Raw genomic sequence first — 57671 nt, forward strand, 5'->3', positions numbered from 1 at the left:
TCACCGTCAAAGAAACCGTGTACACACCTCCAGTAGTGAAGGTATAAGTTGGATTCGCCTCAGTAGACATATCACCAGTTCCGAAATCCCAGGCATAACTCACAATATCATTGTTGTCATCCGTAGATCCACTTCCTGTGAAATTAACCTCTAAGGCTTCGTTCCCAGAAGTCACATCCGCCGTTGCAATGGCAACAGGAGCTCCATTTACAGTGATTTCAAGAGTTGCGGTATCTGTAAGGCCTTGACCATCTTCAACTGTTAAACTGACCGTATAAACTCCTCCAGAAAGAAAGGTATAAGTAGGGTCCTGTTCCACAGAAGTATCTCCAGTACCAAAGTCCCATGCGTAACTAATAATGTTATTGGGTTTATCGTCAAAGGAATTGCTCCCAGTAAATGATACTTCCAAAGGTGCGTTACCCGCAGTTATATTAGTCTCTGCAACTGATGTAGGTGGTAAGGGCTCTTGAACTTCTATGGTAAGAATATCCGTATCTGTATTTCCATCACCATCAATGACAGTTAAACTAACTTCGTAAGTACCAGAGCTATTAAACACATAAGTCGGGTTCGCCTCCGTACTGGTATTTCCATCCTGGAAATCCCATAAATAGCCCGTAACCGCAATATCGTCAAATGAATTACTGCCCACGAAATTAACGCTTAAAGGAGAATTACCTGTGGTAATATCTGATTCAGCAACAGCAAATAAGGATTGACCTAGAGAACCAACAAACCAGGTAAAATCGACCGTATCACTTAAATCTGAATCATCTGTGACCGTTACTTGGACATTATAGGGGCTATTGTCTGCTGCACCTCCACTACTTCCAGTAAAATTAGATTCGGGAAGAGCGTCTAACTTGGCTTCAGTATTAAAGTCACCTGCTTGAGTAACCTTATAGAGTACCATTTTATCAATGATATGCCCACTACTCCTTTCAGAAACAATGAATTCATATACACCAGGATTCTTAAACCAAACAAAAACACTGTGATCATCCCCATCACTGACCTTGGACTCCCACTCGTATACTTCAGGCTGACCGCCAGTCCTGTATACCTTAAAATATCCATTACTACCAAGGCCAAGAGGTAAGGTACCTCCCATGTCCGTCGTTATGTTATTTCCTAAACCACTACCTTTTGGATAACACAAATCATCATAAATATCATTTTCGATGATATTGGTATAAATCGATTCGTTTGAAGTTGTAAATCCATCGTATCCAAAGAAAACAACATTAGAATCATTCGGAAATTTCAACCAACTATCGTTGTTTTCAGCAGCCAAATTACCCGTATACAGATTTCGCCAGTTAAACCTGTAAACACCTGTGTTCGTAATGTTGATTTTGTAAGTCAATTGTCCTCCGCCTAAAGGATTTCCAAAGTGCTGAGAATCCGGAGTAATTCCTACAGCACCTCCAACCGTTGTTAAGCTCCACCCTCCGACCAAATTGGCGCTTTCCGCTTCAATTAATAGGTAACCATTCTCTTCCTGAAAAATCTTATCACCTTGATTCGCTACTTCAATAGTACCTGTAATCAAGCCAGAATTTTCATCAATAGTTAATGTTGGTGGTAAATTGGTTGCTTCGTAAGTCAATGAAACACCGTTATCTGTTGCATCAATCTGCAGAGAAACGCTATCTCCTTCTGTATTGGTCTGATTTCCAGGATTGGTAACTATAGGCGGTACATCATTATTTGAAAGATTAATAGCTACACTATCATTTAAACCATAATAAATGGTCAAAACGGCATTTCTACCTTCCCCTGTTCCGGTTAGATTTACCTCAATGGTGTGCAAGTCATCCTGTTTCAACAGCACACTAGTTAATTCACCGGTACTTATTGAATAATCAGCTGCATTGACTCCAGTTATTTCCATGCGGTCAATCCAGGTTCCGGTATTTCCATTTACAATACTAATCTGAAATGAACTAGTTGAGTTATCGGCGACAAAAACGCCAGCTGGTGCTTCTATAACACTGCCTTGAAGGGCAGCTCCATTCGCATTGTCCGTTCCAAAGAACTCCATGTTCTTCTGGTTACCACCTCCGCGGCTTGGTGATCCGGCCAAAACATAAATACCATCTCCCGAAACAATAGCCTGGGTCCCGTGACGTTCAAAATTCATATCAGGCAATCTTGTCCAGCTTTCGGTTGCAGGGTCATACTGCTCTGTAATTTTCAGGGCATCGTTTACTACCACGCCATAGACCAGTTCATTCTTTACTTCACCACCTATAACGACCAAACGGTTGTTGAAATTAGCCACTGCTGTACCAGCACGAGGAGTAGGAATATTGTCTTCTGCTGGGAGTGTACTCCAAGTTGCATTAGTAATATTGTACACATCAACTTCAGGAATAACCGGAGCAAATACCCCTCCCGTTCCACCAGAAGTCCTCCCTGAGGCCACATAGATCTTATCATCAATAAGTACTGCCCCAAAGTGATCTCTTGCTCTCGGTGCATCAGCCAAGACAGTCCATGTACCCGTTTTAGGATCGTATTCGTCCAAATAAGGAACGGCTCCACCATCGTGCCCAACCGTATTCCCAGCAACAACATAAAACTTGTCATTATACATTACCAATCCTGCCGAACCTCTTCTTCTGGCTGTTGGAATCTCAGGGCCTTGAATCCAATTTTGATTCACAGGATCAAACAACCAAATATATTCTGCAGGGGCTTCCGTCGGAAAATTATTGTCCTTGAAAGCACCAATAATCCATATATAGCCCTGGTAGGTAACCGCTTGGTAGTGATTAAATTCGAATGGCGCAGAGTTGGACAATGTTTGCCAGGTATTGCTCGAGTAGTCATAGATATCAATATTTGTAGCCGACTCTCTACCTCCCATTAAATAAAACTTGTCACCAGCTTGCACAAACGAACACTCGTGTCGAGCACTATAGTTTAAATCTTCATCCTTTTCTGTCCAAGAACTTGCTATTTCCCAAATAAATTCAATACTTGATGGCGCAGACCCTTCTTTCAATACCGTGACCTTTACCGGATGCTGTCCGTCATTTGCTGGCCCACCAGTACTAGCAGATTCCGCAATTGTACCGGAGATCTCGCCAGTATTGGGATCAATACTTAGGCCTTCCGGCAATCCTAAGGCGAAATAGACAAAACTTTCCATAACATCACCCCCTGTAGCATTGATCTGCAAGGAAATGAAATTATTTACATCATTAAGCTGATTACCCGGATTATTCAAGACGACTGGATCAAGAGCCGAGTCTATTCGGTAAATTTCAATTGCATTAATCAAAGGGTTTTGTGTGACCCTTCCGAAGCCTATGTCAAGGACACCATCAACCACATCGACAGGTAAAGAGATCATACCTCCGGTCAAATGCCCAAATTCTTGGACAATATCGAAATTATCTCTCGATACGGCACCTTCTAACAAAATATCAAATACCCGGTCTCCAATTTGATTGGTACCTTCAAAGAAATTGGCAAAATATAAGTTTACTACAAAAGAACCATTGGCTATGGGAATCTCGTAGGCCATGTCATCTCCAGAGGCAATATCATACCGCTCTTGCGCAAAGAGCATGTCAAAGGCTGTCTGATCAATGTAGGCAGGCATGGACGCCTGATCACGATTCGCAAAATCTATTGTAATTGGATCCACTCGTCCTGTATTCACGGTAAATCCATTTCCTACCTGTGCTCCCTCGGTCGCATTGTCCTCCCAATTTGCGCCTAGGTTAGGGGTGTTGAATGAGATTCCACCAGCGTTAATACGGAAATCAGATGTATCATTGATGTTCCAAAGAAATTGAATGGACGCTCCATCGTCATTGAATCCGTCACTGTCTTCCACATTAATTGTAACTAGATAAGGACTGTTATCAGCCGCATTAAGTGCAATTGTGCCGGTGAACAAACCATTAGTAGGTTCAATAGTTAGTCCTGGTGGGAGGTTTAGCGCATCATAACTTAAGTTACCATCGCCACCAAAGGCTTGTACTGCCAATCCATTATTAATTTGGGTACCTGGCTCGTTGATCTGATCAGCGATTTGTTTGAGATAGATGGGGGTGTCGAAGTCTGGTACATCCAAAATCTCTATAGCATTAACCATCGGATTCTCAATCACTCCATGAATAAATTCAATATTTATTTCGGAATCATTTACTTTAATAATATGTGAAAAAACGCCACCGTTAAAACTCCCGAAAGACTCAGCAAGGTCGATATCATTCAAAAGTGGCAAGGTGATTCCTTCGATCTGGACATCAAAGATACGCTGCCCTATCTGGGAATCCGCTATAAATCCTTCTCCCATATAAAGTCTTATCTCATAGTTACCTGACATGGCAACGGGGAAAGCATAACTCATATTTGGAGTACCGGCACTATCGTCAAAGCGCTCTGTTGTAAATAGACCTAATGGCACACTGCCCACATTGACCGAAGGGTCTAGGGCATTAACGCTTCCAGAAAAAACTCGGTTAGAGGCCGCTTCGTTCAAGTAAATTGATGGACTTAGATCAGTATCTTCATCCCAATTAAGCAATCCATCTATAGCGGTAACCTCCGGACCTCCAGCATTCACACGGTAAAGAACTATTGGCCCATTATTAATGGAAATTGTAAAGGTTTCATCAACAAAAAATCCACCTTGATCAATTGCCCGAATTGTTAAATCCGTTGATTCAATAAGATTAGGTAATGCAATATCCAATTGACTACTTGTAATGACCGGAGTGAAATTTGCATTGGTATTGTTCTGAACAGAATAGGTCAGATTCGCTACTCCATCATTATCATCAAAATAGTTTGAAAGATCAAGTATCTCTTGTGTTTCGCCAAGAGGTCTTTCAATATCAGGAATACTCTGAACAACAAAAGGCTCTTCAAAAAGAACATTTAGGAAATCCCAAGTTCCTTCCAATTCGACACCAGAGACGCCAGAAGTCCCTATCAATCCAACCGCTAAATCCTTAGTAGACTGCTGTATAGCTTCCAAAATAGTGCCTTGCGCCGTTATGGTACCTACAGTTACTTTAGCCCCACCGTCAATGCTGTATTGACAAGTTACATCTCCGGTAGATGGCTCAATTAGAAAATAAAATCGAATCCCACCTGTCGTAGCTGGTCGATCCGACTCGAGGAGTGTTGAAGTTATAGGGGCTTGAGGTATGTCATTAATTTCCTGAATCATTTCGAACCCGTCTACATTAACAGTAAATTTAATGTAGTTAGATTGTGTCCCGTCTCCAATAAAGAATCCCAATTCACCACCAACGGCGGCGGTATTGCCATATAATCGAAGGCCTCCAGTGAATCCAACCATGCCGCCAACTACAGAATAAGAACCAACAGAAGCTTCTGATTGTACGCCATACTGGTAACCCTTTTCCTGTGTGTTGGTTACGCCCAGCGCTGTTCCAGAAGTCATGTGGGAAGTCATTAGTCCTGGCGCACCACCTAGAACATCATTCGGATTTGGATCAGTTGGATCATCACGTCGATCTAACCAGTTAATCCAGTTCTCATTAGTGTCTCCATTATTCATCAATCCTGTCATGCCAAGGCCAAAGATTCCACCCAATTGCTGTTGATCATTGAACAAATCATTACTGACAGGAATAGGAAAGGCATCGCTGCCACTTGTTGTTGGATCTCCTAATTGAAAAGGATCAGCACTGTCTACAATGCCATCAAAATCGTCATCATTATCCAACAAATCAGAAACCAGAATTCCACCGGCAGCCTTATCAAAATCAGATGGTTGTGATCCACCATTACAGAGATCAGTTCCATTTTGATCCTCATCGTCATTAGTATATCCATCTGAATCATTATCAGCACTGGGGTCATAGTCCATTTCACCTGGAAGAATGCACACTACAAAATCCTGGGGTTCAAATACAATCAAGTCTCCACCTAAGGTTCCCGCCCAGATGGTACCCGGAAAAATTTCCGTATCCGAATTACAAGTAATAGCTAGTGCATTACCTCCAAGACCAGAGAAAAATTCCGCAGTAAAGTTGGCAACACTCCCGTCGGGATTAAGTTCAACTCTTCTCAATACACCACTATTTACCCCAGCAATTAAGTTGCCCTGCATTTGACCTGCAAAGTTGGTCGCTGTATATTCATCAATTCCGTTTGTATTGGTCCCCCAAACCAAAACAGGACTGTTATCCGGACCGTCAGGATTAGGTGTCGTAGGACCTCGCCAATCTCCTTCATCTGGATTGGCCGTATTGACCGGTGGCCAATTGGCTGGTAGGCCTAAAGTAACATCGGTGGTGGAGTTCGGTGAACTTCCATCAGGATCATATATTAAGGTTCTCCATACACTGTTTGTATCATTGACTGTATACAAACCGGCACCCGATGGGTTTGCCCGTACTGGATTCGGGTGACCCGCATAATAACTACCAAAAGTATAGCTACTAAGGTCAGTGGTAATCAGTTCTAAATGATCTTGATTTAAAATTCTTTCCCCATCAGGAGCTTGAGTAGCGAATGTGCTCCCTGTCTCGTTAGGGTCATAATCATTATTCGCATTAACTGTACCCTCATTTACCGGGAAACCTCCCCAGCCTCCATTGGCGCCATTATCTGTTGCGTAAACTGCACCGCTCTCCGTAACGACAAGGTCATATGCATTTCTAAATCCCGGCGAAAAAACCTGGACGGGGCCTGCAGGATCAATGATTGCCATATTTAAACCATCATTTCCTCCCCAAGGGTCATTTAAATCTTCTCCAGTGTATCCTGGGTCATTAGGATCTATAATACCGTTCGAATTGGGCCGTGTAGGATCATCGAGGGTAGGAAGATCATAAATATATTGTCTCCCGCTATCGGTCAATATTGGCAGGCTATTGATCTCATCTAAATTAACCGATAAAATCGCACCGGATAATGCGTATTCACATGTGAAAACGAAATTTGTAGATGGTGAACCCGCATTAGTAATCCCCCCAGAAGTTACTAACAAATAATTTACCCCGTTAATTTGCGCGTATTCCAAACCATTTGTTGCATGGTTTTCTTCAGAACGAGGCAAACCTCTAACCAAATCCACAACATCCCATGCCGAACCAGTCCAGGTGAATCTTGTAATAACTCCAGAATTCGTATCCAATCCTACATCACCATTACCTCCTGCGGGTCCAGATCCAATTCTAAAATCACTAGATGTTACATATATAATTGGGTTTGTAGCAGTCCCGGCTACTGTCAGTCCGGTAGTTTCCCGCTCCAAACTGCTAAAACCAGACCCATCATCATTATGGTCTTCCATAGTTTGGATACCATTCAATTCCTCAACTGCTGTAACCGTATAACTGGTAGATGATTGGCGCTCAATAGTGAATATTTTGATTAATCCATGGTATTCAGCCACATAAAGACGTCCATCAGGACCAAACATGATTGAAGTAAATCCATTGGTACTTTCACCTATTCCATTAAAATTGAGCGTAGATTGGTCAAAATTAACCTGTGCATTAGCTTGGTAAAAACCAAAAGCTAGCAATAATCCGTAAAGAAGCAAATTCTTCTTTACAACTTGTACCATACTGCGCGCTATTGGATTTAAGAATTGCTGATTCATAACAGTAATCTGGGGTTTAATTTTTGAGCCTAAAGATAGGGCAATGACTTAATTACAAGCGTACTTGTAGCTTTTAAATCGTCAAAATAAACACGAATATCGACGAGAAGTCTTTTCCCAGGATTTATGGGAATTTGGTCATATCTACGCAAAAAAAGCCCGTTAATCAATTAACCGGCTTTTTAAACTTCTCAAAATTTACTTCTTAAAACTTCCACCATCTTTTCTTGGTCTGCCCATACCCGTATCCATACAAACCTCCATAGCCCAAATTGGCACCTGAAACATCATTTACAACAAATGCCAGTCCTTTGATTTTCTTCTCTTCCTGAAGTTTAATCGGGAACTCAATTGCCTTTTTCTCCGTAACGCGAGCTCTAGTCACATAAATGAGATGATCAGCATATTCCGATATTAGCAGGGTATCAGTAACCACCATTAGAGGTGCAGTGTCTACAATGACATAATCGTAATCCCTACTCAATTCGGTCATTACCTTACTAACCTTGGGACTGAGCAATAACTCTGCAGGGTTTGGAGGAATTCGACCAGAGTAAATGATGTCCAGTTCTATATTGTTTAAACTTATTTTACGCTTCAATGCTTCGAGATCTCGATCATCTGAAAAGAGATAGTCTGTAAATCCGAGCACACGCTTCTTGCCATCACCATGATCGCCAACAGATTTACTCAAGAATTTTCCTTTGTCCTGTTTAAAAAAATCACGGATCTTCGGATTTCTAATATCTGCACCTAAAAGAACAACCTTTTTACCTGCACTGGCCAAGATCATTGCAAGATTTGAAGAAACGAACGTCTTCCCTTCTCCTGAAATACTGGAAGTAACAAAAACCACATTGTTCTTTTTTCCTTCAGGTCTATTGGTTTTTATTAAATAATCCAGATTTGTTCTCAATATTCTTAAGGACTCTGATAACACACTGCGATCATCGGTAATCAGTTGTTTTAACTGTCTTCTGGTTAACTTTGGTAATTCGCCCAAGACAGGGACATCCTTAGTGATCTTTTCTAAAGTCCTCATGTTGTAGACTTTATTATCCAAAATGTCTTGTGCATAGATAATGCTAAAGGGAATGGCAATACCTAGCACAACGGCCATCAAATAGATCATCTTCGTCCTAGGCGAAACTGGTATTCTTGAAACCAGATAAGCATATCAACAACTTTACATTTAGGGTTGGTTGAGGCAACTGCAATTTGCGCCTCTTCCCTTTTTTGAAGAAGATAGAGATAGAGTGATTCGGTCGTTTGCTGCTTGCGGGTAATATCTCTCAGAGCTCTTTCTTTGATTGGCGCTGAATAAATCCTAGAATTAATTACCGCCTGCTGACCACTCAAACTATTCATGGTTAGAGTAAGATTATCTACCGTAGAATTCAAGCTCGTTTTTAGGTTTCTCTTTAAATCTCTAAGTTGTCCATCAAGATTTACAACGACTGGGTTCTTCTCATTTGAACTTTTAAGTAAACGCTTTCTTTCCTGAACCAATTGGTTATACTGGGCGGTCGTATTGGCAATTGATGGATCAGAAAAACCTAAATTCGAGGGCAAAACTTTGAACCCCGCCTTCTGATCAACATAATCCCGCATATTCGAAGCGATATTCAATTCGTTTTGAACGTTATTCAATTTTTGTCGGTTTTCGGCCCCAACATTCAAATTAATACTGGTTTCCGATGCGAGATCGGCAATCCCTCTTTCTGTACGAAGGTTCTCAGCGGAATCATCTACATCGCTCAAGCTTAACGATATTTCGCTGATTCTATCGTTGATAAAATCTCTTGTTCTATCAGCAACAATTTTCTTATCCCTGATGGCATTATCATTGTACAAGAACACCAATCTATCTAGTACTTGCTTTGCTCTTTCAGGGACAGGATCCTGCAGAGACAAACTAACAATGGACGATTTATCGTCCTCATTGATAACATTCACGCGGTACCTGAAGCTATCAGCTACCGTTTCAACGGGTTGCACTGTAATGTGAATTTTATCTCCTTGATACTCACCAAAAAAATCTGGATTAGGAGTAAGTACAATATTGCCAATCGGGGTACTAATTTTCTTGCCAAAATCATACTTGGAAGCCTTCCCCTCCTCTTCCTCTAAATAAGAATAAGAAGTATCGGAATCTAGACGTATGTAAAAATCGTATGTAGTCTTCTCAATAACCGAGTCCTCAGCGATAAAGTTGATTATTAAAGGCTGTTTTCCATAGAGTGGCTTTTCTTTGAGGTTACCCATCAGTTTCATGCCAACATTAAGTTTCAGTTCTTGAACTATTTCGATGAAATTTGACCTGGATTTTATAAGCTCAATTTCATCAAGAACATTCTGACTTCCAAAGGAAAAAAGATCGCTATCGCCAAATATCTGAACCCCGCCATTATCTTCTTCCTGAATCTGAATTTTAGCGGCTACTAAATATTCAGGAGTCTTATAGCGCACGTAGATTACGGACAATATCAACATAGTGACAACCATCAAGAGAAACCACTGCCAATGCTTGGTATAGTTGGATATAAGTTCCTTAAGATCAAGATTGTCTCCCATAAAAAAGTGATTAATTTCTTGTAATTAGTATAATGGTCGAAGTGATAATGACGGAAATAAGAGAAACAGTAATATTAGCACGGTTATCCAATGATGATGTGCTCACGGCCGACTTATTTGGCTCCACATAAACAATATCATTCTGAGTTAAGTAGTATACTGGCGAATTCATTGCATTTTTCTTCGTCAAGTCAATTCTATTATAAACTTTGGCTCCATCAAAATCCCGTATGACCAATACATTCTCTCTTTTACCCTTTATCGTCAAATCCCCTGCCAATCCCAAAGCTTCCATTATAGTTATCCTTTCACCATTAACGGGATAAGTACCCGGTTTATTGACTTCGCCTAATACGGAAACAGTAAAATTCTTTAATCGGATGTTAATTATAGGATCAACTAGGTAGTCTTTCAATTTTTGCCTTAACAGTACTCGCAGCTCTTCAGGAGATAAACCAACTATTTTCATTTTACCAATTACAGGAAAATCTATCTGCCCGTCTTTGTCAATAATATAATCAACTTGCTCTGGTCTTACTCCGCCTTCGACAGAACCTCGATAGAGGTTAAACGGTTCACTAGCCTCTTTTGACAAAGTAGATATATATATACTGACGACATCGTCTACCTTGAATTTTGTAGTGAAACTACTTTTATCGACAATTGTTTCAAACTGACCTGCGTCTTGAAAATAGACGATATCTTTGCGCGAAGCACAAGAACTCAATAAAAGAACCACGATAAGAAGTAACAGTATAGAATTGGTCTTTCGCATCTAGCTAGGTTTTAGAGGATTCCGACGCAGGTTTCGTATCTGGTTCAGAATCAGCATTTGTCCCAATATTACTGCTTTTTTTAGTCTTGTCCAACTGACTAAAGGAGGAGTTATTCGAAATATATTCAGGGACAATTCCCTTCATCAATTCAACGATTTTTTCAGGCTCAAAATAAATGGAATTTGCTGCACATAGCTCCTCGATACCTTTACGAATTGAAGCGTAATCGAGCTCCCTTACCTTGCTAATCATGATTTTCTCGTTGTAAGTCGGCAGGGTATTCTCACCATTGGCTAAAAGCTCTTCGTACAGTTTTTCTCCAGGACGTAAGCCGGTAATCTCTATATTGATGTCTTCTGGATAACGCAATCCTGAGAGTTTGATCATATTTTTGGCCAAATCGTAAATTTTTACGGATTCACCCATATCAAAAAGGAATATCTCACCTCCTTTTCCCATGCACGCCGCTTCCAAGACCAATTGAGATGCCTCCGGGATGGTCATGAAATAACGGGTAATATCCTTGTGTGTTACGGTTAAAGGACCACCCTTTTCAATTTGCTTTCTAAAAAGAGGGATTACCGATCCATTCGATCCGAGCACATTACCGAATCGGGTAGTGATGAATTTGGTCTTGCCTTCTTGGTGTTTACAACTGATGTACATTTCGGCAATCCTTTTGGTCGCCCCCATCACATTGGTTGGGTTGACAGCCTTGTCTGTAGAAATAAAAACAAATTTCTCTACGCCATAATCCTGCGCTAGATCCGCTATGTTGCGAGTGCCCTGAATGTTGATCCGCACAGCTTCATACGCATTGTACTCCATAAGAGGCACGTGCTTGTAGGCGGCTGCATGATAGACCATATCCGGCGAAAATTCCTCAAAATACTGAGTCATTCGCTTTTTGTCGCGCACATCGGCTACGAAGGGTACAAAGTTGTGGTAACCCTGTTGTTTAAGCTCCTGTTGCAAATCGTACAAGGCAGATTCCGCTTGGTCAATAATTATAAGGCGATGATAGTCGTACTTACAGATCTGGCGAACAATCTCACTACCAATTGAACCAGCACCCCCAGTTACCATAATGGTTTTGCCTGATAGTTGCTCAGAAACTTTAGACTTTTTGATGTGGATCGGTGTTCGGTTCAAGAGGTCCTCAATCTGAACTTGCTTGATCTGAGAAACCTTAAACTCTCCATCGATCCAAATTTCAACTGGCGGAACCTTTTTGACCTTGACCGGGTATTCGATCAAACCATCCAGCATTTCTCGAAGTTTGTTCGGCTCTACATTGTGAATAGCAAAAATGATTTCTCGAATATCATTTTTAGCGAGAAAGAAGTCGTTGAGTACCCGACGATCAAAGACGCGGACGCCGTTGATCTTCTTACCTATTTTCTTTTTATCGTCATCGATAAAGCCAACCACTTTGGAAGAACTGTAGCTGTGATTACTCAGAGCATTGTAGGTCAAAATACCCGATTGACCAGCACCGTATATCAAAATATTCTTGGTGCGCTTGAATTGACTGGTCAGAGAAGCATAAGAGGTTTTAAAAACGTAACGCGAGGCGGTCAAGATCACAAAACTGATCAGACTGTGGATAATAATAACGCCTAGTGGAATAGCGAATCCACTCAAAAATCCCCCCCAGCGAACGATCATTACAAAAAAGATCATCAAAATGCTCGACAGACAGATTGCATTGAAAATATTGTAGATATCCTTTGCTCCCGTATGCCTGATCACACTTTTATAGGATCCAGTAATCAGGAAAGCCCCTAAGCCCAATAAAGAAACGACAGGCAATTGCTTGAACATCATTTGCACGTCAAAATCAAAACTCAGGTTATCACTTACCAAGTAAGATAAGACAAAAGAAACGCCAATAATTGCAACATCAATAGCCAGCACCAACCATTTGGAGGCGTAGCGATGTGAAATGCTGATTAGGTAGCTTTTAATCACGATTTCATAATTTTGTGGATTTGGTTCAAAACACGATCCAAATCCTGTTCGGTTAAGTTAGAACCACTGGGAAGACAAAGGCCGCGATCAAAGATGCCCTCAGCGGCTTCACCTCCGTAGTACTGGTTCTTCTGGAAGACGGGTTGTAAGTGCATAGGCTTCCACATGGGCCGAGATTCTATGTTCTCTTCCCACAAGCCCAGGCGTATTTTTTCTCTTATTTCAAAAGAAGGAGTCATGATAGTGCTTAGCCATCGGTTACTGAAGTAGCCTTCCGGTTCTTCTAAAAAATCAATTTCCTCGTATTTGGCCAATTCTTCCTTATAAGAGGTATAATTCTTTCGACGAGACGCTACTCTATCGGCTAAAACTTCCATCTGCCCTCGACCAATTCCGGCCAAAATATTGCTCATTCTGTAGTTGTATCCTATATCAGAGTGTTGGTAATGAGGAGCTTCATCACGGGCCTGGGTCGCCAGATAGATCGCTCTTTTCTTGTGCTCTTCCGAACGGCAAACCAGGGCACCCCCACCAGAGGTCGTAATTATCTTGTTTCCGTTGAAGGAGAGAATTGCGATATCGCCAAAACTTCCACAAGGAACACCATCGATATGACTTCCTAAGGACTCCGCGCTATCTTCTAAAACCGGAATGTCATATCGCTGAGCGATTTGGGTGATCCGGTCATTTTGATAGGGCATACCATATAAATGAACCGCGACAATGGCCTTGGGTTTTACACCTGCCTTGATTCGGGATTCAATCGCCATTTCTAAGGCCACCGGATCCATATTGTAGGTTTCCCACTCACTATCGACAAAAACGGGGGATGCCCCCAAATAAACGATAGGGTTGGCTGAAGCCGAGAAGGTCAGGCTTTGGCACAAAACTTCATCCCCTGCTCCTACGCCTAGAATTTCAAGACCAAGATGAAGGGCCGCAGTTCCGGAACTAAGGGCGGCAATCTGCCTTTTTTCTTGATAATGAGAAGAAATAGCGGCTTCAAAAGCATTGACATTGGGTCCCAAAGGGGCTATCCAATTCTCAGCAAAAGCCGAATGAATATAGTCTAGCTCGGTGCCGCTCATGTGCGGAGAGGACAACCAGATGCGATCCTTGTTGCTCAATTTTCAGTTTGATTTGGAGTTATTCGTGCATAAAAATAGGTGAATTGATACGAGACTGAGTTATATATCGTTTAAGCTTTTAAATTATCGATCAAAGGAGGATATTCTCTGTAAAAATTACCTCTTAACAAGAATCACTTGAATAAAAATGGCGTTAATTTGCCACATTCTTTTAACCTAAATCAAAGCACACATGAAAACCATCCGTGAAATCTGCTGTATTGGAGCAGGCTATGTAGGTGGTCCTACCATGGCGGTTATCGCAAAAATGTGCCCGGAAATTCGGGTAACCGTTGTTGACATCAATCCAGACCGCATCGCAAAATGGAATGACGAAGACTTGGACAAACTTCCAGTATACGAACCTGGACTTGCCGAGATCGTTGGGGAAACCCGAGGAAAAAATCTCTTTTTCTCCACCGACGTAGATGGCGGTATTGACCGAGCTGATATCATCTTTATTTCGGTAAATACGCCGACGAAAACCTATGGTAAAGGAAAAGGCCAAGCAGCCGACCTTAAAAATATCGAGCTCTGTGCGCGAAACATCGCACGAGTAGCCAAGGAAGACAAAATTGTCGTCGAAAAATCAACGCTGCCTGTTAGAACAGCCGAGGCCCTGAAGAGCATCTTGCACAACACCGGAAACGGAGTAAAGTTCGAGATTCTGTCGAATCCTGAGTTTTTAGCTGAAGGCACAGCTATTGAAGACTTACTCCATGCCGATCGCGTCCTCATTGGAGGTGATGAGACCCCAAGTGGTCAAACAGCAAAGGATGCCTTGAGCAGCATTTATGAGCACTGGTTACCTAAAGAAAGAGTTCTTCAGACCAATGTATGGTCATCTGAGCTGTCTAAACTTGTGGCTAACGCTTTCTTAGCACAACGTGTCTCGTCCATCAACTCAATCTCCGCTTTGTGCGAGCGTACCGACGCCAATGTAGATGAGGTTTCACGAGCGATTGGGTTCGACAGCCGTATTGGCCCTAAATTCCTGAAGTCCTCTGTTGGTTTTGGCGGATCTTGTTTCCAAAAAGACATCCTCAACTTGGTTTACATCGCTAAAAGCTTTGGCCTGCAAGAGGTTTCAGAGTACTGGGAGCAGGTAATCATTATGAACGATTACCAGAAAAGACGCTTTGCAGACAACATTGTCTCGACCCTCTACAATACCATTTCTGGGAAAAAAATCGTATTCTATGGTTGGGCCTTTAAAAAAGACACCAACGATACCCGGGAGTCCGCCGCTATTTATGTAGCCGATGCCCTCTTGGACGAAAACGCACATTTGGTGGTCTATGATCCGAAAGTTCCAGCAGACCAGATTTATGCCGACCTGGACTACCTAGCACTCGTTCACCGGAAGACAATAGAAGGTTATTAACGGTTGTAAATGATCCCATGGAAGCTTCTCAAAACGCTCATGCCATTGCCGTATTGACCGAATGGGACGAATTCAAGAATTACGATTGGGCCAGCATTTACGAGAAAATGCTCAAACCGGCCTTTGTTTTTGACGGACGTCGGATCCTAGACAACAAAAAGATGGAGGATATTGGATTCAAGTTCTACAAGATCGGAGAATCCTAATTTTACGCTCCACCCATTTCAAAACCGGCTCTTTTAGGACCGGTTTTTTATTCTACCTTTGCCACTACCAGAATAAAAACACCTTGAAAATACTTGTTACCGGAGCCGCAGGTTTTATAGGATTTCACCTTTGTCAGGCCCTACTAGAAAACGGTCATGACGTAGTTGGTCTTGATAACATCAACGGATATTACGACGTCAAATTAAAATTTGCACGCCTGGAGGAATTGGGTATCTCGCAAATCGATGCGACTCCCTTCAATATTCGATGCGAAAGCAGCAAATACGGGGCGCAGTTCAACTTTGTTCGTATGCACCTGGAAGACCGAGAAAAGCTCCCCAAGCTCTTTCGAAAAGAAAAGTTTGAACGGGTATGCAACCTCGCTGCCCAGGCCGGAGTTCGATTTAGTATTGAAAATCCGGAGCCCTATATCGACAGTAATGTCGTCGGTTTTTTGAATTTACTGGAATGCTGCCGAAATTTTGACATACAACACTTGGTTTATGCCAGTAGCTCTAGTGTTTATGGTTTAAGTGACGAAATCCCCTTCAGTACCCAACATAAAACCGAGCAGCCGATAAGCCTATACGCCGCCACCAAAAAGAGTAACGAGTTAATGGCCCATACCTACAGCCATCTCTTTTCCTTGCCTACGACTGGCTTACGGTTTTTTACGGTCTATGGCCCTTGGGGAAGACCGGATATGGCTTACTTCTTATTTGCTGATTCGATTCAACGCGATAAACCCATTAAAGTCTTTAACGACGGACTCATGGAGCGGGATTTTACTTATGTCGGAGATATCGTAAAAGGAGTTCAATTGGTTCTGGAATCCGACACCCGAGAAAGAGAAGACAAAAGAGAGTTCTATCGCCTGTATAATATCGGAAAGAACAAGGCCGAAAAGCTGCTTGATTTTATCGAAATCATTGAAAATAAGATGGGAAAGACCGCCGAAAAAGTTCTCTTGCCTATTCAACCGGGCGATGTTCTCAAGACTTGGGCGGATACTACTGAATTGAACAAAGACTATGGGTACAGTCCAAAAACACCAATAAAAATTGGCTTAGAACAATTTGTCAATTGGTACAAATGGTATTACGGCTTGGATCAGAATCCTGCTTAATATTTTATTTGCCCAACTTTCTAGCCAAGATAAACTCCGAATAAATCTGGGTAAGAAGGGTGGCCCCATCGGCACTAACATGGTCTACATCACTCCAATACCTTTTATCATTGAGAAACCGGTACGACGGAAGTGCAATTGGATTCTCCATGTCAGTAGAACTCTTTCGAAAAAACCGTCTACGGTAATTGACATTATCCGATGTCATGGCATCTATAAGAAGTGGTATGTAAATTTTGCTAAATTCTATTTCTTGGATTTTACTTTTCTCTTGCGCTTTGCTAATAAATTTCTCCTGAGAAACGACATTGCGAAAAAAGTTACTTTTTAAAAATACTTGATCAATAAATTGCCTCTTCCCTAAAACAAGTCTTAGCGGACCTTTTCCAGCTTTTTCCTTTTGATAAGTGTAATCATTCAAATACAGATTATAATATTCATCATTGCGAAGCACCTCTCCACTACTATATTCTAAATAAACGGTTTGAGAAATAATTCCGGGAGCGGGTATAAAACCATAAGATTTCTCAATAAAATCAAGCTGTTCCGGTGTCAAATTCCAATCTCCTTGAAACAAAGAAAAACTTATATATTCTAAAGAAAGCTTTACTCGTTTAAAAAAGTAATGAATAAAACTACCGTTCAGGGCTTGCCCTCGAGCAACAAGTTCTTTGGGTTTATAAAGTAATGGACTCAATTTGTGTAAACCCGTAAAAGGCACCTTGCCTTTTAACCAAAGAACTTCCTTTGGTTTTAAGGCTTGAATTTTCTCAAAAAAATACAGATTTAAATCATTGCCATTGTGGGGAACCGCCATATTAAGAGTAGGAATTCCGGCTCTACTTAAGATTGAATCATTGATGCCGCCCTGTATCAAGGAAGAACCCAACAGGACTAGTTTACCCTCCACATTTTCAGGTTTACGATTTATGAGATGGAGGTTCCAAGCGACTTTTTTATAGGGTGTTTCAATAGTTTTATAGTATACAAAACGGTCGGAGAATGCCACTGAAGCAAGTCCCGCAGACAAGAGCATAAAGAGAATAGAAATAAATCCGAATCGCACTAAAAATATTTTCATCCGAAAATCACCTTAAAATTGGAAATAAATAAAATCTTGCTGATTGTCCATATGGGCCACTATGAGCAAGGCTAGGACTATATAAAAACTCCATCTAAGCACTCCTGAGACCTTAAGCCCAATATGTTCAATTGCAAATTCCGATTCCCGACCAAACCATTCGATCACCAGAAATAGTCCAATCAATAGTAAAAGAACTCCAGAAAAATCCTGAACCGGGTTGAAGACCGTACGATCAAAAATACCATTCAAATAGCGGAACGCATGATGTACATTCTCCGCCCTAAAGAATACCCAGGCGAGCAAAGTGAGTAAAAAAGTCCCCAACAAATTGAGCACGTCACGCACGGAAATCCGTGATCCTGAACCCCCAATAATATCAATATTCTGGCGATTTCTCTTGGTTAGTAATAAGGGCAGAAAATACAATGCATTAAGACCACCCCATACAATAAAGGTCCAATTCGCTCCATGCCAAAAACCACTTACTAAAAAAATGATGAAAGTATTGCGCAATTTCATCTTCAATCCACCACGACTGCCGCCCAGAGGAATATAAAGATAGTCCCTGAACCAAGTGGATAAAGAGATATGCCACCTCCTCCAAAACTCAGCGATATCTCTGGAGAAATAAGGAAAAGAGAAATTTTTCATTAGGTTAAATCCGAATAACCTCGAGGTACCTATTGCAATATCCGAATAACCGGAAAAATCTCCATAAATCTGAAATGCAAACAAAAAAGCACCCCATATTAAGGTACTACCACTCAAATTATCAGAGTTGTCAAAAATGGGATTGACTAAAGCTGCACATTGATCCGCAATAACGATTTTCTTGAATAACCCCCATAGAATTTGTCGCAAACCATCAACAGCCTTGGAATATTCAAAAACTCTCCGCTCGTAGAATTGTGGAAGTAGGTTTGTCGCTCTTTCAATGGGTCCAGCAACCAATTGAGGGAAAAAGGACACAAAAGCCATAAACCCAATAAAATCCTCTGTCGGCTCTAAATTCCGTTTATAAACATCAATGGTGTAGCTAAGTGTCTGAAAAGTGTAAAAACTAATTCCCACAGGCAAGATAATATTCAATCCAGAGCTTGAAATTTCCTGTCCTAGAAAACTGAACGCCATTACAAAATTATCCAAGAAAAAATTGTAGTACTTAAAGAACCCAAGAAATCCAAGGTTGACAACAATACTAATCCAAATTAAAAGTGTCCTCCTCACGCTCCTTTCCTCATTCGCCAAAAAGCGGCCAATAGAATAGTCTACAATCGTACTGAAAAGAATAAGGGCCAAAAACCTATAGTCCCACCAACCGTAGAACAAATAACTTGCCGCTACAATTAGTAGGTTTTGAGCTTTTAGCTTGTTCTTAAATACAAACCAGTAAAGCCCAAAAACAATTGGCAAGAATACCGCAAAATCCAGTGAGTTAAACAGCATGCTCTTATAAGTGTTTAAGCCAAAACGTCTTTAGATTTAAAATATTTCAAGCTTGGCTAATGGGCAATTTCGACGATAAAGTTAATTCCTCTTTCCGTATTTCTAATTCTTAAATGAAATTTCGAACGTTAGGCGAATAAACTTAGCTTTTTGTGCGGATATCAAACGGATATGAATATTTTTGGTCACAAATAAAAGAATTCTTTAGATACAAACGTTCTTCTGAAAAATCCTTTCACAATGAAAAAAGCGCTTATTACTGGTGCAACCGGCCAAGATGGAGCATATCTCAGTGAATTTCTATTAAAAAAAGGGTATGAAGTACACGGCTTAAAACGCCGGTCATCGCTATTCAATACAGACCGGATTGACCATTTATATGAAGATCCGCATGTAGAAAACCGAAAATTTATTCTGCATTATGGTGACATGACTGATAGCACAAATCTGATTCGTATAGTTCAGGAAATTCAACCAGACGAGATTTATAATCTGGCCGCGATGAGTCATGTAAAGGTTTCTTTTGAAACTCCAGAATATACCGCCAATGCCGATGGTATTGGGACCCTTAGAATATTGGAAGCCGTAAGACTTCTCGGTTTGGAAAAGAAAACCAGAATTTATCAGGCTCCACATCTGAACTTTATGGCAAAGTACAGGAGATTCCACAAACGGAGACGACGCCTTTCTATCCCAGAAGCCCCTATGCTGTTGCCAAAATGTATGCGTATTGGATTACAGTAAACTACCGGGAAGCCTATGGTATATACGCCTGCAATGGAATACTTTTTAACCACGAATCCCCTGTAAGAGGTGAAACTTTTGTTACTAGGAAAATCACTCGTGCGACCTCAAGAATTGCTCTTGGGCTACAGGAAAAATTGTATCTGGGCAACCTAGATGCCCAGCGTGACTGGGGCCATGCCAAGGACTATGTGAGAATGATGTGGATGATTTTACAAGCTGATCAAGCTGAAGACTGGGTAATTGCAACCAATAAAACGACTGCTGTGAGAGACTTTGTACGAATGAGCTTCTCGAAAGTAGGTATCGAATTGGAATTCAGAGGAAAAGATGAAAATGAAAAGGGATATGTCAAGGCCTGTCATAACCCAGAATACCAATTAGAAATCGGTAAAGAAGTGATTGCGGTTGACCCTAAATACTTCCGTCCGACTGAAGTTGACATACTCATAGGAGACGCATCCAAAGCCAAGAATAAGCTGGGCTGGGTACCGGAATACTCTTTGGAGGAACTTGTCGATGACATGATGCAGAGTGATCTCAACTTGATGAAAAAAGACCAGTACTTGAAACATGGAGGTTACCGTATTCTTAATTATTTTGAATAATGGACATATCTTCTCGAATTTATGTTGCCGGGCACCGTGGTCTGGTTGGGAGTGCGATTCTTAAGAACCTAAAAAACAAAGGTTTTCAAAACTTAATCACAAGAGCTCGATCAGAACTTGATCTTACCGACACGCTCGCAGTTAAGGAATTCTTTGAATCGGAAAAACCTGAATTTGTATTTCTTGCAGCAGCAAAAGTTGGTGGCATTGTTGCGAATAACACCTACAGAGCGGACTTTCTTCATGAAAATCTGATGATCCAAAACAATGTAATTAATCAGAGCTATTGCAATGGTGTGAAAAAATTACTCTTTTTGGGTAGTACTTGTATTTATCCCAAAAATTGTCCTCAACCAATGAAAGAGGATTATTTGCTGACAGATGTTCTTGAATACACCAATGAACCGTATGCGATTGCCAAAATCGCCGGGATTAAAATGTGTGAAAATTACAACTTACAGTACGGCACCAATTTTATCTCTGTCATGCCGACAAATCTTTACGGCCCCAATGATAATTTCGACTTAGAAAAGTCTCATGTCCTCCCTGCTCTAATCCGAAAAATGCATTTGGGAAAGGCGCTGGAAGACAAAAACTTTGATGAGCTTCGTATGGATTTCAATCGGTTACCTATTGAAGGAGTAGACGGTAAAGCAGCAGAGGAACAAATTTTAGCAAGCCTTCAGAAATATGGAGTGCATAGGGCTTCCGATGGTGCTGTCAGTATAGAGATTTGGGGTTCTGGGAAACCGATGAGGGAGTTTTTATGGTCAGAAGACATGGCAGATGCGTGCGTCTTTATTATGGAAAACAGAAACTTTAAGGAGATGTACCCCCATGACATTAAAGAAATTAGAAACACTCACATCAATATTGGAACCGGAGAAGACATCTCCATAACCGACTTGGCTCATTTGGTTAGAGACAAAGTCTCTTTTAACGGAGAACTATACTTCAATAACGAAAAACCAGATGGCACGCTAAGAAAACTTACCGATGTAAGTAAATTGAATTCCTTAGGCTGGAAACACACTGTTGAATTGCATGAAGGTGTGGAACAGATGTATAACTGGTACACCAACCAGTAATTCGCCCTAAGGTCAAATGAATTAAAACTTATCGATTGAAATTAGGAGAAAAAATGTTTCGTGGATTGGCTTGGAGCTCCATGGAGCGTCTCTCAATTCAGGCTATTCAATTTATCCTGGGTATTATCCTAGCCCGTATTTTGACAGAAGAACAATACGGTACAGTGGGTATCTTATTGATCTTCATTGCCATATCCAAGGTTTTTATCGATAGCGGGTTTTCACAAGCTCTCATTCAAAAGAAAAACCATAACCTGCAGGATGAGAATACCGTTTTTATATTCAATCTCTTATTGAGTATAATCTGCTATGTTATACTTTATTTAGGCGCTCCATATTTCGCCGAATTCTACAGTGATAACCCCATACATATTGAGCTCCCACGTTATTTACGGATAATTGCCATTATCCTAATAATTAATGCTTTTGGTGCTGTTCCTCTGACCCTTGTAACAAAAGAATTAAATTTTAAGGTGCAAACTATAATCAATGCCATTGCTTCCATTTTATCCGGCGTTGTAGCGGTTTATTTGGCCTACGACGGCTATGGAGTTATGGCCCTTATCTATCAGCAAATAGTTCGTGCTTTAATAGCCCTAGTTGCAATTTACGCCTTGATTAAATGGAGACCTTTATGGATCTTTTCGTGGCATTCATTCAAAGATTTATTTCGATATGGTTCTAATATATTGATCGGCTCTGTTTTGGGAGTATTGGTAAATAACTTAAGTGCCGTTTTTATTCCCAAAATGCTTAGTGTCTCCCAATTTGGCTATTACACTCGAGGAATGCAATTCTCAGATTTTGCGTTTGGGGTAGTTAACTCTACTCTAGGAAGAGTGATTTTCCCAGGTCTCTCCAGAGTTCAGGATGATCTGAGTAGACTTGTGGGTCATACTCGTCAAATTATTAAACTCGTGGCAATACTGAACGTCCCGCTATTTATGTTCCTTGCAGTTCTTGCAAAACCGATCATAGTGGTATTATTAACAGAAAGATGGCTTCCTGCTGCTCCGGTAATGCAATTTTTTTGTTTGGCTAGGATGGTTACCATTATCTCCGGTGTCAATGTGAGCCTAATGCAAGCAATAGGTCGTACCGATCTTATACTTCGCCAGCAGTATGTAAAGATTGCCGTAAGGATAGGGCTTTTAGTATTTGCCTTTCAATATGGAATCGTATACGTTGCCCTGGCAGAATTGATTTCTACTTCAATCCATTTCTTCATCAATACTTATCACCCAGGTAAGATTATGAAGTACGGTGCTTTAAAGCAACTCTGGGACCTGAAGGAGATTTTTACAGTAGGCATGTTCGCTTCTGGCATTACATACTTTACCAATATGTTCTTGTCCTTGCATTGGTTTCAGCAAAATTTAGGTGAAATAATAGGAGGAGTAGTCTATCTCCTAATTTGCTTCTTAATTGGAGGAATATTCTATTTGCTACTTTGTCGTTTGTTGAAAATACGCGAATTCAAAACGATTATAAATCAATTAAAGTCGCTGATCAATAATCGCTAATTAGGCCATTTAAGAGAAAAGATTACCCTGGAATTTTTCTTCACATTAGGATAAGGATAAAGTCTAAGTCTTAAAGTTTTCCCAAGTTTATTTTCATTAAATTTAATGAATATCCCAGAGGTGGTTTTGTAAGTCATACATGTATAACCAAAAGAGTTACAATAAACCGAATCCATATGCTTCGATTTCTTATCCATACACTCACCTTTGGCAAGAATAAATACGAGATCTTCAACTGGATGCTTTTTAAGCAAGAAAAGGTCGTTTATGCGGATATACCTAGAATAAATGGGTTCTTATCCCTCAGGAGAAGTTGCCAGGGAGTCATCTGCAAAAATTTAGCTGACGGTTTACATACTACCCAAAAAAGAATTAATCACGGTTATTTGTAGAACAGTAAATGAGTCAGTAAACAGCCTGCTAACTCAGCTTCTAAGTCGGTATAATGACCGATAGGATAGGGCGATATCACTCCAATTGAAAACCCCTATAAGAGACTTATTAATAGTTAAACTATTATAGTTATTGATACAATTCAATATGGCAGTCTGAATGGATTCAACAGTAATTTGGTTTACGGCTATTCCACAATTAGCATTCCTTAAAAATCCACTAATTCCTTCACCCTGTTTATAAATTACCGGTAAGCCTTGAGAAAGAGCTTCGATATAAACTAAGCCGAACAGTTCGTGTTCAGCAATCATTGCAAAACAGCTAGCCTCTCTATAATACTTTAATAATGACTCTTTCTCTTTGACAACCCCTTTATACTCAACATATTTCGAGGAATCGATTGCCCTTAAAACATTCTGATAGTATTCTTTTTCCTTCGCATTGGCACCGCCTACAACGACAAGCTCAACAGCCAACTCTTTGACTTTATTAATTTGATTTACTGCCGAAATCAAATCAATAACATGCTTCCTTCGTTGGATTTGACCAACATAAATGATCTTGAACACCTTTTGATTTTCTAACAACCCTTTTTTTCGGTAATTGTTATGCCAAAAATCATCAATGCCATTGGGAATAGTTGCAAATTTTTTCTTGAGTTGCTCTCTCCACCGTACCGAAATCATGCCTGATAGCAGACTTCTGTAAGAGTCCGATATAAAAATAATCTTTTCCGCATTTTTGAGGACCTTATGAACATAAGGTCTTCGATGATACATCAACTTATACTGTAACCCAACATCTGTACTGCGGATAGCCACGATATACTTCAAGCCGAACTTCTTCTTTAGTTTGTAAGCTACAACACCGTCATTGTATAAGTTATGCGCATGAACAAAATCAACGTTCTCATGCAGTCCTAGCTTAATTATTCTACGTGTAAGCGTTCTAATCTTATACCTAAACCTGTACTTATGATCTTTACGAATGATCTTATCAAAAAATAAACTAGTGTTAGGTAGATCAACCTGGTTCTCAGGCTCGCGATTGTACTTGATTGGAATATAAACCCTTTGTTCACAATGTGCATCCTGTGCACCATGTAAAGACGAATATAGGTGATTGTCTATGTAATACGAATTGAGGTGCAATATCACCATGGCTTTATTTTGAGTATTAAACATTGGGAGGGTTTGATGCATGCAGGTGTACGTCTTCAAGTGAAACTGGACTAATGCTTAGTGAAAGTTAGGCACTATTTTTTAGTTTTCTTTTGTGGTAATTTTTCCTTCTAATTTGGATTGTTCTCTGTTTGATTTTGTCTCTTCGTTTTAGGATTCTATGGTGCCTTCCTGTGATCACATCTTCAGGGGTCACATTGCCGAGTGATTCGTGATATCGATCACTATTGTAGAAGTGTACAAATTCATCAATAGCCAGTTTTAAATGTTCCGGACTGTAGTAATTATCGAGTTTAATCACATTCTTCAATGTCCTGTGATAGCGTTCAATCTTGCCTTGCGTTTGTGGGTGAGCTGGTGCTCCTCTGACATGCTTAATGCCCTTGCTTTGGACAAACGCTTGCAGATCGTGGGAGATGTAACAGGAGCCATTGTCTGAGAGTAACTTGGGAGCTTGGTCTTTGGTTAATCCCGTTCTCTTTAAAGCCATATCAATTGTTCTGTTGACTCCCAGCTCTGATTGTGAGTAACGCATATACGGATGGTACTTTACAAGCTTTTTTTAAGACCACGGATCTCCAGGGTTTGCTCTGCTACTGTAAGCTTGAGATCGTGATTCTCTTTCTTGAGTTCTTCTACCTCTGTACTGTTTGCTTCCCGAAGGGTATCACCCTGAAGTCTTTTCTTCCCCGCTTCCATAAAGTCCTTACACCACTTGTAATAAAGACCAGAGGCTATTCCTTCCTTTCTGCAAATACTGGCTACTGATTCTTCTCCTCGAAGACCTTCAATAACAATTCTGATCTTCTCTTCTGCGGAGAATTGCCTGCGGGTTTTACGCTTAATCTCTCTTACCGTTTGGCTGGCTGATTTCTTTTGTTGTTTGGCCATAATTGAATTGATTTTAAGTGATCTCCTCCCAACTCTTGGAAGGTAGAAAAGTGTCACTTAACTTTCAATCAATTCAGTTCACTTTTAGCTGACGGTTTACATTAGCCGGATCGGGCCATATTTCATATGTATGCAGATGAAGACACAGGAGCACTCGAGGAAATAATTCGTTCGATTAAAGCTAAAACAACGAGCGAAATAATGCTCTTGAATCATCATATTGCCTGGTATGGCAATAGAGACTCCCCTAAGAACCAAACTCTTAAAGACGATAATTGCTCTCAACTTATTAATCATCTGCCCAAAAATACGGCTGTGAGCTGGTGGATGTTCAAATGGGGTGGCGAGCTTATTTAACTACAAATAAAGGGTACGATATCAATAACCTGATGGTCGACGAAGTCTACAGTAATGTACATCCTAACAATGAAGTCAATTTACTTTTAAAAGATTCAATTCTTAGACATTTTAGATTCAATCTCATAAGTCATCAGCATTATAACCGAGGCTGGTCTAATCAGATCATGGTCATTAACTTAAAATAGAGCTTACAAGAAGGAAAAAGTTCTAATTTAACGTGATGGGGGAAATTCAGTATTGAGGATAACCACTTTCAGCTCGATTCAAGTTGGTTAGCACTTGATTTTGTTAGAAAAAAATAGAGTTGGTTCTGCCCCAGAACTGTGCCTAGGAAAGCGAAAAGCTCCTGGTGCATATTGACGGAAAAAAACCATCTGATTTTGACGAGCTTTACCTAAGGACAAGACCGTCAAGTGGCTATAATCACTGGAGTCCAGCCTTAAAAAAGGTAAGACTGGGTAAAAATTTACAATTAGAGGATTGGAAGCTGAAAATATTATCCATTGATCACTACAAAGAATTTATTTCATATCGGCTAGAAGGATTCAATAGCGGCTTAGATTAATATGGCACAAATGAGGAGATCTTTACTTCTGATTCCGGAAGAATACCCCTTTTTCCGTAAGACTTTTTCATCTTCGAAGCAGATAAATACACTAAAAAAATAACACCTCAAGGCTTTGACATTTATTGGAAAATAAAAGCTCAGCATGGGGATACCATTGTAACTCAAAAAGGTAAACATAGATATGATATCGCAAAAGGGCTGCGCAACTCTAATCATCAATTGGAACAGTCATTTGCCGTTTAGAAGAACTCATTTGCTGGTAAAGGAGATAATCATTTATCAACCTGCTTTGTAATGATAGTATTTAACTGAGAGGCATTAAGCAAAGTGCTCTCTTACCGGTGTGAACCGAATCAAAGCAAACCATATTCCCCGTGTGATTCATTCGAGGATGGAGATCACAGGCCCAATGCTGTCCCATTATGGATTGAAAACTTTTCAAAGAGTTTAAACTGGCCAAATATTGAACTTCGTTGGTTTTGGTATCCACTAAATACAATTTGGCCATGCGCCATTTATCCGGGTAGGTATCTGTAACAAAAATCGTGTCCGATGCAAAACTCTGATGCCCATCAGAATTAAGTCTCGGATAGGCAACTCTTCGGTATTTTTCCATTGTCGGACTCTCAAAAAGAATATGACTATCTACTCCCTCTAGCCTGCAGTAGGCAATGATCTGATTTTTTTCATTCCAAACATAATGAGAAACCATATCATCCGTCGGAGCTGCGTGACATTCTCCTTTTTTCAAATCGTAAACCAAGAGTCTAGACCATCTTTTTAAGGCGGCTTCTCTTTTAACAGATCGATGAAGAAAGGCCAGATACCTTCCATCAGGAGAAAACAAAGTATGCGTTACAAAGTGAGTTTGTTCGGAGACATATCTAGGTACTTCCCCTATCGTTTTAAGTTCTTCTATACTCACTAATAATTCTCTTGTATTGGCACCTATATCAATGGTAAAAAGTCCGGTTTGTTTTGGAAAATATTCCTCTAAAAAAGCCTCCCCATCCGCATAGGGATAACCATAACCACCCATCAACTCTTCCAGTCTTTCATAACTGAACGAGCTCGCCATTCGACCATCCTGTGAACAAGAGTCAATCGGATAATCCAATGTTTTTAGGAACTCTCCATTTTGATGATAAATACGCGATACGAAACGATTACTCTCCCTATCGTTAAATATAACACTTTCATTATCAAGCCATTGCAGCCTACACCCCTTATGATAGTTCCAGGCCTTTGTTCTTGCCAATGGTTTGAATTCGGACCAAAAATCATTCTTGTTGAAATACCCCACTTCCAGTTCTTCGCCCGGATTCGGCATTCTTTTGGGAATCAAGTAACGATTAGCCAAGAGTAGACTATCATTTGTGTGGAAGGGATTCAGGTCGTGAAAACCAAAGAAAAATCCCTCTTTAGCAACAATTGGGTTAATAGAGTAATCTTTTCTATTTGGAAGAATATCAAAAACACCCTGGTAGGCATTACGAAGCATAAGTTTTATAATGGGGTTATTCTTGACCGCGTTATAAACCAAACTTTCAAACTTGTTCATTAACCAAAAATTTACTTCTGTATACTAAGAACAATAGGTCCCGGTGAAATTAATTAAATAGTTTTTCTATCCGTAAGTTAGCTCAAAAGATTATTGAGAGCAGAAATGGCTAAAAGAAGGCACTTACAAAGCGCCTATTATGAATGGTTTTTCTGGTAAGATATCTCGGAGAGATGCAAACATGCACAATAGATAAATAAATTTATCAAAATACCCCCGAAAGGATGTACGTCTTCAAGTGAAACTGAACTAATGCTTAGTGAAAGTTAGGCACTATTTTTTAGTTTTCTTTTTTGATGATTTTTCCTTCTAATTTGGATTGTTCTCTGTTTGATTTTGTCTCTTCGTTTTAGGATTCTATGGTGCCTTCCTGTGAACACATCTTCAGGGGTGACATTACCGAGTGATTCGTGATATCGATCACTATTGTAGAAGTGTACAAATTCATCAATAGCCAGTTTTAAATGTCCCGTAATGTAGTAATTATCGAGTTTAATCACATTCTTCAATGTCCTGTGATAGCGTTCAATTTTGCCTTGTGTTTGTGGGTGAGCTGGCGCTCCTCTGACATGCTTAATGCCTTTGCTTTGGACAAAGGCTTGCAGATCGTGGGAGATATAACAGGAGCCATTGTCTGAGAGTAACTTGGGAGCTTGGTCCTTGGTTAGCCCTGTTCTTTTTAAAGCCATCTCGAGTGTTCTACTGGCATCTGAGGCTTTCATGGAAGAACAGAGTTCCCAGGCTATGATATAACGGCTGTAATCATCCATGATGGTGGAGAGGTAATACCATCCCCAGCCAATTACCCGGAAGTAGGTAAAATCAGTTTGCCACATCTGATTGATTCGAACTGTTGGGTCTTTAAAGCGATCAGAAGCACTGATTACCTGCATGGCTGGGCCAGTGATCAACCCTGCTCTTTTTAGGATTCTGTACACACTGGATTCAGAGATAAAGTAACCTTTGTTATCCGTGTAAAGACAAGCCAGTTCCCTTGCTGATCTCTCTGGCTGTTCTAAGGCTAGATCAAGGATATCTTCCTGGATTTGTGCCGGGATTCTATTCCAAACCACTCGCTCGGGATTGTACTGATTCTTCAGACCTTCAAAGCCCTCTTCCTGATAACGCCTATACCAATTGTAGAAAGTGCTCTTATTGATTTTAAGCTCTACAAGGGTTCTGTTGACCCCCAGCTCTGATCCTTCCACAATGCGGATGATCTCCATCTTCTCTGATTGTGAGTAACGCATATACGGATGGTACTTTACAAGCTTTTTTTAAGACCACGGATCTCCAGGGTTTGCTCTGCAACAGTAAGCTTGAGATCATGATTCTCTTTCTTGAGTTCCTCTACTTCCGTACTGTTTGCTTCCCGAAGGGTATCGCCCTGAAGTCTTTTCTTTCCTGCTTCCATAAAGTCCTTACACCACTTGTAATAAAGACCAGAGGCTATTCCTTCCTTTCTGCAAATACTGGCTACTGATTCTTCTCCTCGAAGACCTTCAAGAACAATTCTGATCTTCTCTTCTGCGGAGAATTGCCTGCGGGTTTTACGCTTAATTTCTCTTACCGTTTGGCTGGCTGATTTCTTTTGTTGTTTGGCCATAATTGAATTGATTTTAAGTGATCTCCTCCCAACTCTTGGAAGGTAGAAAAGTGTCACTTAACTTTCAATCAATTCAGTCCACTTTTAGCTGACGGTTTACACTTTCGACCTTAATCCATTTCTTTATAAACACCTACTCGTCTGGTAGATTCATTAAGTATGGAGCAATTCACCAAACAAAAGACTTAAAGAAAGTATTCCTAGCAAGAATAATCATGGCTGGTTTAGTATATATTTCGGGGGTTTACCTCAAATCGATAAACCATGTTGTTTGGCTATGTATTACTCCTGTATTGGCCTCTATTAGCTATCTTGCGATTGCCAAACTTTTTAATATAATGGAGCTTAGTGCGTTAATCTTCCGACTCACAGAATTTATCAAGAGTTCAAAATGAAAAAACTAAGACTGACGTGCATCTTTAACTATGCTCCTCACTATCGCTTGCCGATTTATCGGCTTATTGATGAACATTTCCAAACAGATTTCTACTTCGGTAAAAATTTGAAGGGTAGCATCCGATCCATCGATATGGACGATCTCAGTGGATTCAAAAACTATATAGTCAATAAAAATATTCTAGGTACCAATTACCTCTGGCAAAAAGGGGCCCTAAGAGCTTTTTTTAGACATCAAGAGTCCATTTGTATCCTGACGGGATCCCCTTACACCGTAAGCAACTGGGTAATCGGGCTATGTGGTCGCCTTTTAAACAGAAAAGTTTGGGTTTGGACACACGGAATGAAAGGAGAAAAAAAGGGAAAAAGAAAAGGGTTCGAAAAGTCATTTTACCGCCTTTTTGATAAAATTCTACTTTACGGGCATTATTCAGAAAAAATTATGCTAAAAGAGGGATTCAAAGAAAAAAAGCTCGTGGTCATATACAATTCCCTAGACTATACCAAACAACTTGAAATACGCAGGAATCTCAACCAAAAACTGATCTTTTCCAAGTATTTTAAGAATGACTTCCAGACTTTGATCTATGTGGGGAGATTGCAAAAAGTTAAAAGACTAGACCTGATCTTGCACGCTATGACCAAATTGAAACCAGAGATAAAAATTAACCTAGTTTTGGTCGGCAAAGAAACGGACGGGTCCAATTTGAAAGAATTAGTAAATAAACTTGGCTTGAGCGAACATGTTTGGTTTTACGGCGAAACTTATGATGAATTGGAAATCGCAGAACTTTTTAATGAATCTCACATTTGTATTTCTCCTGGACCGATTGGCTTGACTGCCATTCACGCAGCAACTTTTGGGGTCCCTTTAATTACAAATGACAATTTTTCAAAACAAATGCCCGAATTTGAAGTTATTAAGGATGGGATGAATGGTTCATTTTTTAAAGAAAATGATGTAGACGACCTCAGCGAAAAGATCCGGTTATGGTGCAACAAATCCGATGAAGAAATTCAAACTTCGCAATTGTATTCCTTGAATAAAATAAAACAGTATTACAACCCTTTGCGACAATTAGAAATAATAAGATCCCTTATACCTCAATGAAAATTCTTTGGATAACCAATACCATATTTCCTGAGTTTGCAAAATATCTTGAAATTCCTGTGCCTTTTGTAGGCGGGTGGATGTTTGGATTAGGAAGGGCAATGGCCCGGTTCGAAGATATAGAGCTAACCGTGGCCACAGTTACGGTTTCGTCTAAGGATCAAACATTTGTGTCAGAAGGTATAACTCATTACTTAATAAAGGGGAGTAAAATAAAGAATAAGTACGACAAGAGACTAGAACCTAAATGGAAAAGAATCATAGATGAAGTGCAACCCGATGTAATTCACATGCACGGCTCTGAGTACGCACATGGGCTTTCTTTGATGAAAGTTTATCCTGAAGGTAATTTCGTGGTTTCCATCCAAGGCCTAATAAGTGTTTATACACGCTACTATTTAGCGAGACTAGGTCGAGGAGACATCCTCTCGACGATCACCATAAGGGATTTGATTAAGCGTGATTCTATTCTTGATCAACACAAAGAATTTAAAATAAGAGGCAAAACCGTCGAGTTACCGATACTTAAAGGGGTAAAACATATAATTGGACGAACGAGTTGGGATTATTCGCACGCTAAGGCAATTAATCCGACGGTCAATTATCACTTTCAAAATGAATCTTTGAGGGATCCTTTTTACAGCTCAACCAAATGGAGTTTCGATAACTGTACTCCATATACCATCTTTATTAGCCAATCCACAAGACCTTTAAAGGGTTTGCATCAAGTAATCAAGGCAGTATCTCTCATAAATGAAGACTACCCTAAAATTCAGCTACGTATTGCAGGAAGTAACATTATTCGACCTAGCCGTTTTGGTAAAAGACCACTTAAAGGATACGGCGTATACATAAAAAAGCTTGGTGCTAAACTGGGTCTCTTAAACCAAATGACCTTCCTAGGAGGATTAACTGCCGAGCAAATGATCTCTGAATATTTAAATTGCCATTTGTTCATCTGTCCTTCTAGTATCGAAAACAGCCCAAATTCCTTAGGAGAGGCCCAAATCTTAGGGACCCCAATAATTGCTTCTTACACAGGAGGAATTCCTGATATGGTGACCCATAAAATTACTGGGCTACTCTACAGATTTGAAGAACATGAAATGCTCGCACAAGAAATCAAACGTATTTTTGACTCCCAGGAATTGAGTAAGAGCATTTCTCAAGAAGGAATTGAGGTCGCAACTATAAGGCACAATAGAGAGACCAATTCTCAACGACTGCATCAAATCTATAAAATTATTAATAACCACTAAGAGTAAGGTATGTCAGTTTTAAGACACATCTGGAGAATCGTTTCTTTGCGCTCTCTTCGATTCGCAATAATTAATAGAGTTGAACTTTCTAGCGCGAAGACTTCCTGGTCAAAAGTACCACGAATCAATGGGTTGTTACGCATTCAAGGAAAAGGTCGAATTCAGTTTGGCAAAAATGTCAAAATCAACAGCGGAAAAAATTACAACATAATTGGAGGGGATACTCGAACTGCTTTAGTGGTAAAGAAAAATGCCCGACTCGTAATTGGCGATAATTGCGGAATTTCTAATTGTTCTATAGTTTGTCACGAATTCGTACAGCTAGGAAAAGATGTTAAAATTGGTGGAGGAGTCAAAATATACGATACTGATTTTCATCAACTTGATGCTCACCTTAGAAGAGATGCTAAGACAGACATTGGGAGAACTAAACCTGTATTCATCGATGATGATGCTTTTATTGGAGCCCACTCCATTATTTTAAAAGGATCATATGTAGGTAAAGGTGCGATTATTGGTGCGGGCTCAGTAGTTAGAGGAAGAGTTCCTGATAATGAAATATGGACAGGTAATCCGGCAAAATTTGTTCGGAAAATCCATTAACTTGAAAAAGTGCTAGAGCTAAGACAATTCATAAAATCCTTTGGAGTAATTCTATCAGCTCTTTTGCTGATATTTCTCCTGGACCCTTATCGATTAGGGTTTCTAGCTGGTTATTTGTTAATAATCAGCATTATTCTTCAGCCAAACTTGTTCAAAAAGTTGATCGATTTTGATGCTTTTATCTTGTTCACTTTTTCTCTGATATACGCAGCTGTCTACAGCTTTAAAATGGAACAGGGGGTTCAATTTCTCATTATTTATTCGAGCTTTCCGGCAGGATTCTACCTTATAGGTAAGCGAGTAGGACTAACGCTGAAGTCTTCTAAACAGATGTTCCAGGTACTCTTCGTTTTGTCTTTTTGTTTTTCTATCACTGCGCTCACCTCTATCGTTCTCAACTTGGTCGATGGTGGTTTCGTACAAACCCAGAGGGATATTGCCTTATTCTGGAATGGCAAAACTCTCAATGCAACTGCAATGGGAGGCTACTTAATATATATCTTTGTGTCCCTGGCTTCTTATTGCTCTATAAAGTCAAGTTAACAAAGGCTTTTAGGTTTTTCATGATTTTGGCCTTTATAGTGACTTTACTCTGCGTATTTAGATTAGGGAATAGAACCCAACTTGTTCTCATTGTATTGAACACCTTGATCAGTATACTCTTCATAATTCCCGTTCAAACTAAAATATCGAACCTCCAATTGATCATACGCTTGATTATTCTTGGCAGTATTATCCTCGTGTTCTTCCCAGTAGATCTCGAAGCCGATTACCTTACCGTATTAAATTCTCGATTGGAACAAAATGACAATACGGCTACTGCTGGTGGTCGCACCATTCGATGGGAGAAAAGTCTTGAATTAATGATTGAGCAACCATTTGGTTGGGAAAAAGAAGCTATTGGTTATTCTCATAATATTTGGTTGGATGCTGCTCGGTACGGAGGGGTCCTGATGTTTTTCTATCTTATTTTTATCACCCTGAGGTTTTTGTCAAAAACTCTAAATACCATAAAACATTCTAAACACAACTTGGTTCAATTACAGCTCTTGTTATTCACCTTTGTAACTTTCGTCATATTCTTTGTAGAACCAATTCTTGAAGGGCTGTTTCACATTTTTAATTTCTACTGTCTACTTCAAGGTGTTATAAACCATTACCATATCCAAATTCATAAAGGCAGGGATTTCGAAACCTAGTTATTCATCTTGTGAGGAGAATATATTCGAAAAGCACTTATTGGAAACGGCCTACTACCTTCAATCAACTCAATGCTGAGCTTGTGAGTTTTATTGGACAATTCAAAAATATCATTTGTCTGGGTATTCTTTGAAGAATAAACAGCATAATCGCCTATATAAGGTTGTACCTTCCAGTTAATCTTAAAACCTTTAGAAGTTCTACTTTGGGTGTGAACGTCGGATTCAAAAATGTAAAAATCAGAAGGATTAATACGAATACGACCCGATTTAGATTCAAAAACACTTTGATTAGAGCCATTTCCTTCAAATCCATTGGACTTACTAAATACCTCGTAGCTAATTTCCTTTTTATCGTGATCGATAAAGGTGATTATAAGTTCATATTCGTCTCTGACCTGTGTTCCAACGAGATTTACTCGCTTAAGCGCTGGAGTAAAATAATCTAAACTTCTCGAAGGGCGGGTTACAAAGTACGTCTTTTTCCATTCTGATAAGGGTTTGCCATCTATTAGAAATTTGACCTTAGCACCCTCAGATGAAGGAATGTTTAAGGGAGAAATCAGTTCAATTCGAAACCCTGTAAAAGTAACTTCCAATTTACCCTGAGTCAATAACAAAAAATCGGAACGAGGTATGAGTTGAGCATTATCGGTATTAAGGATAGAATCAAGAGTAACGTATCCTTTACCAAGTTGAATTTCATGTATCAATTTTTCATTCTTGTCTGCCCAATGCACAGCTGTCTCTTGTTCAGAAAAGGCAGATATAATAGCTGATTCAATCAAATAATTGCCATTTCTATTTGGGTGAATTGCATCCTTCATTAAAACCGGTAATAAGATTTCAGGGTTCCTCTTTAGATAATCCTTCCAAAGAGATCGGATGTCCAGTAAAGCAAAACCATATTTAAAACACAATTCCTGCAGTTTATTTGAACCCACATCGTCCTTTAACCATTGCTCATTTCTCTCCTTTAAATTAGATTCTGCGTTCAGATGGTGATTGTATATAAGAACTTCCGCAGTAGTTCTGGTTTTAAACTGGTGAAAAATTCCTTCGAGTTTTCTGTCTTCCACTCCCCCATATACATGAAAAACAATCAGATCCGGTCGAAAAGGGATTACATCATGCTCAAGAGTTCTGACTAGATGCTTCGCAGTAAATCCACCTATTGATTTGTTATCAAAAATAATTTTGACACCGGGATTAATCGATTGCATTTGATCAATTATATGCTCGCTATTTAGCCCCCTTGTAATAGACTGCCCATAAAATAGAACCCGAAGACTATCCTTTGAACCAATAGCCCCTGTTTTCAGCATAAAATTAGTCCTCTGAAGGCCTTCTGAATTAACCAGATACTCCTTTAACTTAAAATCAATATTGGGGATATCCTTCGGCCGATTGCGCTGCCAATTTTTATATATCCTATAAGGAACAGCTGTCCAATCTAAATAGGAAGGTAAAATCCTGTAGTTCCGTTCCATAAAGGATCCATAGTATATAAGCAGCATAAGTAATGCTATTACTGTTGTAGCCTTTATAGAAATGCTTCTTATTATTTGTACACGTTTTAGAAATTCGAGCATATTTGTAGAAGTTGGTTTACAGAATGACTCTTAAAAAATATATCACTCCAGAATCTCTTGTAGATCAGAAAGCTCTATCTTAAAATCAACATGAAGATCAGGAGTAAGACTAGTGTCATTAACCAATTCATTAAGCTTTGAGTATTGTAAATTCGTCAATTCAGCTAATTCTTGATAAATAAGTGAGTTACTGTTGTTAGGGAAAAGTTCAATAACTCGGGTTTCTGCTTTACAAAAGACCAAATTCGCCATACCCGCACCATGGGGACTAACTATCGTTTCAACATTAGAAAATAGACTTACTTGTTTTTCAAAAGCCATTTCCTCTAAAAAGACTTTGACAAACCCTTTCTGCTCCAGATACGAGAAAACTTCTTCCTCATTGACTAATCGACGAGTCTTAGCCTGGGACCTGCTTATAAATATCTTGGCTCTAGAATCAGGTAACTGTCTAAACTCCCCAAATAATTCCTTCAAAAAACCAGGTATCCACTCCGGCATAGGAGCAGAAGGGTCATTGGGATGAGATGTAAGTAATAATTTGTTTGCGGTGATATGTCGATGGAATTGACTATTAACTATTTTCTCTGAAGATAAACCTAAGGACTCTAAGGCTTTTAGTTTGTATCCCTGAATTGGACCAGGCACAAGAATATAATCAATATCGTCCAAATCAGTGCCAGAGGATTGAAGAATGTGAATCCTAGATAAGGAATCAAACAGCCAATGATAGTAGTTTTTTGAAGAACCTCCACCAGAAAGTAAGGAAAAAACAGTCCCATCAAGGGCTTTCGGTTGATCACTGTAGTAAGTCGAAGTAAAAACAATGTTTTCTTCGGGTTGAACATAGCGCCCATTTCGATAATGAAAAGAAGGTTCAGCAAGCATTTCATTATCTGAATTGACGACCACTACTGTCTTGTCATTGTCTGTGTCTATCCTTCCACCGATCAAACTGTATAACTGGGCAGAATCATTTTTAGAAGGGATCTCGCTTTGGGGTTTAAATTCAAACGAATGGAAGTAGTCCTCTTTGCTTTCATCTAATGTATAAATGACTCTCTTAGGAATAAACTGGCTTCGAAAGACTATTCGTTTAGGGTTTAAAAAACGTACAATTCTCTTAAGTAATTTTACCATTGTTCTTACCTAGACTATTAAAAAAAATAGTTATTTCGTGGGGCTTGTAGGAAGCTGGCACAAATGTAAGCCAAGAATACCTTTTATTCTCTAATTAAAAGACTACAATAGATGAGGATCTTACACATCAATTCTTACTATATCGATAATCATCTCTATTCCTACCTATATAGAGAGTTAGATTCAAGTCATAAACAAACGATTTATGTTCCCATCAAATGGAACCGCAGTCCTGAAAATCAAGTTGATTTAGCACAAGGAGAGTTACATTTTTCCAGGATTCTGAAAAAAAAGCATAAATTTCTCTTTAAGGTTAAGGTGAGAAGCCTTTTTAAGGACCTGATCGGTCGAAATTTACATGAAAACTGTGAGCTAGTTCATGCACATAACCTTTTTAATGATGGCGCATTAGCATATGAATTGTTTAAATCCTACTCCCTGCCCTTTACCGTAGCAGTGCGCAGTACTGATATCAATTTACAGTATAAGTACATGGTTCACAGAAGAGGTTATATTCATATGGTCTTAAATTCGGCCCGAGATATCATTTTTATTTCTGAAGTATCACGTAAAAAATTCCTTGACATGTTACCAGAGGGTTTGTCTAAATCGCTGGAAAAAAAAACCATGGTAATTCCTAACGGTATTGATCATTTTTGGCATAAGAACACTGCAGAAAAAGCCATAAAAGACATCGATTCTCAGGAACCATTTCGTTTTATCTATGTAGGTCAGATTCTAAAAAGAAAGAAGCTTGAATTGGCCCTTCAGGCATTGAAGGAGCTGAACAAGGAAGGAAACCAATTCGAATTGATTGTGATTGGAGGAAGCAACAATTCCGAATTGGAGTATTATAGTGAAATCACGGCCGAATTTGAAAATAGGAAGGATATTCAATATCTGGGAAAAATAAAGGACAAAAAGAAATTACTCGAAGATACAGAAAAGCTGATGCCTTTCTAATGGTATCTCGAAATGAACTTTTCGGATTGGTCTATGTCGAAGCTCTTACGCAAGGATTACCCTTAATATTTCATCGTTCAGCAGGGATTTATTCTTTTTTCAAAGGGCGGCATTTAGGTATCGCATTGGAGGATTACTCCATCATGGAACTGAAAAATGCAATTTTAGAAATAAGAAAAGGTTACAATAATTTCACCATTGAAACGAAAGATTTCGAATCTTTTAATTGGAAAAATATCGCTGAGATCTATCAAAAGTTGTACGCTTCAATACTTGCATAACAGCGTTATTATACAATTAAAAACACAAATTATAATTCTGTTCTCAACATCCTAAATTATGAGATTACACAAGCTTGACGGTCTTAGAGGTCTTTTTAGTCTGATGGTAGTCTTTTTTCACTTTGACCCATACGCCGTCCCTTCTTACTTATATCCCAACTTTATAATTAGAGAGTCCTGGACATTTGTCGATTTTTTCTTCGTTCTCTCTGGCTTTGTAATCAGTCTCAACTATCACCATCTAAGCTCAAAAGAAGCGCTATGGCTTTACATGAAAAAACGATTTATACGCCTTTATCCTCTGCTCTTTTATACTGTAATGCTATTTTTTATAGTTGATGTGAGCATCAACTATCTCATGCCAAAAATGGTAGAAAATGTTGATTCCATAGGTGTTCTGATAACCAGACTCTTTGATTCATTGTTATTTATGAATTCCACACCTGTTTTAGGCAATAGTGGAGGAATCAATGGGCCCTCGTGGTCAATTTCAGCAGAAATGATCGCATATATGTATTTCGGATTACTATTGGTTTTTACTCCAAAAAAACTAAAGAATGTGTTGTTTGTGATAGGTATTTTATTAGGATACGCAATTTTGATTCTCGCAAAAGTACAGGATTGGGCCCTCGATCTCAGGTTCATAAGAGGTATAATTTCTTTTAGCATTGGCTATTTTACTTGGTTTTTTTACAACAAAAAGCCAAGTAAATCTCCTAATGTAATCGAGTATTTACTTTTAATTGTATTGGGGCTCTTACTATTTCAACTACACTCGATGGTTTTCGTCCCAAAAATGATATTCTTTACGTTTATTTTCCCTCTTTTCTTCGGGGTATTTATATATCTACTAACTGGTAGTAATGGATTGCTCTCGAAACTAATGGATTCAAAACTATTTAGATATTTAGGCAAACTCTCTTATTCCATTTACTTAAATCATTTTCTGTTGGTATTGGTCGTTCCTGCCTTTTTCTTTAAATATTTAAAGATTACCAATACCGACACCAACACTCTTCTGAGTACTCTTTTGGTGATCATACTGACAATAGGATACAGTCATTTGACCAACTTGTTCATCGAACAAAAATGCGGTAAAGAACTGAAGAAATGGATTTTTGGCGCTTAAAACAGGGTGGGACTCAAACTTCCATTATGCATAAGGCTCTTTTGCCGGTGAAGACAGAATCAAAACACATAACATTCCCTGCTCTATTCATTCGTGGATGCAAATCACAAGCCCAATGTGATCCAGGGATAGACTGATACTTTTTCAACGAATTTAAATTAGCCAATAATTTTACCTCATTCGAGTGGATATTAACCTTAAATATGCGCGCCATTCTGCGTTTATCTGGATAGGTATCAGTAATAAAGTTATTGGAATCTATAAAACTTTGGTGACCATCAGAATTCAGACGTGGATAAGCCAATCGCTCCCAGCTTAAAAGATGTGGATCTTTAAATAGAATATGACTGTCGATACCTTCCATCCTGCAAAAGGCGATAATCTGATTCTGATCGTTCCATACATAATGTGAAACCATATCATCAGTACCAGCTACATGAAGACTGTTTTCATGCAAGTCGTAGACCAGTAACCTTGACCATCTAAGAGCATCGTATTGTGACGACACAGCACGATGCATAAAAGACAAGTATCGACCATCCTTTGAGAAAAGAGTATGCGTAACAAAGTTTTTTGATTCTTAACATAATCCGGCACATCACCAAATTCAAAAAGCTCTCTTATACTCAGGATTTGGCGCCGTTCATTGCTATTCAGATCAATCAAAAAAGTCCAGTTCCATCGGGAACATTCTCCTCCAAATAAGAATCGTCCTTGTATAAATAGCCGTAGCCCCCCATACAGCTTTCTAATCTTTCATAACTAAAAGAACTTGCCAAGTGGCCACCTTCATGAACACTATCAATAGGAAAGTTTATCTTGCGTTCCTTTTTGGAACGAATATTGACTATAGTTGCTCCCATTCCTTTTTCTCCGACCGAATTATATATAACCTCCTCCTGATTAAGCCACTGCATTCGACAACCTTTGTGATAATTCCAAGAATACGTCTCACCAATTTTAATGAATTCTTTAAGACCTCCATCAATAGTGAAATAACCCAATTCTAAAAGATCCTTTGGTCCAGGCATTCTTCGCGGTATAGTCAACTTATTAGCAAGGACTAATTGATCATCTAAGGAAAACGGGGTGACATCATGAAAACCGAAAAAGTAACCCTCTTTCACCGAAATAGGGTTAACAGAATAGTTTTTTTTCCTAGGCATTAGGTCAAATGCACTCTGGTATACATTTCGAATCCTTCTTTTAAGTCCCGGATTCTTCTTGACCACATCATAGATCAATTTCTCGAGTTTATTCATGGGCATTAAATAAATATTCTCTTTTCTCCGTTTAAACAGAACGAAAATAAGATTTCAATTCAAGATGAAAAATTATATTTGCCCGCATGTCTGAAACAAAATCAGTGAAAAGAATTGCTGCGCTATACACCTGTTTTAATCGTAGGGATAAAACCATCCAATCACTAGAACACTTAAAAGAAGCGCTGAAGAAATCGAATTCAACTATTGAATTGGACATTTACGTTACTGACGATGGATCGAGCGATGGAACTCGGGAAGCAATTAAATCTTTTGATCCCGAAATTCAAGTTATTCATGGCACTGGAGATCTATTTTGGGCCAACGGAATGAACAGTTCATGCGAAAAGCCCTTAATAAAGGAACATACGACGGTTATCTCCTTTTAAATGACGATACAAATGTATATCCTAATCTTTTTGGGCAACTTAATCTAACCGAATCCCTGTGTGAAACTAATTATGGAAAAAAGGGGATTTATATTGGTTCAACCCAGGATCCAATCTCAAAAAAATTGAGCTATGGCGGTGCTGTAATCACCAATAAGTGGTTATATAAGTTTAAAAAAAGAATACCGAATGGCGAAATCCAGTCTTGTGAGTTGGGCAATGCCAACATCCTTTATTCTTCCAAAGAAGTGGTTGATAAAATTGGAACACTCTCTGATGGGTATAAGCATGGGATTGCCGATTTCGATTACACCTTAAGGGCTGTTAAGCAAAATATCCCTGTGATGGTTATGCCTGACTTCAACGGAACGTGTGAAAATGATCACAGATCAATGTATCATAATTTTGAAAATAAACCACTTAAGCAGAGGATAGAATATCTTTACCATCCATTAGGTGTTGATTTCAGTTCTAGACTAAAGTTTATGTGGCGATTCTTTCCGTACCGATATCCATTCTTTTTTTGGTAGGTTGGTTCAAAGTGTTTTTCCCAGCCTTGTACAAAAGACTATTTTCAAGAACCTAGTTATTACTATTGTATGTACTCTTACTTTATTAAACCTTTATTTGATATTGTATTCTCCAGTTTACTGTTTTTGATAACATTACCCCTCCTTATAGTAACCACAGTCGCATTGAGCATAACCAATGGTGGAAAACCCTTTTTCTTTCAACAAAGACCAGGCAAAAATGGACAAGTATTTAAGATTGTCAAGTTCAAAACAATGAATGACAAAAAAGATTTGGAGGGTAATTTATTGTCTGATGAGCTCCGGCTTACACCAATTGGGCAAATGGTACGAAAATTATCTATTGATGAATTACCGCAACTGATCAATATCATGAAAGGAGACATGAGTTTTGTTGGACCTAGACCATTACTTGTTCAATATTTAGAGCGGTACAATAGCTTCCAACTAAGACGGCATGATGTAAAACCTGGTATAACTGGTTGGGCTCAGGTCAATGGTAGAAATGCGATTAGCTGGACGAAAAAGTTTGAATTGGATGTTTGGTATGTCAATCACCAATCCTTTTCGTTAGACCTCAAGATTTTATTTAAAACTGTCGGTAAAATTCTTCAACAAGAGGGTATTTCCTCTGAGAGTAGTGCCACCATGGAAGAATTCATGGGCGAGGGTAATCTATAGGGTTTAGCTCTCTGATATACCGAATAAGAGATTTGGGACGATGGGCTTCTAACATCATAAACTGAAAAACTCCTGAATGGATGTTCTTTCCATTGTCGATTAGGCCAATACTGCCCCAATCTCGTTCGTTGGGAACAATAAAATCTTTCTTCCAATTATCAGCGACATAGGTATAGGACATTCCGGGAAAGTGTTCTTCGACCAACATGTAATTCAAAGTAGAAGGTTTCGCTGAACCCACCTCCTCTGAGATCACTAGTAATTCAAAGTAGTCCAAGAGTCCAAGGGCCAAGAGTTTATTTCGTTGCGAAACAGAGCGACCGTCGGTAATACAAACCAATTTTCCACCGCGATTTCTAATACCTTCGAATAACTCAACAACTCCGTTAAAGGGAGTGATACGAGGCATGTGCTCTCTATACTCTCTTAAAAGATCTTCCTTGCTAATAGTGTAATTTTCGGTTAAATAGTCGAAGACATTCTCCTTGTTACGGTACATGGAGATCATAAGGACGTACAATTCCAAAAAGGATTCCGGTTCGAGAAGTCTAGAGATTTCCGAATAGGCGGATCTTAAATAATCCAACTCATTGTAAAGGGTGTCGTCTAAATCAAAGCACCAAACCGTAGAAGAATTAACCTTTATATCCATGAACTAGAATTTCGTCGTCATAGCGCAACATCAAGAGCTGATCTTCCCAATCAGAAAAATGATCATCAATTGGACTTTGCTTAAAATACTCCGCTATGATCCAGGCAGGAAAGTTGGCTCCTGCCCTATAGGACAGTGGATAACCTCCTCCAAATCTGGGGTTTATTTCAATACCATAAACCTTTCCATTTGTTTTATGCAAGAAAAATTGAGCTGTCAAGCAGCCCACTGCGCCTTCAATAAACGACAAACGTTCTCTTAAATAAGGGATGATTTCGTTTCGACTGGTAAGCCCTTTGTTCACTTCTCCATCACGGACCTCAATCCTTTTTCGAGGAACTACACATTTTAATTTGTGTTCCCGATCGTAGTACATATCACAGGTGTACTCCTCGTATTGATCGTGATCAATGTATTCCAAGAACATCAACTTTTCATTCTGGAAGTGATAATCCGTCAGTTGTGACTTATCGGTTATAAGATAGGTGTCTACACTTCGACTTCCATCTACAGGCTTAATAAACAAGGGAATCTCAAAATTATCCTTGCTGTATTCCTTCGCTATGTGGACTCCATTTTCTTCAAAGAAGTCATGGATCTGTCGTTTGTCACGACACTTCTCTACCAGTTTATGATCTGAAACCAAAAAAAGAATTCCTTTCTCAAGGAATTCTTTCTTTTTATTCGATAAAGGCAAAAGCTCTGTATCGATAGTCGGTATTACTAGAGTAATATTATTCTGGGTACAGATACTTTCTAGAACCTCAAAATAGGTCGGGTCATCTAATCGAGGAACTTTAAAAAAGTCATCCGCCGCGTGACAGGCTGAAGAAGCTACAGGGTTTGCATCAGCAGCAAATACTTTGGCCTTGTAGTTAACCTTATTTAACTCTTTCTGAAAAGCCCTAACCAGAGATACTCTTCGTCCAGCTGAAGTGATTAAAATATTCATAAAACCTATTCCGATTAGTCCAGTTTACCTGCTATACAATCATTCCCGCAGCGACGGTTTCGTTTGTAGATTCATTGATGAGAATCAAGCTTCCTGTACTGCGATTTTCTCTATATGGATCAACCATAAGTGGCTTGGTCGTTCTCAATCGCACCTTGGCAATTTCGTTCATACCAATGGACTTATCTTCTGGATTTCGATCCAGCGTATTGATATCTATTTTGTAAATAATTTCCTTGATCATGGCTTTTTGATCGTTGGTGGTGTGGCGAACCAGGTATTTGGCACCGGGTTGCATCGGTGAGTTATTTAACCAACAAAGCATGATCTCGATGTCCTGGGTCGGTTCGGGTTTATTGTTCGATCTAACAATCATATTACCTCGGCTCACATCGATGTCGTCTTCCAGCTCTACGGTTACTGACATCGGAGCAAAGGCTTCTTCCAGTGGCTGATTGGCCAATTCCACAGATTTGACTTTAGAAGTGAATCCGGAGGGCATAATGGTTACCTCATCCCCTGGTCTCATAATACCACTGGATAAGCGACCTGCATAACCTCGGTAATCCCGGTGCTCCTCACTTTGAGGGCGAATAACGGTTTGTACAGGAAAGCGCATGTCCACCTTATTGATATCACTGCTAATATGCATGGTCTCTAGGGTGTGCAAGAGCGGCGCGCCTTGATACCAATCCATATTTTCTGAACGGTTAACCACATTGTCTCCATTCAAAGCACTTATTGGGATAAATCGAACGTCCTTCACCAATAACTTCGAAGAGAATTCCTCAAACTGCTGAATAACCTTGTTATAGGTTTCTTCCTTATAATCAACAAGGTCCATTTTGTTGATGCACACAATGATATGTGGTATCTGCAAAAGAGAGGCGATAAATGAATGGCGCTTGGTCTGCTCGATTACTCCATGCCTTGCATCGACCAAAATTAAGGCTGCATTGGCCGTTGAAGCACCAGTAATCATATTCCTGGTGTATTCAATATGACCCGGAGTATCCGCTATAATAAACTTTCGTTTTGGGGTAGTAAAGTAGCGGTAAGCCACATCAATGGTAATACCTTGTTCTCTTTCATCGCGTAATCCATCTGTAAATAACGCAAGGTCAACACCATCGTGACCTTTTTGCTTACTGGTATTTTCAATAGCTTCTAACTGATCTTCAAAAATGGATTTCGAATCATAGAGCAACCTACCGATAAGGGTACTTTTTCCATCGTCCACACTACCTGCAGTAGTAAATCGCAATAACTGATTATTGTTTATCATTTCTTTTGTCTTGCTATTAGAAATATCCTTGCTTTTTTCTATCCTCCATGGCCGTCTCGGAGCGTTTGTCATCACTGCGGTTTCCGCGCTCAGTTTGGCGCATGGTCGAAACCTCATCAATAATTTTTTCGATGTTATCGGCTTCTGACTCAATTCCACCGGTAATGGTGATGTCTCCTAAGGTTCTAAACCTGATTTTCTTAGTCTGAATTTCTTCTCCTTCTCTCAATTCAAGAAATTCTGAATTGGGAATCCAGGAATCATTTCGCCAGACCACTTCTCTTTCGTGGGCCAGGTACAGGGAAGGAATTTCAATATTCTCACGAGCGATATAGCTCCAAACATCCATTTCGGTCCAATTACTAATCGGGAAAGCTCTAAAATGTTCTCCTTGAAAGTGCTTACCGTTAAATAAGTTCCAAAGCTCTGGTCGTTGATTCTTTGGGTCCCATTGACCAAAATCATCTCGGTGAGAAAAGAACCGTTCTTTGGCACGGGCCTTCTCCTCATCACGACGACCACCACCAATGGCACAGTCTACCTTATTCGACTCGATCGCGTCTAACAGGGTAGTAATTTGCAGCGCATTACGGGTAGCATTTTTTCCTTTTTCTTCAGCGACTCTGCCCTGATCGATAGACTCCTGAACGGACCCTACAATCAACTGAGCCCCCATCTCTTTTATCAAATCATCGCGAAATTGAATGGTTTCGGGAAAATTATGGCCTGTGTCAACATGCATAAGAGAAAAAGGATCTTAGCAGGTGCAAAGGCTTTGCGTGCTAAATGGGTGACCACAATAGAGTCTTTTCCCCCTGAAAAGAGAATAGCAGGATTTTGGAACTGAGACCAAACCTCGCGAAGTACAAAAATGCCCTCAGCTTCCAGTTCATCTAAATAATTTAAATAGTACTTTTTCATTCGTACACGATTAGATCAAAATGATAGGGAGTTCCCTTTCCGGTAACTCGTTAATAATTTATCTTCGGTTTTAAGGCATTAACAACCAAGTCAATCGACTCTTGAATTGTAAACGACTCATTCATTTCTATATTGGGTGAACTCGGAGATTCATAGGGAGCTGAAATTCCGGTCATATTCTTAATTTCTCCTGAACGGGCTTTGGCATATAAACCTTTGACATCTCGTCTTTCGCACTCTTCCAAACTGGTATTGACAAACACTTCAAAATAGCTGTCCGCTCCCACTGTTTTACGAATAAACTCCCGGTCTGCTTCATAGGGAGCAACAAAAGCAGCGATAACGACTATTCCGGCATCCACAAAAAGCTTGGAAACTTCTGCAATTCGTCTAATGTTCTCTGATCGATCTTCGGGACTAAAAGTCAAATCCTGATTAATTCCTGAGCGTATATTGTCGCCGTCCAAAACGTAGGTTTTATAGCCCTTGGTGTGCAGGTCCTGCTCTACTCCATTGGCAATCGTGGACTTACCACTACCAGACAGCCCTGTAAAAAACGCCAGCATACCCTTCTGATTAAGAAGTTTTTCTCTGTCTTCCCGCAGAATCTTATACTGGTGTCTTACTATGTTCTTTTCCATTTCCTCGCCCGGATACGTTTATCCAATCCAAAATTAATTTTATACCACAGTCGTTCATGCAAATAGTACAGGAGCATTTTGGTAACAACCTCTGCGGCTCCGATCTGCAAACCGAGATAAGGATTTCCCGTAAAAAACCACGACAAAAGTACAGTATCTAAGGTTCCTATGACCCTCCAAGTGACTGTTTTAATTAAATGTCGTTTTCTACTGTTTGCGATGTAAATTTTGACCCATACCCGTTCATGAAGATAGTAGAGTACCATTTTGGTGATGGACTCGGTCAATCCAATCTGCATACCTATGGTAGGGTCCCCGGATATTATCCAACTGAGAACAATGGTATCCAAGGTCCCAACCACCCTCCAGGTAAGGGTTTTAGCAATGTGCCTTTTATGCTTAATCTTACTAAGCACTCTTGTGTCTCACTAAAAAATGTCCGTTCAACATATCCTCCCTGTTGTAGCGCAAAGGTTCTCCCGTATCTTTTGAGATGACTTCTAAACCAACCGCTTCACAAATGGCTTGTCCGGCCGCGGTATCCCACTCCATGGTTGGGGCATATCTTGGGTAGACATCCGCTAAGCCCTCCGCAACAAGACAGAACTTCAAGGAACTTCCTTTTGAAACAATATCAATTTCCTCAAAATCCGACTTTAAATTGTCAATAAAATCCTGTGTATCCTGATTCATGTGCGATCTGCTTCCAACGACTCTGATTCGACTGGAGTTTGGTGCCTGAGGAATAAGCTGAGCTCCTGGCGTATCAAAAGAATTAGGCAACTCGTGCTCTTCATTCAAAACCACTTTAATACTGGTCGCTTTATCGACTTGCCCGATGTATAATTCTCTGCTAACCGGCACATAAATAACACCAAAAACAGGCTCATTATGAACGATTAAAGCGATATTGACCGTAAACTCCCCATTGCGTTTGATAAACTCCTTGGTCCCATCTAAGGGGTCAACCATCCACAGGGTATTCCAATTGGTACGTTCATCAAAAGTGACCATTTTAGTCTCTTCACTTACGATAGGAAAAGAAGATTGGTTCAGATACTCTAGTATTTTTTTATTCGACGCCAAATCCGCCGACGTCAGAGGAGAATTGTCCGCTTTAAAATCAGTTGAAAAGTCAGCCGAATCATAGATTTTAAGTATCTCCTTTCCAGCCTCTACAGCTCCCTTCACAGCCAAAAGCTGATCGTCTTTCAACACCATAATTATCATTTTAACGCCAAACTTATAACATTCCAATCGAATAGAGTCAAAAGTGTTGTAACTGGACGATTTGTATACTCAAAACGTAGAATCATTAGGGTGAAAAGGAAATTATATTATTAGGTTTGCACTGACCTATTTCATCATGAAGATCCTTTACATTCACCAATACTTCAATACCCCAAGAGAACCTGGAGGAACCAGATCCTATTGGATTGCTCAGGAAATGATCAAAAGAGGACATGAAGTCACTATGATCACTTCGCGATACCCTCAAAAGGAATTCAAAAGAGTAGAAGAAGTGGATGGGATATCGGTCATTTATCTCCGAGTGAACTACTCGAACAAAATGGGGATTTTTAAGCGCCTTGTTTCATTTACAAGGTTTATGCTTGCCAGTACCAAAGAGGCGTTTGCTCAAAAAAACACCGATGTGGTTTTTGCTACCTCTACGCCATTGACTATTGGAATTCCGGCTTATTTATTAAAAAAATTCAAACGCATTCCATACATTTTTGAAGTAAGGGATCTTTGGCCAGAAGTGCCTATTCAAATGGGTGCAATTAAGAATAAGCTAATCATTGGATTAACCCGCCAGCTAGAAAGGACTATTTACAATAATGCCAAGCACATTGTTGCTCTATCTCCGGGTATGGAAGAGGGTGTGATCCAAGCGGGGATAAAAAAGGAGAAGGTGAGTATGGTCCCCAATATGGCCAAAATTGATCAATTCTACTCCCGACCCATTAACCAAGAAATTCTTTCCAGGTTCAATTTGGATCAAGAGAAATTTAGAATCATCTATTTTGGAGCTTTAGGTCAGGCCAATGCCATCGATTATATCGTCGATGTAGCAGACTTGCTAAAGTCAAATTCAGATATTGAATTTGTTTTTATCGGCCGCGGTGCCATGCAAAATTATCTGGAAAGTGAAATTCAAAACCGAGGACTGGTTAATGTGAAGTACCTAGGAGCTTTTAAAATGGATATCACTTCCGAACTCGTTAACGCCAGCCAGGTTTCTTTAGTCACCTTTAGCGATATTCCAATACTAAAAACCAACTCTCCGAATAAGCTATTTGATTCCTTATCTGCCGGAAAGCCCATCATCGTCAATTCTGCAGGATGGACAAAAGCCATGGTTGAACAATACGATTGTGGTTTTTTTGTAGACCCAAAAGACCCCAAGGATTGCGCGACTAAAATCACTGATATTTACCGTGAAGAAGCCAAGTTAGGTATGATGGGTGAAAATTCCAGAAACTTAGCAACAAGCCAATATGACAAAGGTATACTTTGTCGAGAATTGGTGGATATTGTCGAGGCTAATTTCTTTTAGATTCCCGTCCTACTTAGGAATAGCCATATGAAAGGCACTGGTCAATTTCTCGTATTCCGCATCCAAAGCCTCATTTTCGTAGGTAAAAACCTTGTACGAACGACCTCTTTTCCATGATTTACCAGGATCCCCGACCTCATCAATTTTTTGATTGAGTACCGGTAAATACTCCTCAATCTGACTGAGCCAAACATAATCAACATTATCCAGCTTCCTGGTTTTATTGGTATAATCAAAATAAAAATCCTCGAGTATTTTGACCTGTTCGTTCTGCGCCTCGCCTTCTAAATTGGGAATCTGATGCAAGTCTACACCCACCTTTTGTTTCCAGAACAATTCATTAATATAGTCATAGCGCATATCTTTCTTAATCTTAACCCAATGATTGACAACCGATCGAATCCAGCTTGACGGAGGCCTAAGTATACATACATATTGAAATTCATCCGCAAGTGGATGGTCATGCAATTCATCAATATAGGCACTCCAAAATCCTGAACACTCTAATTTTAAATTGAGAGTATTTTGTCTTTGAATGACAAAAGCATCAAAATTTTTTTGAACCTCTTTCAATGATAAATAATGCATGGGCTCGTGAAGCGAAACAACTGGAGAATAACATCTCGCCAAGAATGTAGTTCCTGTTTTATATGGGGATATAGAAATTACAGTTTTTTTTCCTTGAATGGAAGTGCGATTATCAACCAATTTAAGAGCATCCATTTTGCCCCTAATCTGTTGCAGTGTTTTAGATAGTGGAGTCTTGTGAATAATCTTTTTAATCATTTATTCTTTTTTTAGTCGACCTATTGCTAATTGGTGAGTCCTGAATTATCTTATTCTTCAGTATTTAGTTCATATCAATTTCATTTGGGAAAGTTAAAAACTTCTTTTAAAGTCCAAAAAGTTCTTTCTACTTGAATTTACTACACAAGTACTAAATGGAACAAAAATCCTTTAAGCAATGTTATCAGACGGGTTTTTCACAATAAATCCCACTTTAAAACGAACTAAGAATCTCCACCTACTAAAGTTGAAATGAGGTGAAAGTGCGCTGAATTGTCATACGGAACAACTTGTGTTAAAACTCAGCCTAGATACCCTGCTGAGCATTTAACCACATCTTAAAAATGAAACGGCACCCTCCCCAGGGTGCCGTCTCTAAAGTAGAACCAAAACCTAAAAATAGGACTCTTCAATATCGTTAGAGGCCGAGTCTACAAGCGAATTAGGTTGAATTCAGCTCGGCGATTCTCTTGGTGTTTGTTCTCCGGACAAGGCACGTTATCCTTGCACTCGTTGTTGAGGATTTCTTCTCCCAATGCACTTTTGCGCAATTGGTTTGGATCAATTTCAGCAGCAATCAGATAATCTACTACTCGTTGCAAGCGGCGTTCTGACAACCATTGATTATAGGTTTTATCTCCTCTTGAATCCGCATGAGTAACAACTTTGATTACTCGGGTATTTTCCTCTTTCAACAAGGCGACTACTTGATCCAATATTTCTTTGCTCTTCGCTGTCAGGAAAGAAGAGTTGAAATCAAAGTATACATGACCCAGTTCTTCCACTCGGCGATTCAGGTCGTCCCACTTTTTGCGCTCTTCTTCTTCAAGAGCCAAAGCAGCCGCTTTGATGCGTTGAGCTTCCGCTTCTTTAATTCTGATTTGCTCAGCCAATCTGGCCTCCTCAGCACGTACAGCAGCAATCGAATCAAGGCGGCGTTTTTCGGCCTCCTCCATCTGCGTGATGATCAATAATTTTTCTTCTCCTTTAGCCGACAACTTCTTTTCTGATCCAAAGCGGTAGACTAATCCCAAAGCGTGCTGATAATGATTCGAAGCTTCTTCCTTGAGGGCAAAGTGACCGTTGGTATTGATGTCTAAACCGAGATCCTCATTGAACCAAAGACGGAAACCGATTGTACTCAAAAAGTTGGTACGTCCAAGGTTATTGGCATCCGCATAACCCAATCCTACACCAACATATGGATCAAAGAACCCGGTTTCACCAAAGAGATAATTGAGATCGTAACTCGCGCGTAGATCTACCGAGAAGTAATCGATGTCGTCGGTCAAGATCTGACCATCGACCAAGTTTCCTTCCTTGTATTTGTTGTAGGACCCTATCAATTCAAGTCCAAATCCGTTATCAAAATATCTACCAACACTTAAGCGAGATGGAAATACAACGTAGTTCCAATTGGTGTTAGCATTAAAAGCTTGATTGAATAACAAACCTGCATCATCCACAACGTTCCAGCCTAAGCCTACCAACCAGTAGCTCTCTGCAACGCTGTCTTTGGCAGTGAGTCTCACCTCTTCCTGGGCGAAGGCGGTGTTTTGTAGAAAGGCCAGTATGACTAGCAACAGCATTATTTTTTTCATGGTTCACTCGTATTTGGGATAGCTGAAGCAAAGCTAGAACGCCGCTTCGTGATCTTCGGAAAATGAGGTACCAATCGCTGCAATAATCGACCAAAGACACCAGAAAATCAATGCCTTGTAAGTCAACGATAAATCGGGTAAATCAACGACTCGATGAACGGTAATTCTCTCCGTTCAATGACAAGAGGAGGTCAAAAGACCTCAGAAGATTCAAGGAATTAATAGGCGTTTTTATGTCGCTGTGCGTAGGCCTTTTCATATACGCTTTCATAAAGAGGAAGGATATGCTGTATATCGAAGGTCATGGCCCATGTATAGGCTTTGTTCTTATAACTCTCTAATTTTTCGGGATCCTGCAGAACACGAATGGAATGAGCAATCATGGAATTTACGTCCCCCACATCACTCAGGTATCCGGTTTCTCCCTGAACGTTGACTTCAGGAATACCTCCCGTATTAGTCGAGATCACGGCCACTTTATTGATCATCGCTTCCAAGGCCGCTAAACCAAAACTTTCGGTTTCTGAAGGCAGTAAGAACAGGTCCGAAAAACACAAGATGCGATCGATCTCATTGCTATTCCCCAAAAAGATCACCTTGTCCTCTATACCGTATTCTTTCGCCTGCTTTTCTGCAGCCGCTTTTTCAGGCCCTTCACCGACCATCACCAACTTGGCCGGTATTTTTTTCTGTATCCCATTAAAAATGGATATTACATCCGGTATCCTTTTCACTTTTCGGAAGTTACTGATGTGGGTCACGATTCTCTCGTGATCCGCAGCCATGAGAGAACGCTGACAATCTGTAAAGCCCTCGCGGTATTTACGTTGGTCAATAAAATTTGGAATCACATCAATCTCTTGGGTGATATCAAACAGTTCCAGGGTACTCTTTCGCAAATCCTCCGAAACCGCAGTAACCACATCGGATTTATTGATACTAAAGGTGACGGCAGAACGATAAAACGGATGCTTACCAACCAGGGTAATGTCTGTTCCGTGTAGCGTGGTAATCATGGGAATAAAGATGCCTTCTTCCTGCAGCATTTTCTTGGCCATATAACCGGCATAGGCATGCGGGATGGCGTAGTGTACATGTAAAAGCTCAATTCCATGAAGTTTAATCGTGTCGACCAACTTACTGGAGAGGGCTAATTCATAGGGCTGATAATGAAACAAAGGGTATTCCGGAACGTGAACTTCATGAAAATGAATATTGTTGTTCAAGAGCTCCAATCGCACGGGTTGCTTGTAGGTGACAAAATGAACTTCGTGTCCGCGATCCGCAAGGGCAATGCCCAGTTCAGTAGCGACTACACCACTTCCTCCAAAGGTGGGATAGCATACAATTGCAATTTTCATAGGGTTGAATTAGCCGTAAATCGGAAGAAGAACTTACCGATTTTTACAAAGCTAATGGAAATTAAGCGGGCTACTCGTCAAGAGCATCATAAATTACCTGCTGGATACGTGTGCGGAGTTCGGTCGAAATAAGCAGATTGTTCCGCGCAGAAGGATAGGTTCTGTTGGACAAGAATACATAAACCAAGTTCTTTTCGGGATCCGCCCAAGTATAGGTACCCGTAAATCCACTGTGCCCAAAACTCTTACGTGAAACACAGCCGCAAGTGGGGCCGTGATCTTTGAGCTGAGGCTTATCAAAACCGACACCTCGGCGCACATCTTTATGGCAGAAATAGCAGGTGTTGAATTTACTAATCGTGCGAGACTGCAAATAACGCTGCCCTCCATAATAACCTCCTTGTAGATACATCTGCATGATCTTCGCAACATCGTTGGCATTACTGAACAATCCTGCATGCCCACCGACACCATTTTGCATGGCCGCTCCCATATCGTGGACATAGCCCCGTACTGTGGTATGGCGGAAATATTTATCTTCTTCCGTTGGAACGATCCACTTCTTCTGAAATTTGCGAAGCGGATTGAACAGGGTGTTATTGGCGCCTAGTGAAGCGTAAAGAAAATTATTCGATAAGGTATCTAAACGTTGTCCTTTGCTCTTTTCGATATACTTTTTGAACACGTAGTAACCGACATCGCTGTAACGGTAGCGGTTTGATTTGAGTTCCTGCTCCCCAATTCTGCGGTAAATCGTATCCCCGTAGCTGTTTGACAGGTAGAGGTTTTCGTTAATTTTTATTTCATAACCAGGTTCTGGCTTTTGGCGATAAAGTTCTTTCGAAGGCTTGCGCTGCTTATCCAGCGTATTGACGTAATAGGCAATCCAAGCAGGTAGACGACCGTAGTGTGACAGAGCCTTTAAAACCGTAACATCCTTGAGTTCACTGTCGCTGTATTCCGGTATCAGTTCCGAAAAGGTGTTGTTTAATTCCAAATCGCCCTTCTCCTCCATTTCCATGAGCAAAGGCAGTGTACTAAGGATTTTGGTCAGGGAAGCCAAATCAAAGAGGTGTTCCTTGGTCAATTTTTCTTCTCCCTCAAAGGTTAATTTCCCAAACGCCTTATTGTAAATCACTTTACCGTCTTTCGCTATAAGGACCTGGGCTCCAGGATACATTAAGGAGTCTAAGCCATGCTGCACCAAGGTATCTACTCGAGTTAGCCATTCGACATCAAAACCAACTCTTTCCGGAATACTATACCCCAAGCGTTCCAATTTTCGAGTGCTAATACCATCCCCTGCCTGAAAACCGGGTTGCTCGGCAATACTCACAGGAAGTCGACCGTGGGATTCTATTGCCCCAAAAAGAACTTGAGCCGCTTTACTTTGTGCAATCGGGTGATTCTGATAAGCGCAAAGAATAGCGTCAATTTCAGGAAAGGCATCGAAAGGATGTAAATCAAAACTGATTCCGGATCCAATAGGACTGTTTTGTAATGCCGGACCATTAGCCGGGGCTGGACCAACAGGAATTTCTGCGGTCTGCGGCGGAATCACCGCAATATCAGAAAGTGCGTATGGCTTAGCGAATAGGGCAAGCACCAGGTTACTGCTGCGCAGAGACGCTAAAGACTTCAACTGTTCCTGTTCAGTCTTGGTTAAACGGAATTTTTTATAGGGGGAAGCGTCGCTCTTGTGTACCCCAACAACAATGAGGTTGTAAGACTTTAATTGGGCCGCAAAGGACTTGGCCTTTCGAAAATCAAAAGCATCGACTTGTGCATACTTCCGAAGTGTACTTAAAAAAGCTTCACTGGAAGCTTCTCCTAAGTGGACGTAGGCAATTTTCTTTTTTTTCAAGATTCTTTAAAGGAAGTAAGGCAAAATCGTTTTTGACCACGGTCATCGATTCCTCAAAGAGTTCTTCCCGCAAAATACGAGCACTTTTAGGATCCAGATCCGCAACTAACCCCTCCTCGGGCAAAGGCTCCCATTGATTCAAACCCGCTTTGAACTTCGCCATCAGAATTTTCTTGACCGAAGCGGCTAAGCGAATCTCACTTATTAGTCCTTGTTTATAGGCTTTTTTAAAGGTAGCTACGGCGGAAACCACATCTTCCGGCATGAGTAACAGATCATTGCCTGCCAAAAAAGCCTTCAACTCCACCTCTCCCGGAGGAGCGAAAGTCGATACCGCCTTCATATTCAAAGCATCGGTTACCACCAAGCCCCGGAATTGTAAACGTTTCAACAAGACATCGGTTACCACGGCCTTCGAAAGAGACGAAGGAAAGCCTTCTCTTTTCTCAAAAGCCGGCACCCCTAAATGGGCAACCATAACCGATTCTATTCCTGCGTCGGCTAACATTTCGAAGGGATACAGTTCTATGCTGTCTAAACGCTTTTTATCACCGCTGATATAGGGAAGAACTTTGTGTGAATCCTTAGCCGTATCTCCGTGTCCGGGAAAGTGCTTGGCACAACTGAATATTCCGGCTTGTTGCAAACCTTTCATATAGGCCATTGCCCTGAGGGTAACCTCTTTGGGGTCCTGTCCAAAGGATCGGTTACCTATAATGGGGTTTTGAGGATTGGTGTTGCTGTCGGCTACCGGAGCAAAGTTCATATGAACGCCCATACGGCTAAACTGCTGCCCAATTTCATAGCCCACCCTTTCTATCATAGAAGAGTCCTGGATGGCTCCCAGACTCATATTCCAAGGAAATCGAGGCACGGAATCCAGACGCATAGCGAGGCCCCACTCGGCATCTTGTGCAATTAAATAAGGGATACGGGCTCTGCTCTGCAGAGAATTCGTCAGTCGAAGTTGGGCGGTGGGTGAACCGGTAGAAAAAATAATCCCTCCCAGTTGCTGGTCTTCAATTAAAGAAAGTTGCTTCATCAATTGCTTCTTTGGAGCAGCCGAAGAAAGCTGCACCATAAACAACTGCCCAATCTTTTGGTCCAAGGTCATTTTTGCGTACTCCGCATTGACCCACCTCACCTGCCCTAAGGTGTCAGATGCTACCAAGGGACCAGCCTGGCCATTAACCAAACTGGCTGTAAAAACAAGGATTATGGTAATGTAGAGTTGCTTCATAAATGCAATAGACCAACAACTGCGCCAAATCGAAATTATTGCTTTTGAAGCAATTATGAAGAAGGCTCTGGACAAAAAGCAAGAATTGTAGACCAGAGGTATCAGAAAAACCTTGCGTGCCAGCTTTCCTTTGCAGGCACCTCCCAGTTTTCCTCGTACTCTCCCTTAGTAGCTACCAGGTTATTGAAAACCACTGTGTTGGGACCCACAGCACCTTGTTTAGCCATGTTCTTGAAGTCCATTAAGGCCTTGTGTGCAACGAATTCTCCTTGCTTGTAGGTGACATTCATTTTGTCCAGCAAATCAACACTGTACTTCTGCTCTAAACCCTGAATAAAGTGCACGGAAGCATCGATGGAACACCCAGAAGCAGAGGCCTGGTTTTGATCCAAACCGATCACAATAAATCGGTTATAAGGCAAGTCATAACCGGCCTTGAGGTTTTGCCCATGAGCCGTCCAATGCTCTAAAAAAGTATCGAGAAGATCCTTAAGCTCAGGCAGTTCAGCCTCGGTGAAGGGGCGATTCGATTGGTATATCCAAATTCTTGCCTCAGAAGGCAATTCCTTAAAATCGACCAGCATGCCTATAAATCTTCGATCCCATCCAGTAATTCAGCCACATCCATCACTTTGATGGCACCTTCCTTCTCTTTGTTTTTAACCCCATCGGTCATCATGGTGTTACAGAATGGACAGGCTGCAGCAATGATTTCGGGTTGCGTCTCCAGCGCTTGTTCTGTTCGCTCAATATTGACGTCTTTATTGCCCTTTTCAGGCTCCTTAAACATTTGAGCTCCACCCGCACCGCAGCATAGCCCGCGAGTCTTGCAGCTTTTCATTTCGACCAACTCCGCATCGAGCTTTTGAATCAGCTCGCGAGGGGCCTCAAAAATTTTGTTCGCACGCCCCAGATAACAAGGATCATGGAAGGTAATTCGCTTTCCTTTAAATGCACCTCCTTCTATTTTGAGACGGCCTTCTTCGAGTAGCTGCTTTAAGAAGGTGGTGTGGTGCATGACCTCGTAGTTACCTCCTAATGCCGGGTATTCATTCTTGAGGGTATTAAAACAGTGCGGACAAGTGGTCACTACCTTCTTCACCTCATAGGCATTCATGACCTCAATATTGGTCACCGCCTGCATTTGAAACAAGAACTCATTTCCAGCGCGTTTTGCCGGATCTCCCGTACAGCTTTCTTCTGTACCTAAAACGGCAAACGAAACTTCTGCTTGGGTTAACAAGCGCGCGAAGGCCTTGGTGATCTTTTTTGCGCGGTCGTCAAAGCTACCGGCGCATCCTACCCAGAATAGCACTTCCGGGGTTTCTCCTGCGGCCATCATATCGGCCATTGTTTTGATCTTCAATTCTTCCATTATCCCGCTTCAATTAGGATTCATTCGCCCAGTTCAATCGGTCCATTTGGTTAAATGGCCAAGGGGCACCGTTA

At 40.3% G+C, this 57671-nt stretch carries 42 protein-coding genes and 5 pseudogenes (1 of these 47 only partly in view); 16 read left to right on the top strand and 31 right to left on the bottom strand.

Annotated features, from left to right (window positions below):
- The 6 genes from BST99_RS05285 to BST99_RS05305 form a co-directional block, all read right to left on the bottom strand.
- The coding region (locus tag BST99_RS05285; protein WP_105000870.1) for a PKD domain-containing protein at positions 1-7606 on the bottom strand (7606 nt) is incomplete at its 3' end.
- 205 nt (positions 7607-7811) lie between these two features.
- The gene (locus BST99_RS14585; RefSeq protein WP_245916189.1) at positions 7812-8738 is read right to left on the bottom strand and encodes a CpsD/CapB family tyrosine-protein kinase; all 927 of its coding nucleotides are present in this window, start codon (positions 8736-8738) and stop codon (positions 7812-7814) included.
- On the bottom strand, positions 8735-10180 hold the full coding sequence (locus tag BST99_RS14590) for a GumC family protein (RefSeq protein WP_245916190.1): 1446 nt from the start codon (positions 10178-10180) through the stop codon (positions 8735-8737). Before BST99_RS14590 ends, BST99_RS14585 begins: the two co-directional genes overlap by 4 nt.
- Before the next feature lie 10 nt (positions 10181-10190).
- Complete coding sequence (locus tag BST99_RS05295; RefSeq protein WP_105000871.1) at positions 10191-10955, bottom strand: polysaccharide biosynthesis/export family protein; 765 nt, start codon at positions 10953-10955, stop codon at positions 10191-10193.
- A gap of 4 nt (positions 10956-10959) precedes the next feature.
- Positions 10960-12927, bottom strand: a complete 1968-nt coding sequence (locus BST99_RS05300; protein ID WP_105000872.1) for a polysaccharide biosynthesis protein — start codon at positions 12925-12927, stop codon at positions 10960-10962.
- Positions 12924-14054 carry a DegT/DnrJ/EryC1/StrS family aminotransferase gene (locus tag BST99_RS05305; RefSeq protein WP_317046116.1) on the bottom strand — a complete coding sequence of 377 codons (1131 nt, stop codon included), beginning with the start codon at positions 14052-14054 and terminating at the stop codon, positions 12924-12926. The genes BST99_RS05300 and BST99_RS05305 overlap by 4 nt, the downstream gene beginning before the upstream one ends.
- A gap of 193 nt (positions 14055-14247) precedes the next feature.
- Here BST99_RS05305 and BST99_RS05310 point away from each other — a divergent pair.
- Positions 14248-15644 (top strand): annotated as a pseudogene (locus BST99_RS05310) (nucleotide sugar dehydrogenase).
- 83 nt (positions 15645-15727) lie between these two features.
- Complete coding sequence (locus BST99_RS05315; protein ID WP_105000873.1) at positions 15728-16771, top strand: NAD-dependent epimerase/dehydratase family protein; 1044 nt, start codon at positions 15728-15730, stop codon at positions 16769-16771.
- A gap of 4 nt (positions 16772-16775) precedes the next feature.
- Here the strand turns inward: BST99_RS05315 and BST99_RS05320 are convergent, their stop codons facing one another.
- Together BST99_RS05320 and BST99_RS05325 are read right to left on the bottom strand one after the other, a co-directional pair.
- Positions 16776-17852, bottom strand: coding sequence for a hypothetical protein (locus BST99_RS05320; RefSeq protein WP_105000874.1), 1077 nt, complete (start codon positions 17850-17852; stop codon positions 16776-16778).
- A gap of 12 nt (positions 17853-17864) precedes the next feature.
- On the bottom strand, positions 17865-19301 hold the full coding sequence (locus tag BST99_RS05325) for an MBOAT family O-acyltransferase (protein ID WP_105000875.1): 1437 nt from the start codon (positions 19299-19301) through the stop codon (positions 17865-17867).
- 240 nt (positions 19302-19541) lie between these two features.
- Here BST99_RS05325 and gmd point away from each other — a divergent pair.
- From gmd to BST99_RS05340, 3 genes and pseudogenes are all read left to right on the top strand, one after another.
- Positions 19542-20653: pseudogene (gene gmd, locus BST99_RS05330) on the top strand (GDP-mannose 4,6-dehydratase).
- A complete protein-coding gene (locus tag BST99_RS05335; RefSeq protein WP_105000876.1) occupies positions 20653-21741 on the top strand; it encodes a GDP-L-fucose synthase family protein in 1089 nt (362 codons plus the stop codon). Before gmd ends, BST99_RS05335 begins: the two are co-directional and overlap by 1 nt.
- Before the next feature lie 35 nt (positions 21742-21776).
- Positions 21777-23264, top strand: coding sequence for a lipopolysaccharide biosynthesis protein (locus tag BST99_RS05340; RefSeq protein ID WP_105000877.1), 1488 nt, complete (start codon positions 21777-21779; stop codon positions 23262-23264).
- A gap of 425 nt (positions 23265-23689) precedes the next feature.
- Here BST99_RS05340 and BST99_RS05350 read toward each other — a convergent pair whose 3' ends face one another.
- From BST99_RS05350 to BST99_RS05375, 4 genes and pseudogenes are all read right to left on the bottom strand, one after another.
- The gene (locus BST99_RS05350) at positions 23690-24859 is read right to left on the bottom strand and encodes a glycosyltransferase (RefSeq protein ID WP_105000879.1); all 1170 of its coding nucleotides are present in this window, start codon (positions 24857-24859) and stop codon (positions 23690-23692) included.
- Positions 24860-24905: 46 nt separating this feature from the next.
- Positions 24906-25729: pseudogene (locus tag BST99_RS05355) on the bottom strand (integrase core domain-containing protein).
- Positions 25730-26961: 1232 nt separating this feature from the next.
- A complete protein-coding gene (locus BST99_RS05370; protein ID WP_105000882.1) occupies positions 26962-28218 on the bottom strand; it encodes a hypothetical protein in 1257 nt (418 codons plus the stop codon).
- 266 nt (positions 28219-28484) lie between these two features.
- Positions 28485-29824, bottom strand: a pseudogene (locus BST99_RS05375) (IS3 family transposase).
- Positions 29825-30215: 391 nt separating this feature from the next.
- On the opposite strand from BST99_RS05375, the gene BST99_RS05380 reads away from it, so the two are divergent.
- The 4 genes from BST99_RS05380 (at position 30216) to BST99_RS05400 (ending at position 34392) form a co-directional block, all read left to right on the top strand.
- On the top strand, positions 30216-31331 hold the full coding sequence (locus BST99_RS05380; protein ID WP_105000883.1) for a glycosyltransferase: 1116 nt from the start codon (positions 30216-30218) through the stop codon (positions 31329-31331).
- Positions 31328-32590 carry a glycosyltransferase family 4 protein gene (locus tag BST99_RS05385; RefSeq protein ID WP_105000884.1) on the top strand — a complete coding sequence of 421 codons (1263 nt, stop codon included), beginning with the start codon at positions 31328-31330 and terminating at the stop codon, positions 32588-32590. The genes BST99_RS05380 and BST99_RS05385 overlap by 4 nt, the downstream gene beginning before the upstream one ends.
- A gap of 132 nt (positions 32591-32722) precedes the next feature.
- Positions 32723-33193 carry an acyltransferase gene (locus tag BST99_RS05390; protein WP_181044156.1) on the top strand — a complete coding sequence of 157 codons (471 nt, stop codon included), beginning with the start codon at positions 32723-32725 and terminating at the stop codon, positions 33191-33193.
- 701 nt (positions 33194-33894) lie between these two features.
- Complete coding sequence (locus BST99_RS05400) at positions 33895-34392, top strand: hypothetical protein (protein WP_146106210.1); 498 nt, start codon at positions 33895-33897, stop codon at positions 34390-34392.
- On the opposite strand, the gene BST99_RS05405 is transcribed toward BST99_RS05400, so the two are convergent.
- Together BST99_RS05405 and BST99_RS05410 are read right to left on the bottom strand one after the other, a co-directional pair.
- The gene (locus BST99_RS05405; protein WP_146106211.1) at positions 34389-35882 is read right to left on the bottom strand and encodes an SGNH/GDSL hydrolase family protein; all 1494 of its coding nucleotides are present in this window, start codon (positions 35880-35882) and stop codon (positions 34389-34391) included. The genes BST99_RS05400 and BST99_RS05405 overlap by 4 nt on opposite strands.
- A 144-nt stretch (positions 35883-36026) precedes the next feature.
- Positions 36027-37124: a glycosyltransferase family 61 protein gene (locus BST99_RS05410; protein WP_105000889.1), complete on the bottom strand. Its 1098-nt coding sequence runs from the start codon at positions 37122-37124 to the stop codon at positions 36027-36029.
- Between the two features lie 111 nt (positions 37125-37235).
- Here BST99_RS05410 and BST99_RS05415 point away from each other — a divergent pair, with 111 nt between their 5' ends.
- The 3 genes from BST99_RS05415 to BST99_RS05425 are packed head-to-tail and all read left to right on the top strand — an operon-like array spanning position 37236 to position 39497.
- The gene (locus BST99_RS05415) at positions 37236-38087 is read left to right on the top strand and encodes a glycosyltransferase (protein ID WP_105000890.1); all 852 of its coding nucleotides are present in this window, start codon (positions 37236-37238) and stop codon (positions 38085-38087) included.
- Complete coding sequence (locus tag BST99_RS14780; protein ID WP_262494649.1) at positions 38087-38368, top strand: glycosyltransferase; 282 nt, start codon at positions 38087-38089, stop codon at positions 38366-38368. Before BST99_RS05415 ends, BST99_RS14780 begins: the two co-directional genes overlap by 1 nt.
- 58 nt (positions 38369-38426) lie before the next feature.
- Positions 38427-39497 carry an acyltransferase family protein gene (locus BST99_RS05425; RefSeq protein ID WP_105000892.1) on the top strand — a complete coding sequence of 357 codons (1071 nt, stop codon included), beginning with the start codon at positions 38427-38429 and terminating at the stop codon, positions 39495-39497.
- Between the two features lie 13 nt (positions 39498-39510).
- On the opposite strand, the gene BST99_RS05430 is transcribed toward BST99_RS05425, so the two are convergent.
- Both BST99_RS05430 and BST99_RS05435 read right to left on the bottom strand, forming a co-directional pair.
- Positions 39511-39954, bottom strand: coding sequence for a hypothetical protein (locus BST99_RS05430; protein ID WP_219843815.1), 444 nt, complete (start codon positions 39952-39954; stop codon positions 39511-39513).
- A 205-nt stretch (positions 39955-40159) separates the two neighbouring features.
- A complete protein-coding gene (locus BST99_RS05435; RefSeq protein WP_146106212.1) occupies positions 40160-40759 on the bottom strand; it encodes a hypothetical protein in 600 nt (199 codons plus the stop codon).
- Between the two features lie 86 nt (positions 40760-40845).
- On the opposite strand from BST99_RS05435, the gene BST99_RS05440 reads away from it, so the two are divergent.
- The 3 genes from BST99_RS05440 to BST99_RS05450 all read left to right on the top strand — a co-directional run bounded on the left by BST99_RS05440 (position 40846) and on the right by BST99_RS05450 (position 42359).
- Positions 40846-41148 (top strand): glycosyltransferase family 2 protein, encoded by a 303-nt coding sequence (locus tag BST99_RS05440; RefSeq protein WP_105000895.1) that lies wholly within the window; start codon positions 40846-40848, stop codon positions 41146-41148.
- Positions 41100-41678 carry a glycosyltransferase family protein gene (locus tag BST99_RS05445; RefSeq protein ID WP_105000896.1) on the top strand — a complete coding sequence of 193 codons (579 nt, stop codon included), beginning with the start codon at positions 41100-41102 and terminating at the stop codon, positions 41676-41678. The genes BST99_RS05440 and BST99_RS05445 overlap by 49 nt, the downstream gene beginning before the upstream one ends.
- A gap of 69 nt (positions 41679-41747) precedes the next feature.
- On the top strand, positions 41748-42359 hold the full coding sequence (locus BST99_RS05450; RefSeq protein ID WP_105000897.1) for a sugar transferase: 612 nt from the start codon (positions 41748-41750) through the stop codon (positions 42357-42359).
- On the opposite strand, the gene BST99_RS05455 is transcribed toward BST99_RS05450, so the two are convergent.
- The 7 genes and pseudogenes from BST99_RS05455 to cysQ form a co-directional block, all read right to left on the bottom strand.
- Entirely contained in the window at positions 42337-43011 is a 675-nt protein-coding gene (locus tag BST99_RS05455) for an HAD family hydrolase (RefSeq protein WP_105000898.1), read from the bottom strand. The genes BST99_RS05450 and BST99_RS05455 overlap by 23 nt on opposite strands.
- Positions 42995-43963, bottom strand: a complete 969-nt coding sequence (locus tag BST99_RS05460) for an ATP-grasp domain-containing protein (RefSeq protein WP_105000899.1) — start codon at positions 43961-43963, stop codon at positions 42995-42997. Before BST99_RS05460 ends, BST99_RS05455 begins: the two co-directional genes overlap by 17 nt.
- A 31-nt stretch (positions 43964-43994) precedes the next feature.
- Entirely contained in the window at positions 43995-45248 is a 1254-nt protein-coding gene (locus BST99_RS05465) for a sulfate adenylyltransferase subunit 1 (protein ID WP_105000900.1), read from the bottom strand.
- 16 nt (positions 45249-45264) lie between these two features.
- Positions 45265-46169, bottom strand: a pseudogene (gene cysD, locus BST99_RS05470) (sulfate adenylyltransferase subunit CysD).
- A 50-nt stretch (positions 46170-46219) separates the two neighbouring features.
- The gene (gene cysC, locus BST99_RS05475; protein WP_105000901.1) at positions 46220-46810 is read right to left on the bottom strand and encodes an adenylyl-sulfate kinase; all 591 of its coding nucleotides are present in this window, start codon (positions 46808-46810) and stop codon (positions 46220-46222) included.
- A complete protein-coding gene (locus BST99_RS05480) occupies positions 46795-47226 on the bottom strand; it encodes a DUF2061 domain-containing protein (protein ID WP_105000902.1) in 432 nt (143 codons plus the stop codon). The genes cysC and BST99_RS05480 overlap by 16 nt, the downstream gene beginning before the upstream one ends.
- A complete protein-coding gene (cysQ, locus tag BST99_RS05485; RefSeq protein WP_105002443.1) occupies positions 47219-48031 on the bottom strand; it encodes a 3'(2'),5'-bisphosphate nucleotidase CysQ in 813 nt (270 codons plus the stop codon). Before cysQ ends, BST99_RS05480 begins: the two co-directional genes overlap by 8 nt.
- Before the next feature lie 145 nt (positions 48032-48176).
- Between cysQ and BST99_RS05490 the strand changes: the two genes are divergently transcribed.
- Positions 48177-49370: a glycosyltransferase family 4 protein gene (locus BST99_RS05490; RefSeq protein ID WP_105000903.1), complete on the top strand. Its 1194-nt coding sequence runs from the start codon at positions 48177-48179 to the stop codon at positions 49368-49370.
- A 9-nt stretch (positions 49371-49379) separates the two neighbouring features.
- Here the strand turns inward: BST99_RS05490 and BST99_RS05495 are convergent, their stop codons facing one another.
- The 8 genes from BST99_RS05495 to BST99_RS05530 all read right to left on the bottom strand — a co-directional run.
- Positions 49380-50156, bottom strand: coding sequence for a hypothetical protein (locus BST99_RS05495; protein ID WP_146106213.1), 777 nt, complete (start codon positions 50154-50156; stop codon positions 49380-49382).
- 431 nt (positions 50157-50587) lie between these two features.
- Positions 50588-51757 (bottom strand): OmpA family protein, encoded by a 1170-nt coding sequence (locus tag BST99_RS05500; protein ID WP_245916191.1) that lies wholly within the window; start codon positions 51755-51757, stop codon positions 50588-50590.
- 218 nt (positions 51758-51975) lie between these two features.
- On the bottom strand, positions 51976-53118 hold the full coding sequence (gene bshA, locus BST99_RS05505) for an N-acetyl-alpha-D-glucosaminyl L-malate synthase BshA (RefSeq protein ID WP_105000905.1): 1143 nt from the start codon (positions 53116-53118) through the stop codon (positions 51976-51978).
- A gap of 70 nt (positions 53119-53188) precedes the next feature.
- Entirely contained in the window at positions 53189-54982 is a 1794-nt protein-coding gene (locus BST99_RS05510) for a serine hydrolase domain-containing protein (protein WP_317046117.1), read from the bottom strand.
- Positions 54933-56222 carry a glycoside hydrolase family 3 protein gene (locus BST99_RS05515; RefSeq protein WP_105000907.1) on the bottom strand — a complete coding sequence of 430 codons (1290 nt, stop codon included), beginning with the start codon at positions 56220-56222 and terminating at the stop codon, positions 54933-54935. Before BST99_RS05515 ends, BST99_RS05510 begins: the two co-directional genes overlap by 50 nt.
- 101 nt (positions 56223-56323) lie before the next feature.
- Positions 56324-56806, bottom strand: coding sequence for an ABC transporter ATPase (locus tag BST99_RS05520; RefSeq protein WP_105000908.1), 483 nt, complete (start codon positions 56804-56806; stop codon positions 56324-56326).
- A gap of 2 nt (positions 56807-56808) precedes the next feature.
- A complete protein-coding gene (locus BST99_RS05525; RefSeq protein WP_394335605.1) occupies positions 56809-57597 on the bottom strand; it encodes a (Fe-S)-binding protein in 789 nt (262 codons plus the stop codon).
- A 13-nt stretch (positions 57598-57610) separates the two neighbouring features.
- On the bottom strand, positions 57611-57671 hold the 3' end of the coding sequence (locus BST99_RS05530) for a 4Fe-4S dicluster domain-containing protein (RefSeq protein WP_105000910.1). 1277 nt of this gene lie beyond the right edge of the window; only the last 61 of its 1338 coding nucleotides appear in the window; its start codon lies beyond the right edge, outside the window; it ends in the stop codon at positions 57611-57613.

It is taken from the genome of Aureicoccus marinus (assembly GCF_002954325.1).
GTDB lineage: Bacteria > Bacteroidota > Bacteroidia > Flavobacteriales > Flavobacteriaceae > Aureicoccus > Aureicoccus marinus.

Bases quoted from the DNA above. Each gene is read 5' to 3' on its own strand.
- BST99_RS14585 (WP_245916189.1), bottom strand. From the start codon at position 8,738: ATGATCTATTTGATGGCCGTTGTGCTAGGTATTGCCATTCCCTTTAGC.
- BST99_RS14590 (WP_245916190.1), bottom strand. From the start codon at position 10,180: ATGGGAGACAATCTTGATCTTAAGGAACTTATATCCAACTATACCAAG.
- BST99_RS05295 (WP_105000871.1), bottom strand. From the start codon at position 10,955: ATGCGAAAGACCAATTCTATACTGTTACTTCTTATCGTGGTTCTTTTA.
- BST99_RS05320 (WP_105000874.1), bottom strand. From the start codon at position 17,852: ATGAAAATATTTTTAGTGCGATTCGGATTTATTTCTATTCTCTTTATG.
- BST99_RS05325 (WP_105000875.1), bottom strand. From the start codon at position 19,301: ATGCTGTTTAACTCACTGGATTTTGCGGTATTCTTGCCAATTGTTTTT.
- BST99_RS05335 (WP_105000876.1), top strand. From the start codon at position 20,653: ATGGACATATCTTCTCGAATTTATGTTGCCGGGCACCGTGGTCTGGTT.
- BST99_RS05350 (WP_105000879.1), bottom strand. From the start codon at position 24,859: ATGCATCAAACCCTCCCAATGTTTAATACTCAAAATAAAGCCATGGTG.
- BST99_RS05370 (WP_105000882.1), bottom strand. From the start codon at position 28,218: ATGAACAAGTTTGAAAGTTTGGTTTATAACGCGGTCAAGAATAACCCC.
- BST99_RS05380 (WP_105000883.1), top strand. From the start codon at position 30,216: ATGAAAAAACTAAGACTGACGTGCATCTTTAACTATGCTCCTCACTAT.
- BST99_RS05385 (WP_105000884.1), top strand. From the start codon at position 31,328: ATGAAAATTCTTTGGATAACCAATACCATATTTCCTGAGTTTGCAAAA.
- BST99_RS05405 (WP_146106211.1), bottom strand. From the start codon at position 35,882: ATGGAACGGAACTACAGGATTTTACCTTCCTATTTAGATTGGACAGCT.
- BST99_RS05410 (WP_105000889.1), bottom strand. From the start codon at position 37,124: ATGGTAAAATTACTTAAGAGAATTGTACGTTTTTTAAACCCTAAACGA.
- BST99_RS05415 (WP_105000890.1), top strand. From the start codon at position 37,236: ATGAGGATCTTACACATCAATTCTTACTATATCGATAATCATCTCTAT.
- BST99_RS14780 (WP_262494649.1), top strand. From the start codon at position 38,087: ATGGTATCTCGAAATGAACTTTTCGGATTGGTCTATGTCGAAGCTCTT.
- BST99_RS05425 (WP_105000892.1), top strand. From the start codon at position 38,427: ATGAGATTACACAAGCTTGACGGTCTTAGAGGTCTTTTTAGTCTGATG.
- BST99_RS05435 (WP_146106212.1), bottom strand. From the start codon at position 40,759: ATGAATAAACTCGAGAAATTGATCTATGATGTGGTCAAGAAGAATCCG.
- BST99_RS05440 (WP_105000895.1), top strand. From the start codon at position 40,846: ATGTCTGAAACAAAATCAGTGAAAAGAATTGCTGCGCTATACACCTGT.
- BST99_RS05445 (WP_105000896.1), top strand. From the start codon at position 41,100: ATGCGAAAAGCCCTTAATAAAGGAACATACGACGGTTATCTCCTTTTA.
- BST99_RS05450 (WP_105000897.1), top strand. From the start codon at position 41,748: ATGTACTCTTACTTTATTAAACCTTTATTTGATATTGTATTCTCCAGT.
- BST99_RS05455 (WP_105000898.1), bottom strand. From the start codon at position 43,011: ATGGATATAAAGGTTAATTCTTCTACGGTTTGGTGCTTTGATTTAGAC.
- BST99_RS05460 (WP_105000899.1), bottom strand. From the start codon at position 43,963: ATGAATATTTTAATCACTTCAGCTGGACGAAGAGTATCTCTGGTTAGG.
- BST99_RS05465 (WP_105000900.1), bottom strand. From the start codon at position 45,248: ATGATAAACAATAATCAGTTATTGCGATTTACTACTGCAGGTAGTGTG.
- cysC (WP_105000901.1), bottom strand. From the start codon at position 46,810: ATGGAAAAGAACATAGTAAGACACCAGTATAAGATTCTGCGGGAAGAC.
- cysQ (WP_105002443.1), bottom strand. From the start codon at position 48,031: ATGGTGTTGAAAGACGATCAGCTTTTGGCTGTGAAGGGAGCTGTAGAG.
- BST99_RS05490 (WP_105000903.1), top strand. From the start codon at position 48,177: ATGAAGATCCTTTACATTCACCAATACTTCAATACCCCAAGAGAACCT.
- BST99_RS05495 (WP_146106213.1), bottom strand. From the start codon at position 50,156: ATGATTAAAAAGATTATTCACAAGACTCCACTATCTAAAACACTGCAA.
- BST99_RS05500 (WP_245916191.1), bottom strand. From the start codon at position 51,757: ATGAAAAAAATAATGCTGTTGCTAGTCATACTGGCCTTTCTACAAAAC.
- bshA (WP_105000905.1), bottom strand. From the start codon at position 53,118: ATGAAAATTGCAATTGTATGCTATCCCACCTTTGGAGGAAGTGGTGTA.
- BST99_RS05515 (WP_105000907.1), bottom strand. From the start codon at position 56,222: ATGAAGCAACTCTACATTACCATAATCCTTGTTTTTACAGCCAGTTTG.
- BST99_RS05520 (WP_105000908.1), bottom strand. From the start codon at position 56,806: ATGCTGGTCGATTTTAAGGAATTGCCTTCTGAGGCAAGAATTTGGATA.
- BST99_RS05525 (WP_394335605.1), bottom strand. From the start codon at position 57,597: ATGGAAGAATTGAAGATCAAAACAATGGCCGATATGATGGCCGCAGGA.